Here is a 57671-nt window from a genome sequence, read left to right on the forward strand (position 1 = left end):
TCGCTATTCCACTCCTCCGACGCACAGGATGTGCTAGCACAGGCGTTAACCACAGGAAGTGGTTGTTCTTAGCCTGTAATCCTTCTGTACGTACACTGTGGTGCTTCGATGCCCAGGACGGGCTAGCGCAGGCGTTGCTCTCGCGACGTGACTGAACTTAGCCTGCGTTCCTTTAAGCAGTCGCCTCGTTCTTCTCGGCCCTTTTCCCCCTACTTTTTGAACACGCACTTAAAGAATATTTTTTAACTTTAATCGCTGAAAAATATATTAAGAAAGCGTGTGAAATTAGTCACCAATCGACATTAATTTCGTTTTTTGTCTTAATAGAAAACTACCTATATGTAAATTATCATATTACACAATGAAAGCGTCTGCAATGTCTTTACTTAATAACACATTGTTATTATTCGATTCGGCCTCTTTTTTTTCATTTTTTTCGGGACTAAAAAGAACGCTTTTAGCTCTCATTAATGTTATCGGTTCATTATGAAAAGTTTTTAATATAATCTAATACGAAAAAAGCTAGCCTTTCTCTTGGCTAGCTTTCCTCAAGTATTTATTTTGTTACTGTTGATTTTGATAAAGAAAGTCCTTCATAAAATTCGTCAAATTGGTCAAGATCCATTTGTTGAGCGGAATCTGACAGGGCAACTGCCGGATCTGGATGAACCTCAGTCATCACTCCATCTGCTCCTATAGCTAATGCTGCTTTTGCTGCGGGTAATAACAAATCACGTCTTCCTGTTGAATGAGTAACATCCACAAATACAGGGAGGTGTGTTTCTTGCTTTAATATAGGAACAGCAGAAATATCTAAAGTATTTCTCGTTGCTCTTTCATACGTTCGAATGCCTCTTTCACAAAGAATAATTTGATCGTTTCCTTGAGAAATAATATATTCAGCCGCATTCATAAATTCCGAAATAGTAGCAGAAAGGCCACGTTTTAATAACACAGGTTTGTTAACTGCTCCGGCCGCTTTAAGCAATTCGAAATTTTGCATATTTCGTGCACCAATTTGAATAACATCAATATAATCTAGTGCTATTTCAATATGGGATGGACTGGTAATTTCACTAATAGTAGCTAGATCATACTCATCTGCCACTTGCTTCAATATCTTTAACCCTTCAATACCTAGCCCCTGGAAATCATAAGGAGATGTTCTTGGTTTAAAGGCACCTCCTCGTAATAACTTAAGCCCTTTTTTCTTAACGGCTTCAGCTACTGTTGCCACTTGTTCATAACTCTCAACAGCACAAGGCCCCACAATTAATGTTTGTGCTCCATTTCCAATTTCTACGCCTTTTATATTCACTACCGTATCTTCAGGTTTTTTCTTCCGAGAAACTAATAGGGCTTTTCTATGGTCATCTTCTTGTAACTCTAAACCTGCTTTAAAAATTTCTTTAAATATATGTTGTAATGTTGAATCCTCAAAAGGACCATCATTATGCTCTTTTATATTATTTAACATATTTCTTTCACGAACTGGATCATATCGATTTATACCTTGTGCTTCTTTCGCCTTACCAATCTCTTGCACCAACATTCCTCGCTCGTTAATCAGCTTTAACATCTCTAAATTCAACTCGTCTACTCTCTCTCTTAATGCATCTAGTTCAGCATTACTCATCTTTCTCATCCTTTCGAATATTAATAAATAATAGAGGTTGTTTAAAAAGTTCTACCACATGGTTATCGGAGATGAAGCTCTTCATTTTATTCACCATCCTTATTCCAAAACTTTTTGAACACGTATTTTAATTAGGGTTAATTATAAGGGATTCAAGATCAAATGTCACGAAAAATTATTTCATCACTAAAACGCTTTTAAGTACTAAAGTTTTTGTTAGAAGTTTTTCTTCTCTAATATAGTTTTACTTTATGATTCTTTAATGAAGAGGGTGTATTCATTTGAAAAGTTCTGAACCTTTTTTTTTCATTAGATATCGGAACAAGAACTGTAATTGGTCTTTTACTATCAAAAAGCAACGATCACTATCATGTTGAAGATATCGTAATCGAGGAGCATGAGGAACGAGCAATGTTAGATGGACAAATTCATAATGTAATTAGTGTAGCCGAAGTCATTTCCAAAGTGAAGAACAAGCTAGAAAAAAAACATGGTCCTCTTAAAAAGGCGTGTATTGCAGCAGCAGGACGTTCCTTAAAAACGGTAAATGCCTCATCAGAAATATCGATTCAAGGAAAGCCTTTTGTAACAAAAGAAGATATCATTCACTTGGAACTTAGTGCGGTTCAAGAAGCACAAATACAGCTTTCCGTATCAGAGGATGCTAATAGCTCCAACCAATATGACTGTGTAGGGTATTCTGTATTACATTACAAACTAGATAATCATGAAATTGGCCATTTAATTGATCAACAAGGAAAAAACGCTTCTGTTGATGTTATCGCTACCTTCTTACCGAAAGTTGTCGTTGAATCTTTACTGTCAGCCTTAAAACGAGCTGATCTTGAAATGCGATCACTGACATTAGAACCAATTGCCGCTATCAATGTACTCACTCGTCCTAACATGCGCCACTTAAACATAGCCCTTGTTGATATTGGGGCAGGCACATCTGATATTGCCATTACAAATGAAGGAACCGTCGTGTCATATGGAATGGTCCCTATCGCAGGTGATGAAATAACAGAAGTGATTTCAGAAGAATATTTACTAGACTTTTCAATAGCCGAAAAGGCAAAACGAGAGTTATTAAAAAAAGACGAAGTAGTCGTCACAGACATTTTAGGAGTTGAAACAAAAATAACACAAAAAGAGATGATTGATATCATAAGGCCCGCTACAAAAAATTTAGCCAACCAGCTTAAAGAACATATTTTAATGTTAAATAACGGACAAATACCTAAAGCCATAATGCTTGTTGGCGGAGGAAGCTTGACACCTGAGATTGACCTTCATTTAAGTCAAGAATTTGATTTACCCCATAATCGTATCGCTATTAGAGGAGTTGAAGCTATTCAAAAACTAACTATAAAAGAAGAACTAACCTTTGGGCCAGAAATAATTACCCCTATTGGAATTGCGATTTCTTCAACTACTAATCCTATTCAATACATTTATGTTAAAGTCAACGAAACACCCATGAGGCTTTTTCAAATAAAACCATTGACCGTTGGTGATGTTCTCCTATCAGCTGGAGTAATAATCAATGATTTATACGGGAAACCAGCCCGTATTAAAACCGTCACTGTCAATGGAAAAACAACTCATATACCTGGAGAGAAAGGAGACAATCCATTCATCCTTAAAAATGGTCATACAACTTCTCTTAAAGAACTTATATCTAGTGGAGATCATATTGAGTATGAAAAAGGGGCCGATGGGAAGGAGAGCAAAATAAAAGTAAAAGAACTTGTCCATTTAAAAGAAAAAAAATCATTTGTTTTTAATGACCAAACTCATTTGATCGAGACATCCATAAAAGTAAACGGTAAAAAAGTTGATTATCACTATGTAATTGATGATAACGATGTCATTATTAGTTATACACCGTCATCTATTCGCCAAGTGTTACTCTCTTTAGGAAAAGAACAGTTGATTAAAAACATAAAACCTTTTATTGTTCTACTCAATGGTAAGCCTATTGAATGTAAAGATTTTGGCGCTCAGTTATATCATAATGGTGTGATTGCAAATTTAGATTCAAACATGAAAGACGGAGATGTTTTAACCTTTGAGACATTTAAAAAGCCTGCTTTAAGTGCTTGGTTAAAAGCAATTGGAATTGAAAGCCATAAAAAAGTGCCGATCATTTTTAATGATAAAAAGATCATCTTAAAAAAACCGATTTTGCTTTTTTACAAACAAAACCAACTTATAAAAGAAAGTGATTCTTTATTTAATGGTGATTCTATTGTTATGAAAAAACTCGCTCCTAGTTCATTTATTTTTCAAGATTTATTTAAGCAAATCGATTTAGACATTCCTAAAGACGGTCGTAAAAATTTCAAGCTAACGAAAAACGGTAAGGAAACGACCTTTGATGAAAAAATCAATGAGAATGACAGACTAAAAATTGAATGGTTTTAAAAACAAATGAACGAAAAGAGCAAGGAGATACTCCCTGCTCTTTTCATTATTCATCTTTAGATTCATTTGGTAAAGGAATGTAATTAGAATCTTGATTTAATTGCTCGCTATTTTCCTCATTACTCCCTCCATTTTTTTGAACAAAAGAATTAGAAATATCTACAACTTTTCCTTTTGCTTTTTGAGCAAGTTCACTACTCGCCGATTGAGCCTGTGTTGTCCAATCACTCGTTTTCTTTTTAATATCTGTAGAATTTAAATCTTCTCTTAACTCTTTCCCGCTCTTAGGAGCAAATAACAATGCTACAAGCGCACCTATGAGACCTCCGAGAAACGCACCGAATAAAAATCCACCTTCATCTTGTTTTTTTTTCGCCATTATTCAATATCCCCTTTCAAAATTAAGAAAAGCGCAAGCGCCCGTCTAGCGACGCAGGTGCTTATAGACCCCCGCATGAGATAAAGGAAACACGAAAAGCCGGAAAGCGGAGGATCTACTAAATTCAGCCACGTCCTGTGGCAACGTAGATCCACCTCCCTCCTGGAGGCGTCTCCGTTGACTTATCGTAGAGAAATGGAACATCATCTAAAGGCGCCCACGTCCTGTGGGCAACGATGATGCTAGCACCTCCTGTGCGTCGAAAGCGCTACCCGTCGCTGGGCGCTGGAGCTAGACAACGATGAAAGCACTGTCTTATTAAGGACAAAGTTTATGCTTTCTGATCTTATAAAAAAGAATAATCAAGACTTCTGTATCTTCACTCAGATTTTGATTTTTTATTTTTCACTTTGTCCCAAATATCAATAAAAACATTACTCCATTGAATAACTTGAGATACTTTTTCCTTATTTTGATGGACTTGGTTTGAAACTGATGTGGATGCTCTTTGCAAAGAGTCATTAAAACTTTGAACGGTTGTTCCAACATCTTTAATTCCATCTACTAAAACATTTAATCTTTCTGATTTTTGTTGAACATCTTCTGCTAGAGCATTTGTTTTATGTAATAATGAAGTTGTCTCGGTTGTAATGCCCTGTAATTGCTTTTCCATCCCTTCTAAAGTACCTGAAACTTGATTTAAGGTATTTGACATAGATTTTAAAGCTTTTGCTAAGTACACCACTAACACAGTAAATGCGACTGCAATAAGAGCCACGCTTAAATATAATATGATTATCATCCTTACACCACCTAATTCACTTAATTCACTATTTCCCAATAACTAATTTTGTATACATTTCCCTAGTCCTTCGACAAATTCCTCCTCACTTCCTCTATAAAAGTGAAAAAATTTTATATTCTTCCTATAAAACGATACAATATAATTGTACATAAGAAAAGCGTAAGCGCCTTGGTATGATACAAACTACCTTAATAAAGGTCTCTATGCTTGATGCAAACTAAAAGGAGGTTATTTAAAATGAAAGATCCACGTATACAAAAACTAGCCCACTCTTTAATAAACTATTCGGTAAACCTACAAGAAGGTGAAAAAGTATTAATAGAGAACTTTGGTATAGAGCGTGATCTTGTAACCGCATTAGTAGATGAAGCCTATAAAGCTGGAGGGAATCCATTTGTTCTATTAAAGGATCATACCATTGATCGTGCACTTTTAATGGGAGCAAAAAATGACCAATTTGATAAGATAGCAGATTTTGAAGCTAATGTTATGTCTCAAATGGACGGATACATTGGCTTACGTTCTGGGAATAATATTAATGAATTATCGGATGTTCCAGCTGAGAAGCTGAAAATTCATGGTGAAACAATTATGGATAAAGTCCATCGTAAAATCCGTGTTCCTAAAACAAAATGGGTTGTTCTTCGTTACCCTACGGCTTCCATGGCTCAACTTGCAAAAATGAGCACGGAAGCATTTGAAGACTTTTACTTTAATGTATGTACCCTCGATTATAGTAAAATGGATAAAGAAATGGATGCTCTTGTTGATTTAATGAATAAAACCGATAAAGTTCGCTTAACAGGTCAAGGAACTGATATAACTTTTTCCATAAAAGATATCCCTGCAGTAAAGTGTGCGGGTAGATTAAACATTCCAGATGGAGAGGTTTATACAGCTCCTGTTAAACACTCTGTCAATGGAACAATTTCCTATAATACCCCTTCACCATATCAAGGGTTTACATTTGAGAATATTAAACTAACCTTTAAAGACGGTAAAGTCGTTGAAGCAACCGCCAATGATACTGAACGTATAAATAAAATTTTGGACACTGATGATGGTGCAAGGTACATTGGAGAATTTGCAATTGGCGTTAACCCTTATATTCTCCACCCAATGCAAGACATTTTATTTGATGAAAAGATTGATGGAAGCTTCCATTTCACTCCAGGACAATGTTACGATGATGCTTTCAATGACAATCATTCGAACATTCACTGGGATATTGTCAATATCCAAAGACCTGAATATGGAGGCGGAGAAATTTACTTTGACGATGTTCTTATCCGTAAAGATGGTAAGTTTGTCATACCTGAATTAGAAGGATTGAACCCAGAGAATTTAAAATAAGAAAGGCGAAAGCGCCCGTCTAACGACGAAATGAATGTAAAAAACCAGGTGAGATTAAAAATCCCACCTGGTTTTTATTCGTTAAATTATTAATTAGAATGAATAAACTGCTCGTACGCGTGCTGATATTTTTGAATATCACCGGCACCCATAAATAAAATAACGGCATTTTTATGATGTAATAATGTGGATGGATTATCTTCATTAAAGATTTCCGCATCATCAATACGCTCTTTCAAATCCTGAATCGTTAAATCACCTTTATTTTCACGTGCAGACCCGAAAATTTCACATAAATACACTTTATCTGCTTGATTTAAGCTTTCTGCAAATTCGTCTAAAAAAGACTTTGTTCGTGTGAAAGTATGTGGTTGGAAGACTGCGACAATTTCACGATCAGGATACTTTTGCCTAGCAGCTTCGATTGTAACTTTGATTTCGGTTTGATGATGGGCATAGTCATCAATAAGTACTTGATTTCCTACGACTTTTTCATTAAATCTGCGTTTAACACCTTTATGGGATTTCAATTGTTCTTTAATAATTTGAACATCGATGTTCTCATAGTGACATAATGAAATGACCGCTAACGAGTTAAGGACATTATGATCCCCATATGCCGGAATATCAAACGTTTCATAGTAAGTATTTCTCACAAATACATCAAAAGATGTACCTTTTGTACTTTTCACTACATTCCTTGCTTGAAAGTCATTTTCCTCATTAAATCCATAGTACAAAACAGGTACATTAGCTTGAATTTGTTGCAGTTGCTCGTCATCTCCACAAGCAATAATCCCTTTTTTCACTTGTAAAGCTAATGATTGAAAAGCATCAAAAACATCCTCAATATTTGAGAAATAATCTGGATGATCAAAATCAATATTTGTCATGATCACATAATCCGGTTCGTATGCTAAAAAGTGACGTCTATATTCACAAGCTTCAAAAGCAAAATAACTACTATTTTCAACACCTTTTCCCGTTCCATCACCAATTAAAAAAGAGGTCGGTTTTGCCCCATTAAGAACATGTGCTAAAATACCGGTTGTCGTCGTTTTCCCATGTACACCAGTAACAGCAATACTCGTGTATTTATCCATCAATTCTCCTAAAAATTCGTGATAACGATGAACAGGTAAATTTAATTTTCGAGCTTTTTGTATTTCTTCATGGTCGTCATTAAAGGCATTCCCTGCAATAATTACTTGACCTTCTTGAATATTATCTTGATTAAAAGGTAAAATTTTTATATTACGCTCTTCTAATACCTTTTGAGTAAAAAATTCTTTATCAATATCTGAACCTTGGACATGGTGATTCATATCATGCATAATTTGAGCAAGTGAACTCATTCCAGTCCCTTTTATTCCCACAAAATGAAAAACAGTCATATAGAGAACCTCCAACATTGTCTATCCCTATGATAGTATATGACGTATAACAAAATATGTAACCTTTTATTATAAACATACTTTATAAGCTTTTTTAATATTTAAAAGGAAGATCAAGCACTTAGAAAGACCTTCGTTTCATGAATCCATCGAGTCAATCTATTGTATAAAAATCAATCTCAAAACATTATAGCATGATACACCTTTAAAGACCATGAATACAAGTGAAATTTCGTGACTCATTGTGGGTGCATAATCATTCACTATTCATTTTGCCGATTTGAAAACTCCTCTAATGTTACAAGTACATCACGCGGCTTACTTCCTTTTTGCTCGGATATTATTCCATCTTGTTGCATTAACTCCATTAATCTAGCTGCACGGTTATATCCGATTCTAAATCTCCTTTGAATACTCGATGTAGAGGCAGACCCTTGCTCTATTATATACAGACAAGCTTCTTCATAAAGCTCATCTTCAGCATGGCTTTTTTCCGCATTCTTTAGTAGTTCTTCTTGTTTAAACAAATAAGAAGGGTTTCCTTGTTTTTTCACAAAAGAAACGACCCTTTCAATTTCTTCATCTGAAACAAAGGTACCTTGAATCCGTAAAGGTTTAGAAGAGCCATTTTCGACAAACAGCATATCTCCTTTTCCTAACAACCTTTCAGCCCCTCCAAAATCAATAATCGTTCTTGAATCCACTTGAGATGAAACGGAGAACGCGATTCTTGTTGGAACATTAGCTTTAATTAAGCCGGTAATCACATCGACGGAAGGACGTTGTGTAGCAATTAATAAGTGAATTCCACACGCCCTTGCTTTTTGAGCGATACGACAAATGGCTTCTTCTACATCTGTTGGTGCCACCATCATTAAATCTGCCAATTCATCAATGACAATTACTAAATAAGGGAGACGCTCTTCTTTTCGAGACGTTTTTTCATTAAAACGATAAATATCACGTACGCCGGCATAAGAAAATAATTCATATCGTCGTTCCATTTCTTGAACAGCCCATTTCAAAGCTGATGTGGCCGCTTTGACATCCGTAATAACAGGACTTACTAAGTGTGGAATCCCATTATAAGGAGCAAGCTCAACCATTTTAGGATCAATCAAAAGTAACTTTACTTGATGAGGATCTTGCTTATATAAAATACTTAATAGCATCGTATTTATACAGACACTTTTCCCAGAGCCTGTCGCCCCTGCTATCAATCCATGGGGCATTTTCTTTAAATCTGTAACAACCGGTTGTCCAGATATATCTAACCCAAGAGCTACTGGTAAAAAATGATGATTTTCTGTGAAAGACTTCGTGCGTAAAATTTCTTTTAACGTAACCATTCTGCTTTGTGCGTTCGGTATTTCAATTCCAATCGTGTTCTTCCCCGGAATAGGCGCTTCAATACGAATATCCTTTGCAGAAAGGGCTAGTTTAATGTCATCTGTTAAATTTGTAATTCGATTCACCTTAACGCCTGGCTCTGGATGTACTTCTAACCTTGTAACGGCAGGTCCCTGAGTAACATTTACAACAGAGGCTTTTACATTAAAGCTCTTAAACATTTCGTTTAAAAGCGAACACTGTTTTTCTATCCAATCTTTATCATTATTTTGGCTTATTTTCGGTGCATTTAATAAAGATAAAGATGGATATTGAGAAATGTCTTTTTCCTGCTTTCTATCTCGCCCATACATAATCACATTATATGGGACAGTTCTTTTTCTATGTTGATTTTCTATTTGCTTTTCTTTTCCTACTTTTTTCTTTGATCGTGAATGAGCATCTATTTTTTCAGTAGAATCTTTTTCATAGATGATTGAACTATTCTTCTCAGAATCTAAATCAGTATCACTAGTCGGACTAGGCGTCTTATCTTCAAAATCTTGATCCTCTTCTATTAATTGTTCAGTTTGGTTTTCTCTGCTTTGATCTTCTACGTCTTTTAAATCATCCACAGTGACCGCAATTTCCTCTTCACTCATCCATTGGATATTTTCTTTTTCATTATCCAACTCAGTCACCCTCTCCAGTGATTGTTCACCACCTTCTAATGAAGATATAAAGGAAGTTTCATCACCTTTTGAAGATTGTATAGAATGGTTTAAAAAAATAGGATCAAACTCTTTTTGATTTTGCTCATCTATCTTTTTAGCATTTACACTACTGTCTTCCCTCTTGTTAAACCCATAAATGGGTGAAGGGGTTTCAGAAGGTTTAAAAGCCATTTTTTTCTTTTTGTGAATATCTTGCTTTTTTTCTACTTGCTGTGAATTTATATTAGGTGACTTTTCTTGATCATCAATTATAGGAAACCTAAATTGACCAGTTGGATACTGATATTTCACTTTTGCATCTGTTATATTGGGATATTCCTCTTCTTGATCAAGAATCTCATTTTTGAGTCTTTCAGTTGAGTCTTCTTCTTCACTCAATAAATATTTCATTAGTTTTGTAAACCAGTTCATTATCAATCACTCTTTCAATGATGGTAACTAGGCTATGGTCATCCTACAGAGCAATTAAATAAAAGAAGCACCTCAAGGATGCTTTTTTACATATTTACCTGAAATGGAGAACCGATTTCTTCTTCTGAATTCAATACAAGAATTCCTTTCTCTTTCGGTGCATCAGGAAGGTTTAATTCTTTTGCCGAACAGATCATCCCACTAGAAGGAACCCCTCTTAACTCTGCATCCTTTATAATCATTCCACTTGGCATGACAGCTCCTACCTTTGCTACTACAACCTTCTGCTGGGCCTCAACATTCGGAGCTCCACATACGATCTGTAAAACCTCTTTTCCTACATTAACTTGGCATATACTTAATTTATCAGCATTAGGATGCTTTTCTTTTTCCTCTACAAATCCAACTACAAATTTAGGGCCAAGGTCCGCTTCTAATTCATCTTCAAATCCTGATTGCTTTATAAGATCGTTTAATTTTGAAACAAGGTTTTCAGTTAAAGATACAGGACCTTTCTCATTAACTTGAATGTAATTAGATGCATTAAAAATATTGTAACCGACTCTTTCATTTGTATCTTTGTGAAAAATTTTCACGACATCTCCCTTACGATCAAATGTCCTCTTTTGCTTGTCAATATCCTTTAGTGAGATTATTAACGTATCTCCTACACCCTCAAAGTTATAAAAAGCATTCATCATGTTCAATCTTTCCCTTCTTGTTTGTTTTCCGCCAAAATAAAAATAGGCTCTAAATGCTCATCTTCATTATATAAAAATGAGAGAGCTGTAATTGGTACGGTCCCACTCGCAAAAAAGCTCATCGTTAGTTGTTGCAAAACATCATAACCAGAGGTATTTTCAATATCTGAAATAATTAATACATCTTGGTGAGGTACTGAAACCGCCATTTCTCCTTTAATCATACTTTCTTTAAAGTCTTTTAAAAAGGAGTCATTTAAGATTCGACTTGCGTCATATCCATCCTTGCTATTTAAAAAATAAAAAGTATTTCCAGCAACAACATCTTTTTTATATGAAGTTGGTAAAGATCTTACGTTAAACAATGCCATTTCTTTAATCCTTGTTTTGCTCCAGCCTTCTCTCTCCATCAACTGTTCATCAATTAAACGATACGTTTTTCCTAGATCTAAGGCGTAATAAACTCTAGTTTCAGCTGTATGTTCGTCATAAATAAGCGGAATTTCATCATTTGTTTGAATAGCGAACGAAGTGGAACGAATAACAGGGAAGACTTGTTTCTCCTTCCCAGTTAGTTTTTGATCATTACTCATGACTTTTAGTGCTTCTTTTATGTAGTAAACCACTTCTTCTAATGCGGATTGTTTATTCTCTTGATATTTAGAAATGATTTCCGGAAGAGAAACCGTGACCCCTTTTCTCGTTTCTGAGTCTTCTACTCTTAACGCATCTCTCTCTCGATCAAATTTTGAGACCCATGAAGGATTTGAGAGTTTTTCTTCAATCATTTTCGCCATTTGTCTAGCTGTTATCTTCATTCGATACACCCTTTAAAGTTTGGATAAATTCTTCTATTTGCTCTTTTGTCTTTCTCTCTTTACTTACAAACCTGCCTATTTCTTTTCCTTTATGAAAAGCAACAAAACTAGGAATTCCAAATATATTAAGTTCCACACATAAATCAATAAAGTTGTCTCGATTCACTGAATAAAAAGTGTACTGGCTGTTTTCCTCTTCAATTTCAGGAAGAATCGGATCAATTACCTGGCAATCGGGACACCAATTAGCCGTAAACATAAAAATACCTAGACTCTGGTTACGTGCTTCTTCGAATTCTTGTATACTTTGAATTTGTTTCATCTTAACAGCTCCTTTTTAAAGTTCGTTCAAGCAATTATCTATATTCTAAAAGGACATTTTCGGATTCATAACAAAATCATGATACAATAAATAAAGCAAAACTTCCATTCGAGAGTTTATTGTTTATTAATAAGTGTCTTCATTTACAGCAAAGAACAGGGAGGAACAAATATGGAAATCATCGTTTATTTAGCAGGTGAGATACATACAACTTGGAGAGATGAGTTTAAAGAAAAGGCAAAAGCCCTGCAACTGCCTATTACCTTCGTAAGCCCAATGGAAAACCATGATCGTTCAGACAATATTGGTGAAGAAATATTAGGTGAAATGCCGAATAAGGTCTTTAAAGATGAGGCTGCGTCACAAATAAACAATTTACGCACAGAAGTATTAATGAATAAGGCTGACTTAGTCATCGCTTTATTTGGTGAAAAATACAAACAATGGAATACTGCAATGGATGCTAGTAGCGCAATTACTTCGAATAAACCACTTATTTTAATAAGACCTGAAACCCTTCATCATCCTTTAAAAGAACTGTCGAACAAAGCTAATGTAACAGTTGAAACTATTAATCAAGCAATTAAAGCTTTATCCTATATTTTAGAAGATTGAGCGAACACCTAAATGGAAAGCAGTCCATTTAGGTGTTTTTTCTTCCTTATGCATTTTCTTTAATTGTTTGAACCGTTGACTCATCACAAGATTGAACAAGCTTGATCAATAGTTCTTTCGCAGCTAAATAATCGTCAATGTGAATCATAGAAGCATGTGTATGTATATATCTCGAGCATATACCAATGACCGCTGAAGGGATTCCCTCATTTGCAATATGTACGTTCCCTGCATCTGTGCCGCCTGGAGAGACATAATATTGATAAGGGATGTCATTTGTTTCAGCCATATCTAATATAAACTCACGGATTCCTCGATGCATAATCATCGATTTGTCTAAAATACGTAAAAGAACACCTTTTCCTAGTTGTCCGAATTCATTTTTGTTACCACTCATATCATTAGCAGGAGAAGCATCTAAAGCAAAAAACAAATCCGGTTTGATCATATTTGCTGCAACTTTTGCCCCTCTTAATCCAACTTCCTCCTGTACGGTCGCTCCTGCATAAAGAGTGTTCGAAAGCTCCTGTCCAGCTAATTCTTTCATTAACTCAATGGCTAAACCACATCCATAACGATTGTCCCATGCTTTGGCTAAAATTTTCTTTTCATTTGCCATTGGCGTATAAGGACAAATAGGAACAATCTGTAGCCCTGGTGTGATCCCCATCCCCCTTACCTCATCTCGACTATCTGCTCCAACATCAATCAACATATTTTTTATATCCATTGGTCTTTTCCTTTGATCTTCAGTTAACAAGTGGGGAGGAATAGAACCAATAACACCGATAATCGGACCTTTTTTTGTCATAATTTGTACTCTTTGAGCTAACAATACTTGGTTCCACCAACCGCCTAAAGGTTGAAAACGTATCATACCATTATCAGTAACGGAGGTTACCATAAAACCTACTTCATCCATATGTCCAGCTACCATAATTTTCGGTGCAGTTGGAGAGCTATGTTTAATCCCAAATATTCCTCCTAAACCATCTTGAACGATTTCATCTGAATATTTTTCAAGCTCCGTTTTCATAAACTGACGAACTAAGTATTCATTACCTGGTGCTCCTTGTAGTTCTGTTAAAGTCTGAAATAATTGATGGGTTTCTTCTGAAAACATATACTAACTCCCTTTATATTTTATTGTCACTTTCATTGTAACGAACTATATCTATCCTTTCTACTTTATTTATTCAATCCTTCTCTGTTATACTTAAACTATCAATAAAATGGGGGCCTTTGTATGAAATGGAAAAAAACCGTTGCCGGAATAAGCATTGCACTCCTTACAGCCTATGTTGTTAAAAAGAAACTAGATACACCTTATATCTCTTCTGAAAAAGCTCTTCAACTCGCAAAAGAATCGCTGAAAGAAAAAGGGATGATTGATGGATCATGGATTTATACAGAAGCAGAGGACTACATACAAAATGATCTATCCTACAAAGTTTATAAAGCTGGAATTAGCACGAATTCAGGTGGAGAAAACAGTCAGTATGAATTGATTATTGATGCCGAAACAGGGACGATCTTAAAAGCACAAAAAAAATAACAAACATACATGAAGGTTGACTTGAAAGATTTCAGTCAACCTTTTCTTCATCCAAAAAACGCTCTTTAGTTTCTTTTTCGTAACACTTTGTCAACAACTTCACCATTTTCATCCCATTTGATTGCTCTATAATAGGCATCATGATAAAACGTGAACCACACTCGCCCTTTCATACCTTTTGGTATCCAATGAATTTTTTGTTCGATGGATGTCATTGGATAATCGTCATATGCCAATACCCAAAGTGGTTTATTGTGAGCATGTGTTGGCATTAAGTCCGCCATATGAAAAATCTTTTCATCTTCTTCATGTATGACCACGATACTATGACCATCACTATGCCCTCCAGTATGGATTACCTTAATTCCTTGTAGTACTTCTATTTCATCTTCGAATAGTTCTACCTGTCCTTCTATAGCCTGCCAATTTTCTTTCCAATATGTATTGACCGACCTTATATTCGGATTAATCATCTCTTCCCATTCAACTTTTGAAGTAATAATCTTTGCATTTGGAAACGTTGATACCAGCTGATCCTTTTCCCACTTCGACAGACCACAAGCATGATCATAATGCATGTGAGTCATAATTACCATATCAATATGGGCTGGAGAGAGGTTTAATTCCTTTAAACAAGACTCAACTGAAGACTCTTCTGTGACTCCATAGTTTCTTTTTAACTTATCATTCATTTTATTAATCCCAATCCCGGTTTCAATTAGTATATTCAATCCATGCTTTTGTATAAGAATAGGATCTGTCCTTAATTCTATTTGATTCTTCTCATTTACAGGATATTTTTTAGACCACAATGGCTTGGGAACAACCCCAAACATAGCTCCACCATCAAGATGAGTAACTCCACCATTTAACCACGTTAACTTTGTTTGACCAACAGATAATGTCTCCACTTAAACATTCCTCCAATACATAGATGAACAAGGTAGACTGTTCAAATCCTATACCTATAACCTATTTTACCAAAAAAAGAGTAATCTCCCCACGCGAGATTACCCTAAATTACTTTACATTTTGATATTTAGCTTCAACCCTGAAAATAGGTTGTCCTTTAGCAGAAAATTTTTCTTCATATTCAGTCATAACATTTCCTTCAAAATCACTGTTATGAAGGTCTAGACTTAGAAACTTTAATAATAAACCATACTGAGAAAAACTTTTTAAAGAATATTCAAATAATCCTTGATTATCCGTTTTAAAATGTATTTCTCCTTCTTCAACTAAAATTTCTTCATACTTTTTAAGGAATGAAGCATATGTTAATCGTCTCTTTTCATGACGGGATTTCGGCCATGGATCAGAAAAGTTTAAATAAACACAATTTATTTCATTCTTTGAAAAAATCTCAGTTAAATCATTTGCATTTATATTTAACAAACGTACATTTTCAAGGTTTGTCTCTTTTAGCTTTTTTAGAGCTTCGACAATAACACTTTCAAAAAGTTCAATTCCTATATAATTTATCGTTGGGTTTTGTTCAGCCATTCCGATAATAAATTGACCCTTACCTGTTCCAACTTCAATATGAATCGGATGATCATTTCCAAATAATTCATTCCATTTCCCTTTATATTGTTGAGGATTCGGAATGACTAAATCACAATTATCTTCAATGTATTCTTTAGCCCAAGGCTTATTTCTTAACCTCATAAAACACCTCAGTTTTTGAAATATATTTTGTCCCTCTTGATTAAATTTATAAACAACTTCTTATCGTTCGTCGTCCCTGCATAAAAGAACGCTCGTTGAGCAAATTAGTAAGGTAGACTAGAAAAAGGGGTGCCTTAACATGCCAATTAACCATGAGCATCAAATTTCTATACTCAAAGATATTTTAGCTGAGCACCAATTAGACTGTTGTGGCACAGTGTCAGAATATGAACAAATGGAAAGGTTAATTAAATCTCTCCTCGCTAATAATCATTTACAACCGAACGTAAAACAATCACTTGAAAGTATATATAACTACAGTCAAAAAGGGAAAAACTCTTCTGACCAGACCATTCACATTCAAAATCATCAGGAGCAAATTGGACAATGGATTAGCGAAATTAACTCATTTTATTAACTAAAAAAGTTAAAAAAGCTAATAAATCATTCACTTCCTTTTTATTCTCCTTCTGATAAGCAAATATAAGTGATATGATGGTTTGCGCCAATGCATACCAATACATTCGAGAGCGCAAATCATCATCAAGCTTTACTCCATATTTATCTAGCCAAGTTTCCCAGTTTGATTCCTTCACATAACTATATAACAATATTCCTAAATCAGTTGCAGGATCAGCTATAGTAGCACCATCCCAATCAATTAAGAATAGTTGATTCTGATCAGTTAATAACCAATTATTATGGTTAATATCACTGTGACAAACTGATTTCTCATCGTGTTCAACATCTTCTAAATGGTTTTTCAAATATTGAACGGCTTTTTGCACACTTGGATAAGAAAAAAAATTCGCAATCCGTTGATTTTATAATATGAACAATAAAATCATTGGGTTGCAGTGTTTCTTTTCCCATTCTTTTTAACATATCCAGCAACTCACGTGAGTGATGAATTTTATGAAGTAATTGAGCAACCTCAATCCTATCCATCTCTGAAGGTTTTAGTTTTCTACCATCCAACCAATGTTGAGCTGTTAGAACATCACCGTTTTCCATTCTTTTAGTCCAAATGAGCTTTGGTACAATTCCTTCTGCTGATAGAACGGCAAGAAAAGGTGATGAATTACGTTTTAGAAAAATTTTTTGTCCATTTTTTTCAGCAAAAAAAGCATCACCTGTTGCACCACCAGCAGGAGAAATTTTCCAATCTATTCCTAATATTTGTTCCAACCAATTTAGCTTCAATTTCAACCCAACATTTCATGATTTATTTCTAAATATATGTCTTAAATAATGTATAAGTACGTGTTCAAAAATTAGGGAAAAAAAGGACGCTGAATAGAAAAGCTGAAGCCCTTTGTAAGTCCATCATCTAAGAACAGCCGCGTCCTGCGGCTAACGATGATGCTAGCACATCGTGTGCATCGCCGACCAGCATAAGGAGAACATAAGGTGAAGGTGTTCTTTACCTTCACTAGATGTTTGACTTATGACCTCGAGGATGTAAGGGCCGAAGCTAGACAAGAACGAGGCGGTCTGCTTAAGGAACGCAGGCTAAGTTCAGCCACGTCGCGAGAGCAATGCCTGCGCTAGCACCTCCTGTGCGTCGGAGGAGCGGAAAAGCAAACCAACAAAGTTATTCAACCGACATTTTTTTAGGACTTCTTGAACAACCTCTATAAGAGTTTGTACTCTCCATATTAGTTTTAACCATACCTTATGACAATAAAAAGACAGCTACTGATATCCAATAAAATGGTGCATAACAATAGCTATCACTATAAATATTATCGTTTTCTTGTCTTTTAAGTCAAGAAAAACTAATGTTCTAGTCTATGTTCTAAAGATAGGAATAAATCATTCCGTTTATAGATATCCTACCTAATTTATACACAATACAAAATATAAGTACCTATATCTTCAATTTCCAACTGTTTTTCAATAATATCATTCACTTCAAAAGCTGAACACCGTTCAGGTGTGCATGCTAAATACCAAGTCCCTTCCTTCGGTAAAATCAATTGTTTTTTTAAGTATAAGTGATTGTGAACAACGACAATATCAGACCAAGGTCCATATTTTTTTACATCCTTTAGGTGATAACTGATGACCGGATTCAAATCCTCGATGACCAAAAAATGATCCTTTATTTTCCTATTCGTATGAAACCTAAATGCCCCGTGAGATCGCCTTAGTTTGATAAGTTCTTTTACATAGTCTACATCATCATGAAAACACTCTCTCTTTGACCAATCAAGCTGATTTATATCATCCATACTGTTGTAACTATTTCCTATTCCTTTTTTCGTTCGATAAAATTCTTGTCCTGCATGAAGAAAAGGAATTCCTTGTGAAAGAATGACCATTGACGTAGCAAGCCTTTGCCTCTTTCTTAATATCTCTTCTTGTTCGTCTGAACAACATACACTCATTTTATCCCAAAATGTATGATTATCGTGAGATTCTACATAATTTATACTTTGAACTGGCTCTTCAAAAATCCCCTTTAAAACACTACTAAAATGGATAGAGCCTGTAACTGACTCTCTAACTTCTGTTCGTTTATGTGAATTCCCTAAGGCATATCCTTTCTCATGTAAATGAAACGTACTTCCTTTTATCGAATCACGAAATTGATCATTAAAGAAAGAGATAAACGGTAATTGAGCAGAATTACTGATAATTGCCTTATCTCCATAAGGTAAAATTGTTGGCAAATCCCAACCTTCACCAAGTAAAAAGATATCCTTTTTCCTGTCTTGTGTTAATTTAGACACTTGTTTCATCGTTTCGATATCAAGTATTCCCATTAAATCAAATCGAAATCCATCTACATCATATTCTTCAAGCCAATATTTAATACTATCTAAAATATACCTTCTAGCCATTTTACGCTCGGATGCAAAATCATTTCCTACACCTGTTCCATTTGAAGGAAAACCATATTGATCATAACGAAAAAAGTAACCAGGAACTAACTTTTCAAAATGAGATTGCTCTTTTATATAAACGTGATTATACACAACATCAATGATGACTTTAATTCCTTGTTTATGAAAAGCTTGTATGACTTCCTTTAACTCTTCTATTCGAGCATATGGATCAAATGGATCCGAAGAATAACTACCTTCTACTGCCTGATAATGGACAGGATTGTACCCCCAATTATATTGACTAAACGGCATTCTCTCATCGACTCCACCAAAATCATTAACAGGTAAGAGTTCTATATGAGATATTCCTAATTCTTTAAAATAACTTAATCCCGTTGACAAGTCTTCGGGAGTTTTTGTCGGGATTTCAGTTAGCCCATTAAATGTACCTTTTTCAATGATCCCACTACGTTGATGCATAGAAGCATCTCGAACGTGAAGTTCATAAATAACAGCATCTGTTTTATGTTTCATAAAAGGGGTGGAAAATCGTCTAATTGAAGTTTTGGATAAGTCAACAACTACTCCCCATTCTCCATTAATAGAAACAGCTTTTGCATATGGATCCACTAATTCATACCAAACTAAGTTGACACAGACTAAAAACATATAGAAATAGCCTTCATAGTTTCCCTTTTTCTCAAAAGTCCAAACACCTTTATTCCCTCGAGTTAAGGCCATTTCCATCATATTATGCTCGTTCGACTTCCATAGGCGAACCTTTACATACAAAGCCGTGGGTGCCCAAAGGCTCCCTTTTATTTTTTCGGAGGAATATGAAATTCCTAAAGGTTGATCTGTATAAAAATCTTTATCAAATTGTTTCGTACGAATGATGGCCCCTATTTGCAAATCTGTTTTTCTCCCTCGTTCATCAACAATTTCATACAAGGACCCTATTTCAATGATCGTCTTAAATTTACAAACGAATTTAATATGGTTTTCCACTTCATAGCTCTCTTCAATGTTTAATGGAATAGATGCATCCTGATCCAATAAAACAAAGGTCTTTTCTAATCCATCGTATCCTTGTCTAGGAATTAAAATGGTGATCGTTTCATAATCGTCTAAAAACGCTTGAAAAAAACGATTTACTCGTAGCATAAAATCCCCTCAATTTTAATCAGAAGCTCTGTTAATAATTATAATATGTTTCAATGGTAAATCTGATATTCACTTCCATTCACTTCTTAATGAAGAATCAGAATCAACATACTTTAATAAGGCTAGTGCTGCATTCATTTGGATTGCCTTCATTGGTGATGAATAATTTCGCATATTCTCAAACCATTGTTGATATTTATATTGATCGATCATCTCAATATTATTTGGATTATTTGAAATAATATAGCCGTTTTCACATAACAAAACTTTTTTCAGTTTAATCGGAACATTCTCTTTATTTAATATAGATTGAACGAGGTTACTCGTTCTCATTAAACGAATATATGGAGAAATTTCCTTTCGCTCTTTTCCGCCTTCTTTTACATCCCAAAACCTTTTCCCCGTATCAATATAAACAGAAGAATATTTACTATTCAAGATTGTCATACAAATAATTTCTAAAGGAGTAATCAAGATTATATCAAGCTCCATATAAGCTTTCTGCACCTTAAAAACGGGTTTATACATAAATAGAAAGGAATCAGGAAATCTTTGTAATAAATACCGTAATTCTTTGTTTTGAAACATGGCATGATCAACTTTAGAACTTTCGATGAGTGTGGAGCTAGCCCATAAAACTTGATTCTCAAAAATTTGATCTAAAAAATCTCTTTTTAAATGATCAATATTTTTCGTTGTTGGTTTTTGATCATCATTACTTAAACGCTTTTTTGATAAGAAGGAGTTTATACGAGGTTTATCGAATTCCTTATTTTGCACTTCTATATCTTGAAAACTCTCTTTCATTTCTTCCCACTGTTTCTTTTTATAATGGATAAATTGACTAGCATATTGATTTAAATTTTTTTCATAGCGCGAAACATAATCTTTTAGTTTAATAAGTTGTGCCATGTTTGATCACCTTACAATTCATAAGTTGTACATAAAAATTCATCCAATTCTGTTTATTTTTCTGTAAATTCCCATGATTGGATCTTTTTATATTTTGGAGAGCGATGAATGTTCGTTTCATAAAGATGTAATTCATTGACGCTAAATGTATGTCCCTTAAATGGAAATAAATGATTGATCTTCTCTCTTTGAAATTCATTTTCACTTATCCACCTTTTCGATAAGGTAATATGAGGAGTATAGGGACGAGTGTCTATTTTGTATCCATGTTCGGCAATAATTTTGTCTACTTCTTTCTTTAAGAAAAATAAGCTTTGATTATATTTTAAGCCTATCCAGAAGATTCGTGGTTTTTTTTCAAGGCCAAACAGATCTACTTCAGTTAATTCCATTTTAATTGAAGGTATTTCACCTATAATATCGGCAAGTTGACCGTCTATTTGCTTTGGATTTCGATCCCCTAAAAAAGCAACAGTAATATGATAATCTAAAGGATGTACATATTGTTTAAAGTGATTTCCCATTGTTCCACCTAACCAATAAGATACGGCTGTTGCTAATTCTTTATCTACTTCAAGACCTAAAAAGTAATGTGGTTGCATCATCTTCTCCCCTTCCTATAAGATATGTTTATACAGATTAAAATCTTAAAATCTTTAAGTAGAGGGATGGTTACATATGAAAGTAGTCAACAACATCTCACAATTAATTGGGAACACTCCTCTCGTGAAATTAAACCACCTCCACCCTGCAGATGGGGCCACTATTTTTTTGAAACTAGAATATTTAAATCCAACTAGAAGCGTAAAGGATCGAGCTGCTTACAATATGATAGTAGAAGCTGAAATAGCAGGGATTTTGAAACCAGGCTCGACCATTATTGAACCTACTAGCGGAAATACCGGGATAGGACTAGCAATGAATGCAGCTGCCAAAGGTTATAAAGCCATTATGGTCATGCCCGACAGTTCTACACAAGAGAGAATTAACCTTCTTAAAGCTTATGGTGCTAAAGTCATTTTAACACCTAGCAGTGAAAAAATGCCGGGTGCAATAAAGAAAGCGGAAGAAATTGCAAGCTCCATTCCAAACAGCTTCATCCCTATGCAATTTAAAAATATAGCAAATGTTGACGCTCATCGCCATTCAACTGCCAAAGAAATTATTAACGCCATGAATGAATTGGGCACTCCTCTTCGGGCATTTGTTAGTACTGCTGGAACAGGTGGAACCATTACTGGGACAGGAGAAATTTTAAAGGAATATTACGATCCATTATCCATTCATGTTGTTGAACCAAAAGGTTCTCCTGTTCTGTCAGGGGGAAAGCCAGGTAAACATAAACTAGTAGGAACGAGTCCAGGATTTATACCTGAAATTTTAAATCAATCCATATATGATGAAATTATTCAAATTAATGATCAACAGGCATATGAAACCACAATTGCCCTAGCACGTAAAGAAGGCATATTAGTCGGTCCTTCTTCTGGAGCGGCCTGTTATGCAGCCATCCAAGTGGCTAAAAAGCTTTCTAAAGATGAGGTTATCGTGTGTATGGCAGCTGATAGTGGCGAAAGATATTTAACAAGTGACTTATTCACAAACTAACGTTTATAACCCACCCAGGCTAAAAAGAAAAGCCTGGGTGGGTTATAAAAGAACAACACTATTTGTCACTTGGCTAATTCATAAATAGCTTGTGCATAAATAGCGGTCGCTTTTACTAAGTCCTCTATATCAATATATTCATCTTTTTGATGGGCAACATCCTCTCTTCCTGGAAAAAGAGGTCCAAAGGCTACCCCAGCTTCTAAAGACCTAGCATAGGTTCCACCACCAATTGAAATAAGCTCTGCTTTCTCCCCTGTTTGTTCTTCATATACCTTTGACAATTTTTTTATTAAAGGGTGCTCTTTATTAACATGACTTGGCTCCATATCAACAGATACGTCAAATCGACAATTTTTTAATGTTGAGAGGCTCTTTGAAATCTCTTTTCCTGAAGCAGTCACTGGATAACGTATATTGACACCAATCGATGATTGATTTTCATCAAAGGTAAAGATCCCCGCATTGATTGTCAATTCTCCGCTAATATCATCTGAACAATGAATGCCTAATTCGCGACCTCTCGTATCATTTTCAAAAGATCTTGTTATCCACTTAACATACTCTAGTCCCCTTCTATTTAGAGGGAGATCTACTAAAAATTTCGCAAGCAAAACACCTGCGTTTACACCTTTATTCGGTTCCATTGCGTGAGCAGACTTCCCTTTTAAAACAAACTTAACTTCATCATCACCTAATTGAACTTCACCCTCTATACCAAGTTTCTGTATATAGTTCTTAAAATCCTCCTTGATAGTTTCCCCTTGGTCATAGGTCATGATGGCTTCTGCGTGTTCAGGTACCATATTCAAACGACTTCCAGCTTTAAATGAACGTAATACCATTTCAGAGGATTCGTCTTGTAGAGATAAATGGATTTGTCCATCAATGATTCCTTTTTCAGCATAAATAATTGGAAAGTCTGCATCAGGTGCAAATCCAATTGTGGGCATCTCCTCATGCTTAAAATAATGCTCTACACATTTCCAATCACTTTCCTCATTTGTTCCAATAATCATGCGAACTCTTTTTGATAAAGGTAAACCTAATTCTTTCACCATTTTCATTGCATAATAGGCTGCCATTGTAGGTCCTTTATCATCTATTGCACCACGAGCATAAATTTTCCCATCTCGTATTTCTGCTCCAAAAGGATCACTTGTCCAACCTGATCCTTCAGGCACTACATCAACGTGACATAATATTCCAACCAAATCTTCTCCAGAGCCCATTTCAAGATGAGCTGCATAACCGGATAGATTTTTCACCTTAAAGTCATCCAGCTGCCCCTTTTCTACTAGATGTTCAAGCGCATCATTAACCCCTTCTCCGAAAGGGGCTCCTTCTCGCACACTGCTTTCATCTAAAACGCTTTTAATTTTTAAAAATGATTGTGTATCCTCTATCAACTGATGTTTTCTTTTTTTCTACTTCTTCTAACCAATTCATTCACTCAGTCCTTTCAACCGTTTATTTTATTGAATTAAGATTCGTCTTATTAGTACTAAAACTAGTACAAAAATTCCGATAAATGACATCGTTAAAACCATGATAATTCGACTTGCTTGATGTCTAGCAACTAAATATTCATTTGATTGATTCGTTAGTCTCTTTATTGAGTCATGGTTATGTAAGTGGTCAAAAACACCCCTACACCAAAAGTATAAACCAAATCCAGCAGCAAAAAGCAAAGCAACTTTTAAGGGAGTTGATAATTGAAAAATAGCTATAGTCATAATCGAAATAAATGGTAGTAATACTTTAACCATTTCTCCTCGTATAAAACGTTTGAAAAAGAGCTCTTTAAACCCATTTTTGGAGGTTCTCTTTTTGTAAATACGTTTTGAACGCTTCCATAATTTAATGGTCTCTTTTGGCTTTTTTATGGTAGGAAGTTCGACTGTTTTTTCAATATTCATATTGTGCAGTGAAAAAATAAGCGAAGTAAACTTCGCTTTTTTATTATGTGATAATATTACATCTTGTTGAAACCTTTTGACCGTATAGATTACATCTTTATGTAAAAACCAACACACTCCTATCAGCAAACATAAAACAATCACCGTTTGTAGAGCATTAAAAATCAGCCATAAATATAGATGTCCCACTAAATAACCAAAAAATAAAAGAGCTTTTTTCCACTTTTGATTAAAAAGTACGTAATCACTTAACATGATCAAGCTATTCAGGATCATTCCATAGACAATATAAACAGTATAAGTAATCAAGGGTATTTGATCAAATAACAACGGCCAAATGATCATTCCTACACCGATCCATTTTAAACCTATAAGAAAAAGTTGGTAAAAGAAAACCGTGTTTCTCATCTGTGAGTAAATCTTCTTTTTTTGGAATAAATAGTGGGCATCTGCTTCTTTTATGTGAAAGTGAATGGCGTTCAGGTAAGCAAGTAAAAACCAACCAATTCCAAACCAGATGGATTGAAAAGTAAAGGATGAAACAGACGTATCCAGCCAACCTTTATAAGTTATCCAAAGAAAGAATAGAAGCGGCATCCCAAAATAGACAATATACATCCAATCAATGACTGATTTCCAACTCTTCCATTGTTGGTGAAAAGATAAATAAATTCGATTAGAAGCTAGTCTCATTCCTATCATAGGTTTGGATCCTTTTTTAATTCAATATAGCATTCTAATAAACTAGCTTCTCTATTATTTATTTTATCTCTAAAATCAGCAAAGGTTCCCTCGGCAAGCATGTTCCCATTAGACATAAATACAAATCGGTCGCATAGCTTCTCAGCAGCATCCAGAACATGTGTGGACATTAGGATAGAAGTACCACTTGCCCGTTCCTCTTCCAATAGATCAATAAAGGTTTTTTGAGCTAAAGGATCTAACCCAATGAAAGGCTCATCTATAATGAGCATGTCAGGCGAGAGAGTAAGTGCTTGAATGATTTGTAGTTTTTGCGCTGCATTCCTTTTGAGAAGCTACTAGGTAGTTTATGTATAGCTGCTTGCATATCAAACAAACCAATAAGTCTGTTTGCTTGCTTCATCCACTTATCATCTTCTTTCCCCATAACGGCAGCCATAGTGTCTAAATGCTCCCATAAGGTTAGTTCCTCATAAAAAACAGGCTGTTCAGGTATATAAGAAATGTTCGACTTGTCATTAATATGAATGTCCCCTTTCATATGTTTAACAATGCCTAATATAGATTTAATCGTTGTACTTTTACCAGCTCCATTATGCCCAATTAGACCAACCATCTCTCCTTGACGAACAGTAAATCGTACATTTTGGATGAAAGGTTGCCTTTCACTGTATCCAGCTTCTTCTATACTAACGTGCAACAACTCAACCCCTCCTTTTTTAATATAATAAAGATAACATAAAATACAATATTTGATCATTTTTATGAAAATAAAGGAATATTATTAAGAACAATTATTAAAATCACGTTAAAGTTATGTTAAATATCGTTTATCACTAGCATTTTTGGCAATAATTTGTGTAAAATATTGTTGAATCGTCTTATTAATAGATGATTCAGATAATTTGACATCAGGTTTTGAGCATAGGTTTTGGTTATAAATTTGAAGATTTGTCCCGTGGATAAAACGATAAGGAGTGGTTTTTTGAAACCTTCGACAAACCGAATGCTGACCCGTATTAAATCCGTTTACATGTTTATTAACGAGAAAGGGATTGTCACTACACAGCAGCTTGTCGATGAATTTGGCATCACGCCTAGGACGGTTCAGCGTGACTTAAATGTTTTAGCTTATAACGACCTTGTTCATAGCCCTTCTAAAGGTCAGTGGGTAACAACTGACAAAAAAGTCAAGTTATCATCATAACCATAGTGTTTGAAAGTTACTCCTTTGACCTAAACAGTCTAAAAAGGGTATAGCCAAGTTGGATTCTTAATGATCCATTTTGAACACACATATATAAATATTTTTGAAATGTACATAAAAGGAACCTGCTCAGGTTCCTTTTTTTTGAAATATAGATATTCCAACTAGTTCGTCTGATCCGCATTTTGAAGCCGTTTAACTTCCTCTTCCGATAGCTCTCGATATTCCCCTAACCTCAATGAGGAATCAAGACTTAATGGTCCCATTTGCACCCTTTTTAAATAAATGACCTTTGTATTAATTGCTTCAAACATTCGTTTCACTTGATGAAACTTCCCTTCTGTTACCGTTACAAATATAGATGAAACATCTCCTGATTTTTCAATCTTCAGGTTAGCAGGTTTCGCTTTATAACCATCTTCTAGGACAATTCCTTTACGAAACAACTCGATGTGTGATTCCGTTACTTGTCCATTAATCCTCGCATAGTACGTTTTCGGAACATGCTTTTTAGGTGAAAGTAGCTGATGGGATAGCTGACCATCGTTTGTTATAATTAATAATCCTTCTGTATCTTTATCTAACCTTCCTACAGGAAACGGCTGATAAACCGCATCCTCTTTATCAAGAAGGTCAATCACCGTTTTATGTTTGTCATCCTCGGTTGCAGAAATAACACCTGAGGGTTTATTCATTACATAATAGACATACTCCTTGTACTTCACTACCTCACCATCTATAACAACGCTATCTTCCTCTGGGTTCACCTTGTATTTTGCTTCTTTAATGATTTGATTATTGAGCTTAACTTGACCAGATTTCAGTAATTGTTTGACTTCTTTTCGACTACCATATCCTTGATTAGCTAGTAGTTTATCAATTCTCATGTTTATTCCTTCTTCTCTTAACCTTAAATTTTATATTTGTAAATCTTCCTCCAAAGATGGTTTCAAGCAGCGGTGTTTTATAAGATAAATATAAATATGTGAACCCTCCGATAGATACAGTAATGAGCACATAAATTAAGGATGGTATCTTTCCATCTTCAAAGTTAATGAATAAATTGAGCACAATCATTGCTACTATAATAGACATACTCATAATAATTGTTAATATTGCCATAAACATCGATCTTTTCAAGAAACGTTCGAATGAATAATTCGCATGTCTTTTTATCATCGCTAAACTATAGACAATCGATACAAAAAAACCAATTCCTGTTGCATAAATCGCCCCTTTTTCAGCAAAAAGGATAATTAACGGAATGTTTAAGCTTGCCTTCACGACTAATCCTAATGCTAAGCTTATCACTGCTAATTTTTGCTTGTTTACCCCTTGTAAGATAGCAGCTGATACAGTAAAAAAGGAAAATAACAATGCAATGGGCGAATAGGTCGCTAAAACCGAAGATCCTACAGGATCATATGAGAAAAATAAAGAATATAGTGGCTCAGCTAATAAATAGATTCCTACTACTGCTGGTAAAATAAAAAACATAATAATTTGGAAAGACTGATCAATCTGTTGTTTAACTAGGTCCATTTTCCCTTCCGTATAAGCAGTAGTCATGGTAGGGACAATGGTTAATCCAAAAGCTGTCGCTAGCGAGACAGGAATCATGATAATTTTCGATACTAATGCTAAAACTCCAAAAAGGGTCAGAGCTTGCCCATATCCACCTAATGACATCGCTCGGTTAAACGTATTCGTATCAATATAGTTGTACAAAGGAATAGCTAAACCAACAAAGACAAACGGACCTGCATATCGAAATATTTCTTTCAACATCGTTCGTGTAGAGAACTGTGCGGATGGTACAATATTTTCTTGCATCGCTAAAAGTGAGTCTTTCCTCTTCTTCCAATACCAAAGTAAAACAAAAAGTCCACCAATGGCACCTATAAAAGCAGCAAAGGTTGCGTAACCTACTGCTGTTACTAGACTATTATTAAAAACATTAAGTGTAAGAAAAGTTGCAACTAACAAAAAGATAATTCTAATCAATTGCTCCATCACTTGAGAAACTGCTGTAGGGCCCATCGATTGGTGCCCTTGAAAAAATCCTCGAATTAATCCCATAATCGGTACAACAATAAGAGCAAAGCTGACCATACGAATAATATGGGTCACATCATCCACCGTGAATCCACCTAAGCTTTGATCACTTAAAAAGGCACTTGCTAAAAAAGGAGCTATTAAAAATAAAATAAAGAATGCAGCAAAGCCTGTGAATAACATAGTGATAAAACCAACCTTAAACATTTTACGACTCGTTTCATAATCACCTAAAGAATTATATTTTGATACAAATTTAGAAACACCTTGTGGAAATCCGGCTGTAGCAATGGCGATAAAAATGACATATTGCGAGTATCCTGATTGATACAATGCATTCCCTTCTTCACCGACTAACCAATAAAATGGGATGATGTAAATAATACCTAGAAGCCTTGAAAGATATGTTCCTATCGTTAAAATCATGGTTCCTCTAATCAGTTTATTAGACATATGACGACATTCCATTCCATTAAATTTACCTTCATCATTTTATCATATCAACATCCAACAAGATAAGATAGTATGTTATTACGCTCTATCTTTTTTCACAATACTTGACATTTTTCTTTTTATATCATTTATGTATAATCAACCGTAGGGATTTACCCGTATTCAAAAGAAGGATTTGATAAAAATGAAATATGATGTAGTGGTAATCGGTGGTGGACCTTCTGGCTTAATGGCAGCAATTGCAGCTGGCAAACAAGGTGCGAAAGTCCTCTTACTTGATAAAGGAACAAAACTCGGAAGAAAATTAGCGATTTCTGGAGGAGGAAGATGTAATGTCACCAACCGGCTTCCTATTGAAGAAATCATTAAACATATACCTGGCAATGGCCGCTTTTTATTTAGTGCCTTCTCTGAATTTAACAATGAGGGAATTATCTCCTTTTTCGAACAATTAGGAATCGAATTAAAAGAAGAAGATCATGGACGTATGTTTCCTGTTTCAAATAAAGCTCAAGATGTGGTAAATGCTTTATTAAATGAGTTAAAAAGAGTGAATGTCGAAATTCGTACAAATGAGCCTGTAGAAACAATAGATTTTAATGACCACCCTCAAGTTATATTAAAAAATGGAACATCCATTCCATCTTATGCTGTTGTCCTTGCCGTTGGTGGAAAATCCGTTCCTCATACAGGATCAACTGGTGATGGATACGCATGGGCAGAAAAAGCAGGGCATACTATCACGACATTATTTCCTACAGAAGTTCCAATCACTTCAAAAGAACCGTTCATTGTATCAAAACAATTACAAGGTCTGTCACTCCGAGACATCGGCTTAAGCGTATTGAACCATAAAGGAAAGATCATTAAGACACATCAAATGGACATGGTATTTACCCATTTTGGCATTTCAGGTCCTGCTGTACTTCGCTGCAGTCAATACGTTGTAAAAGAAAGACTAAAAAAGAAGGACGTATATTTAAAAATAGATTCATTCCCAAAAGAACATGAACAACAATTATTGCATAAAATTGAAAAGCAGTTAAAAGAACAATCAAAAAAGTCAATCAAAAATGTTTTAAAAGGACTTGTTCCTGAACGTTATTTGTTATTCTTGTTAGAAACGTGTGAAATAGATCCACAAGTAACTTATTCACAGCTTGCCAATGAAAAAATTCGTCAACTTGTCCACCAATTAAAGCACTTTCAAATGAAAGTAGATGGAACATTATCGATTGAAAAAGCATTTGTCACGGGTGGAGGGGTATCAACGAAAGAGGTCCATCCAAAAGAGATGTCCTCTAAGCTAATGTCTGGACTTTACTTCTGTGGTGAAATATTAGACATCCATGGCTATACGGGTGGATACAACATTACCTCCGCTTTAGTCACAGGAAGACAAGCAGGTACTTATGCAGCTGCTTATGCGTTAGATCAGTAACTATTTTGGTGAACATAAGAAAAGCGCAAGCGCCCTCCAGCGACGCATATTAAAAGGAACGTCAACTAACTCCAGCCACGTCCTGTGGCTAACGTTGACGCTAGAACCTCCTGTTCATCGCCGCATGAGATAAAGGAAACACGAAAAGCCCGAAAGCGGAGGATCTACTAAGTTCAGCCACGTCGCGCGAGCAAACGTAGATCCACCTCCCTCCTGGAGGCGTCTCCGTTGACTTATCGTAGAGAAATGGAACATCATCTAAAAACGCCCATGTCCTGTGGGCAACGATGATGCTAGCACATCGTGTGCGTCGGAGTTGCTGGGCCATGTAGTTAGACAACGATGAAAGCACTCTCTTATAAAGGACAAAATTTATGCTTTCTGATCTTATAAAGAAGGTACACAAAAAGTCACAGTAATGACGTTCTGTGTATCCTTTTTTATTAAAAACAAGTAGTGCTCTAATCCGAGTTATAACTAATTTCTATATAAAACCAAAGCAGAAAAACAATAAACTTGATCTCCTACTGTATCTATCATTGAAGAAACACTGTACTTTATATCAATCACTTGACTCTCCTCTAAGTCTTTTAAAAACACATTCATCTTGCTTTGCAAGTCTTCTTCATGCTCCTCATCAAATATTTCTACTTGCAACAAGTCCTTCACCATCCTTTTACTATATCTATCATTTTCACTATGATAGATTTTTTTATAGTTTATGATGATGAAAGGTGATTATGACAACTAGCATGTTAGACCCTTGTTAAATTTTTTTCATTATTCTTGTATAGAATCACATCAAAAAATTCTACTCCTAACCAAACTTTATTAACTATTATCGTCAAAAAATAACAGCGTCATTCGACACACAGGAAAAATAACATACAATATTTTTCATTATTTCATTTTCATAATACAAGAATAATATTAACCTCTTATTTCCTCAAATTTTAAATTCAGATTAAATATTACTCTAAAAAACTATTGATAAAATAATATTTCTTTGGAAAAATATTAAAGTATTTAAATGTATAATTTTACTTTTAAACCCTTTGTCAACTAATTTAATTCTTGCTACTTTATTGACACAGGAGGTGCAAAAAACATCAAAAAAATCGACCATACACTATATTCATTACGCTTTAGAGATGATTTTTTCAATTAAACCTAGTATAAATAACTGAATATTTAAAATTAAGGGGTGTGAAATATGAAGAACAAGATTATCATCGGTACTCTTGTTGCCACCTTGTCAACAAGCAGTTTAATACCAATGAACGTTTTTGCAGAAGAACAACCAGCTATTGTTAAAGATGAAGCTGAAACCATCTATTTATCGCCAACGAGTTTATCTTCCAACTTGGATGAATTGAGTGGACAAGCAATTATTATGCAGTCTTATGCACTAAATTTATTAAAATATCCTACTATTGAGCTTGAACAAATTCCAACATTAGAAACACATGTTGATCGCGCAAAAGATAATGCAACATACTGGCTTGACAATATTCATCCTTTAGTTATAGAAGTCAATCAGGAAGTAATCGGTTTTAATAATAAATTTCAAAATTATTATGACCTCCTCGTTCAACTAACTGAGGTACAAGACGAACAATCAAAAGAAAACCTCCTATACGGATTAACAATTTTACAAGACGATATTGCAAGTAGGAAAGATGCTGTTGAAAATATCGTCGACAATTTAAAGTATTTCAAGGAATCCTTACAAACGGACTATAATAATTTTTCCAATGATGCCCTTGAAGCAAAATTACTACTTGATGGAGAAGAAGGCAAAATTGAAGAATTAGAACGTTTACTTGATTCAATAAATGCTGATATTGAGACCGATGTAAAATTAATTGTTACTGGAACCGTAACGTCTATTGCAGGAATTGGATTGATTACTGCGGGATCCTTTGCTCTTGCAGCTGTTCCTGAAGGGGCATCAAAAGCTGGAGCAGTTGCGACCATCATCGGTGGCGTCAATATGACTGTTGGTGGTGTAGTGGTTATAGGCTATGCATCAAACGATTTAGTAATAAAACAACAAGAACTTATCCAAGTTGCTTCTAACTTATCAGAAGTTGAATCACAAGTTGCGACGTTAACCATTGTAAAATCACAAGTCGATAGTTTTGTAGAAAATATAGATGAAACGATTTCTGCTTTAGAAGATATTGAACGAGGATGGATTGATTTACAAAATGGATTTGTTGACCTTACAAAAAAAATAGACAGAGATATTAACCTTGATAGCTCATTTATTCAATCACAGCTTTCTAGAGCGAAAGAATCGTGGGAAAACATAGCTACAAACGCTGAAAAGCTACAAGGGGCAAATGTTGTTATTAATCAAGTAGATCAACCTATAGAGGAGGAAGGACAATGAAAGTCACCAAAAAAATAATGATAAGCTCTGCATTAGCTACTGCATTATCGATGAATACAATTATTCCAATGAACGTGTTAGCAACTGAACGTGTTGAAACAACCACTACAAATCAAACCATTGCTGAAAATTATTTAGGTCCCGACGGTTTAAAACAAGCGATGGAAGATACAGCCTCCAATGCACTTGTTATGGACGCTTACGCTTTAACCATACTTAAACAAGAAGATATTTTCTTTAAAAACATTGAATCTCTTGAGATTAATGATTTATCTGCTAATCTTACGAGTCATCAACAAACAGCTAGAAATAACGCAGCTTACTGGTTAGATACATTAAAACCTTCCCTGATTCAGGTAAATGAAAACATAATCGGCTATAATACGAAATTCCAAAACTATTACGACACTCTCGTATCGTTAGCAAAAGCAAATGATAAAGAAACGTTAAATTTTGGTCTCGAGCTTCTTCATTCAGAAATTGAAGAAAACAAGGAAGAGGTAGATGCGCTAATTGAGGATTTAACAACATTTAAACATTCCCTTTTTACAGACGTCCAATCGTTCAGAAGTGACTCAAATGACATTACGGCCTTATTATCAGGTAATAATGCATTAATCCCTCAACTAAAAGATCAAATTAGTGCCTATAATGATGCCATTAATACGGATATTGCGATCATCGCTGGAGGGGCTGCAGGTGAAGTAGTTGGCGTAGCCATGTTTGCAGGAGGAGTGATCTTATTCCCAACAGCCCCTTATTTAGGAGGTGGCTTGATGGTGGCAGGAGTGGCTGTTGTTGGTGGTTCAACCGCCGCTATCATAATCGCATCGAATGACCTCCAAAGTAAACAGCAAGCACTAAAAGATGCAACAACAAACTTAACCCAATTAGAAACTGAAGTGGTTGTATTAGAAACGTTAAATAATCAAGTCAATTATTTTGTCGAGACGATTGATATAGCCATCGAATCGTTAAAAAACATTTCAGATCAATGGAATACATTATCTAGTAAGTATAATACATTAATTGACACAGTAGAAGACACAAGCGGTGATTTAGGCATCTTCGTAATCCCGCAGTTAAATACAGCGAAAGATGACTGGGAAGATATTAAAACCTATGCTGAAACTCTTTATCAAGATTTAAACTATAATACAACAATTATTGAATAAAAGAACCAAAATAACTCCTTCACCGATCAGCCTGCCCCTCAACTAGAAGGTGAAGGAATTTAATAAATCGGGAGCGACAACCATGAAAAAAACATTAATACTACCGTTAATATTCATTCTTTTTGTTTCATTTAATTTAAGACCCATTATAAGTCAAGCTTCTTCTACAAGTTACTTAAACTCTCAGCAATTAAAATCAACCATAGATGTAGTGACGTCAAACATTAATAAATTAGATACCTATGCTAATTCCGTTAGAAATCAACATGATTCCTTTACTAATAATCTCTCAAACTTAACTATTACCGATTTAAAAGAGAGTTTAAATTCCCATGAAACAAAAATACAATTGAATGCAAATTTTTGGAATGATACATTAAAAAATAGAGTGATTTCAACTAATCAACTCATTATTGATTACCACCAAACCTTTATGGGTCATTACAACACATTAAACGATCTAGCCAAAAATAACGAGCGAGAAGAATTGCTCTCCTTCTTAAACAATTACAATTAGAAATTGAAAAAAATAAACAACAAGTTGATTCAATTATCAATGAGTTCCACCATTTTAGAGATAACTTAACATACGATGTACGTAACTTAAAAGGGGATTCTAATAATATTGTTGCAAATATTGAGGGCAATAAGGCATATCTTTCATCTTTAGAACAAGAAATAAGAGGGCTAAAAAAAGCAATTGAAGAAGATAAAATCATTATTGCAGCTGGGTCTTTTGGAGGGATATTTGGCATTCCTGCAATCATTATAGCCAAAAAAGATCTCGATAAAAAGGAAAAACAGTTAAAAGAAAAACAATCTTTAACCTCAAAAGTAAAAACAGAAATTCAACTTTTAGAAAAAATAAATTCTCAAGTATCATCTATTTACACAACAATCGATCAAGTTGTCTCATCATTAAATGACATGTCAAACGAATGGTCCATAATGGCAAGTAAAATATCCGTTTTAATTAATCATGTAAAAGACGTAGATGTGGATCTCTCGATTTTCGTTATTCCTAATCTAGAAATAGCAAAACAAGATTGGGAAGGTGTCAAAGCTTACGCTGAATCACTTTTGGACAGTTAAAGGGGGGAATTCTTTCTCCCCCTCTACCTCTAAATAGTTGATTTAGGCTTTGTCTCTCCTGTCCATTCCAACATCCCACCAACTAAGTTAACGGTTTTAAAACCTTGATCTTGTAAGTATGCTGCGACATTTTCACTTCTTCTACCTGAGCGACATATGAATATGTATTCTTTATCTTTATCAAATGAGTCCACTCTCTCAGGAATTTCACCCATGGGTATATGCTTCGCTGATTCGATCATGCCTTCTTCCACTTCTTCTTCTTCCCTTACGTCAATAAGACGAAGTGTTTCTCCTTTTTTGAAGCTTCTTTAAAAGTTCACCTGTTGTAATTTCTTTTATATCCATTTCCATCATCCTCTCAAACTATATTTACTGTGATTATAGCAAACATTGATTTCCCGTTTCACCTAATCAGTCCAATAATTGTTGAAAGTACTCCATATGAACTTCTGTGAAAAACTTTTCCATTATATCATTCCAACTGTTAAACAATTCCGATTCAACAAATTCTTTCTTATGGTGATTCACTGATTCCCACTCAACTTGAACCATATACCTTTCATTTTCTTGAATACACTTATGTAAAGAATGAGTGATATACCCTTTCGCTTTCATCATATACAGAACGGCTTTTGAAAACTCTTTCTCGAAGTCTTCTTCCATTCCTTGCTTTATATTGAAAAATACAACCTCAGTAACCATAACGCGCTCCTTCACCTATTATTGTTTATTTATTATTATGGCCTTAATCACTACTTATAGTCTGATCACTTTTTAGGGTTCCTAATATCTAAAAGAGTACATTTTGATCTAATGGCTTCAAAATGTACTCTTTTTACTTTAGTTAATTAATTTGCTACAATATTCACTAGTTTCTTCGGGACAACAATTACTTTTCTAATCGTTTTACCTGCGATATTTTCCTTTATGCGCTCATCATCTAAGGCTAATTTTTCTAGTTCATCTTTTGTTGCACCCACTGGTACAGTTAGTTTTGCTCTTACCTTCCCATTAATTTGGGCAACAATTTCTACAACATCATCTACTAGTTTGCTTTCATCATATGTTGGCCAAGACGAATAGGTAATTGTAGTTTCATGACCAAGCTTCTCCCATAATTCTTCTGTAAGGTGAGGAGCGATTGGAGAAAGTAACTTCACAAAATCTTCAACATACTCCTTTGGAAGTGTCTCTACTTTATATGCTTCATTAACAAATACCATCAATTGTGATATGGCTGTATTAAAACGAAGCCCTTCAAAATCTTCGGTCACCTTCTTGACTGTTTCGTGAAACACTTTTTCAAGCTGCTTTGAAGATTCAGATGTTACGGTTTCTCTTAATTGACCATTATCGTCTACGAATAATCTCCAGACGCGATCCAAGAAACGACGAGCACCATCCAAACCTGTAGTCGACCAAGCGATTGAAGCATCGAGTGGCCCCATAAACATTTCATATAGGCGTAATGTGTCTGCCCCATGCGTGTCTACAATCTCATCTGGATTAACGACATTCCCCTTTGACTTGCTCATCTTTTCATTATTTTCACCAAGAATCATCCCTTGATTATAAAGCTTTTGGAACGGTTCCTTTGTAGAAACAACGCCAAGATCATAAAGAACTTTGTGCCAAAAACGAGCATATAGTAAGTGAAGGACAGCATGCTCAGCTCCACCTATATAAATATCAACAGGCAACCATTTTTTCAATTTTTCTGGATCCGCGATCATTTTGTCATTATTAGGATCAATGTATCTTAAGTAATACCAACAGCTACCTGCCCATTGAGGCATCGTATTCGTTTCTCTACGTCCTTTTTTTCCTGTTTCAGGGTCAACAACATTTACCCATTCTTCAATATTGGCTAAAGGAGACTCTCCCGTTCCAGAAGGCTTTATTTCTGTCGTTTTAGGAAGCGTTAAAGGAAGCTCACTTTCATCAACCGCTGTGATTGTACCATCCTCCCAATGAATAATTGGAATCGGTTCACCCCAATATCGTTGACGGCTAAACAACCAATCACGGAGACGATAAGTAACCTTCTTTTCACCAATGTTATTTTCTTCTAAATAACTAATCATCTTTTCAATCGCATCGACTTTATTTAACCCATTTAAAAACTGTGAATCAACAAGTGTGCCATCACCTGTATAGGCTTCCTCTTCTATGTTGCCACCAGAAACGACTTCTTTTATAGGCAACTTAAAGGTTTTGGCAAACTCATAATCTCTTTCATCGTGTGCTGGAACAGCCATAATAGCTCCCGATCCGTATGAAATTAATACGTAATCAGCAATCCATATTGGCATTTTTTCATTACTAACTGGATTGATGGCATAGGCACCAGTAAAAACACCTGTTTTTTCTTTAGCTAAATCTGTACGTTCGAGATCACTCTTCACTTTTACTTTTTGTTTATACGCTTCAACTTCTTCTTTTTGTTCGTCTGATACAATTAGATCTACGAGTGGATGCTCTGGTGCTAAGACTGCATAAGTTGCACCAAATAGAGTATCAGGTCTCGTTGTAAAGACTTCAAAGGTTTGTTCATGTTGATTTACTTGGAAGGTTACTTGTGCTCCTTCGGAACGACCAATCCAATTTCGTTGCATATCTTTAATACTTTCAGGCCAATCAACCTCTTCTAAATCTTCTAGTAGCCTGTCAGCGTATGCTGTAATTTTAAGCATCCATTGTTTCATTGGACGTCTTTCGACCGGATGCCCTCCACGCTCACTTTTCCCGTCAATGACTTCTTCATTTGCAAGCACAGTGCCTAATGCAGGACACCAATTAACGGCTACTTCATCGATATAAGCTAGTCCTTTTTCATAAAGCTTTAAGAAAATCCACTGCGTCCATTTATAGTAGTTCGGATCTGTCGTATTGACTTCGCGATCCCAGTCGTAAGAAAAACCTAAAGATTGAATTTGACGTCGGAATGTATCGATATTAACCTTTGTAAATTCTGCTGGATCGTTTCCAGTATCAAGTGCATATTGTTCTGCTGGTAATCCAAAAGCATCCCAGCCCATTGGATGCAAGACATTATAACCTTGCATTCTTTTCATACGAGAAAGGATGTCGGTTGCCGTCATACCTTCTGGATGGCCAACATGTAACCCTGCACCCGAAGGATAAGGAAACATGTCTAACGCATAAAACTTTGGTTTTTCATTTGTTTCTTCAGTTTTAAACATTTTCTCTTCTTGCCAAAAATCTTGCCACTTCTTTTCCACTTCTTGATGATTATAGCTCATTATGATCCTCCTTCAGACATAAAAAAATCCTCTCATCCCCTAAAAGGGACGAGAGGTTATCCCGTGGTACCACCCACATTATCGTAAAATGTTTTACGATCGCTTCTATCCGTAACGCGGATGACGACAAGCATTACTTTCATCACTTTCACACTTGTAACTCAAAGGGGAGTTCATAAAGAAACATGATTGACTCGCACCAACCGTCAACTCTCTTAACATGTACTTCTTCACTACTAGTCCTTATCACCGTTTAATCGAATATAATATTGAATTTAAGTATAATGAATTCTATATGAAGATGCAAGTAATGGTCTTAAAATGGGGATATAATTATGTTTTGAGGTGTTTTTGAGAGAGTAAATTTTAAAATGAGAAGAAAAATTTAAGCGTTATTGGTCTTTTTCATCCTTCCCTTTCGTATGATGATATTGTCTGATAAAATCAAATCCCCTTAAAACTGATTCCCCTCCATAACCTGCAACAATAGCTAAAATGACGACTTTTAAAGAAGAATCTGGTTCTGTCGTGAGTACGAGTAGAAAGGCGGCAATAATGGATGAAAGCAAATCTTCTAAAACACCTAGATAAATATATTTCTTTGTCATTCTTGGTTTTTCAACCTTGCCATGGACACTTACATGTCCTAATACCCCTATGATTCCAGCTACTAATGAAGTTAACACAAACTGTTCCAGCATAGCTCCACTCTCCTATTAGCCATTTTTTCAAGAAACGCAACGCAAGCTGATGAGATACCTTCCCCCTAATTCACGTGCGAAAAGCTTGGCCTTAAATGGTAACTGAAACAAACGCTTGTTTTACTTCCATTATATGATAGGTTCAACTGTTTAATCTTGAATAAAAAGAATGAATTTTCAGATTTTTCTTTATTTTTTTATGCATCTTTTGAACTATATTATAACAATTATAATAAGATAAGCCTTATTTCATCTGATATTTTCGATTATTCTGTTTAAAAAAAACTTCAAACCCTTAATGTAATATAAAAATATTTGTTGTCAATCAATATCACTATCTTAAAAAGAAAAGCGCAAGCGCCCGTCTAGCAACGAATGATGTGGAACGTCAACTAAGTACAGTCACGTCCTGTGACTAACGTTGACGCTAGCACCTTCTATGCATCGGAGTCGTTGGTTTTTGAGCTAGACAACGATGTTAGCACCTTCTTATAAAGGACAAAGTTTATACATTCTTACCTTTCTAATAAAATGTTCATACAACTTAATTATAACGTATACGATTCGATAAATGAGAATGAAAATCAAAATTGTTTATTTAGACAAAAATATTGACTCAAGGATGATTACTTATTACTCAACTTACAATTTTTTGTTAAAAAAAATCCAAAGACATATGAAGGTTCTTAGCCAAAATATATCTTTGGAATCACAATATATTTATATCTCTTTTCTTAAAGCAGATAACACATTCACCTTAGTTGCTTTTGTAGCCGGCCTTAATCCAGACACAATCGCTACAGTGATACAAATAATGGTTGCGCCTAGAACTAATTCAATCGGTATATAAGAAAACATTAAATCATCTGGTGTTTCACTTTCCAGCACTCCTTGGATGACCATCGGCAATACCATATTACATAAGGTACTTACGCCATAGGACAGTGCTACACCTATAGTAGCACCTAGAACCCCAATATACGCACTTTCTAGTAAAAACATTCTCTTAATTGATTGCGGACTCATCCCGATCGCTTTCATAATACCAATTTCTTGGGTTCGTTCGGTCACAGCCATCGTCATCGTGTTAAAAATACCGATCGCTGAAATAATAAGGGCAATGACACCTACAAATAATAGTCCTGCTTTAAAAACAGAAAAATATAAATCAATTCGTTCCATTTCTTCAGATATCGAATACACATAAAATCCGTCATCTTTTAATTCATTTGTTACGAATTTTACATCTTCAATATCTTGAGTATAGACATTAATCTCTTTAGGATTTAGCGAGCTTTCGTCACCGAAAAATGTAACAAAATCCTGCTTATATTCGGATGAAACATAAATATTAGGATCCTCTAAATAATCTCTTGATGGCTCTTCCGCAATTCCAACTATCGTGTAAGAAAATTCTTTAGTTTTAGTGCTTTCTACCTCTTCTTCTTTTTCTACTATACTGGTTATTGCCTTATCTAAAAGCTCCCCTTCATATCCTCCTTCAGGTATTTCACCTTCTTCTTCGTAAATTCGTTGCTCATCTTTAGTCCACAAATATTGAGCAAAAGAAGGTCCTACTACAACTTCATTTTTATTTTCAGGTAGCCTCCCCTCACTCAATGAAAAGTTTGACTTCTTTTCATCCTCGAAATTTACCAATTCAACAGCAGAATTACTTGTTAGCCGATCATCAAGGTGAGTCGTTACTCCCCATAATTCTTCTCTTTCAGTTACTACCTTTACTCCTTCAATATCTTTCATTTTATCGATGTCTTGTTTGGTTACTTCATCCCCATTTTCTTTCCCATGAACTTTAACAACCGTTAATAACTCTGTTTCTGCCACAACCTCATCTTTTACATATTTTTGTAAACCAAATCCAACAGATACTAGGACAATTAAAAAGGCACAGCTTATCGTAGTAGCTAACACAGTCATAAACAACCGCAAACGATTTTTTTTCATGTGATTTCGTACGAATGTGAACTGGTCATTAAACTTCATGTAAAACACCTTCTTCTTGTAAAATACCATCTTTTAGTTTCCACCTACGATGACTCGCTCTTGCAACCTCTTCGTCATGAGTGATCATTAAAAAGGTAATTCCTTTGACTGTATTTAAATCATGAATAAGAGAGAGTATTTCTTGTTCTGTCTCTGTATCTAAGCTACCAGTCGGTTCATCTGCAAATATCACTTTTGGCTCAGTAATCAAAGCTCTTGCAATACTCACCCGTTGTTGTTGTCCTCCAGATAACTCGTTCGGATAATGGTCAGCGTGATTGCTTAATCCTACATCCTCTAACATGTTACTCACTAATTTCTTTCTTTCATCGCTGTCCACTCCTTTAATTGTTAAAGGTAGTTCAATATTAGCGAAAGTCGTTAAATGAGAGATTAATTGAAAGTTTTGAAAGATAAAACCGATGTTCTCTAATCTGAACTTAGCCCACTCCCTCTCGTTAAACCTTGAAACATCAGTCTCATTTATCCCAATCATCCCTGACGAAGGTGATAGGTAGCCAGATAATAAATGTAAAAGTGTGGACTTTCCCGATCCACTCTTTCCAACAATCGTAGCCATTTCCCCTTGTTGAATATAAAAAGAAACATTTTTCAAAACATTTATATCATGTTCTTTCCCTCTTTTACCTACTTTAAATGAGTGGCATAGGTTGTTTACTTCAATCATTTTTATAAACCTCCTAAGATGTATTTGGTGTACTATTAATAATAGAACAGTTAATATGTATACTCTACTTGTTTGTACTATGATATAGTTTACAAAAAAGGAACAGTGAGCTGATTACATGGCAGAGCGGCTAAATGCTTATACAGCAGCAAAGAAATTCATTAATCATTATTTTGAAAATTGTGATGGAGCTATACTAGCAGGAAGTGTGGTAAGAGACAAAGCTACTACTACATCGGATTTAGACATTGTTGTTTTCGATCAAAACATAAAAGAAGCTTTTCGTGAATCGGTCATTCAATTCGATTGGCCCATTGAATTGTTTGTTCATAATTTGCAAACATACAAACGTTTTTTTCAACAAGATGTGGAACGAGCAAGACCATCGTTGCCTAGAATGGTAGCTGAAGGGAAGGTAATTAAAAGCTCTCATTTGATATTATCTATAAAAGATGAAGCAAGCGAAATCATAAAACGTGGACCAGCACAATGGTCAGAAGATACAATAAGACTAAAGCGTTACTTCATTTCAGATTCTCTAATTGACTTCATCGGTTCAACAGATCGCCAAGAATCTTTATTTATTGCCAATAAATTATCCATTATCGTTCATGAATTTGTGTTAAGAACAAATAAACAATGGATAGGTGATTCTAAATGGATCATACGTTCACTGAAAGAATATAATATCGCCTTTGCAGAAATGTTTGTGGAAGCATTTGAAGCTTTTTATCGAAACAATGAAAAAGACAAAGTAATTGAACTTGTAGACAATGTTTTAGATCCATATGGAGGAAGATTATTTGAAGGGTTTCAAATTGGAAAAGGAACTTGACGATACCTACAAGTTCCTTCTTTATCTTATTCCTGTCTTTGTTTTGATTTGATAGGTTGTGCTTTCTTAATGTTTCTTCCCTTTAGTTCTTTGACAGGATTATCGTCTTCTCCAACTCGATATCATTGTTGTTTATACCATTTTTCGTTTTCTGCTCCGGATTGTTTTGGTCTGAACGGTTTTTCATGTTCATCTCTCCTTAACGACGTAATAAAATTAAGTCATTTTGTATATCTTGAAGGCGCAACCTCATTCGATACATTTGTTCCTTTTGCTGTGGACTACTACTATTCTCCATCTTTATAAGGTCTTGAAAGCGCTGCTCAAGAAGTTGCTGAACTTGAGAAAATTCTTCTGAATTATAGTGTTCCTGCATAGCACCTTGTTCATATTCATGCTCAGCATATTCGATTGCCTGTTCACACTTAGTAAGTAATTCGTCAATTGAGGTCCGTGTTGCCAACGTAACTTCCTCCATTCGTTCATTCTTCACTTTTTATTCTGGATTGAAAACCTCGAATTACTCATTGAAAATGTTAACATCTTTTTCATTTGTTCGATTTCTTTCTACATGCTAAAATGCATTAGGATATAAAAACAGAGATTATTGATCATTTGCTCCTAAAAACAAAGGAGGTTTTTTTATGAGCATAACAAGCAACCCGTTTCCTTATGCAAGTGATACCAAACGATATCATACGTGGAATTACCACTTACGAAATATATTCGGCCACAAAGTATTTAAAGTAGCACTAGATGGAGGATTTGACTGTCCTAATAGAGACGGAACAGTTGCACACGGTGGATGTACCTTTTGTTCGGCTGCTGGATCTGGTGACTTTGCAGGGGACCGAGCTGATAGCTTAACAAAGCAGTTTAATGATATTAAAGACAAAATGCACGATAAATGGAAAGACGGAAAATATATGGCTTATTTTCAAGCCTTCACCAACACGCATGCACCATTAGAAGTTTTAAAGGAAAAATATGAGACTGTTTTAAATTTTGATGGTGTTGTTGGACTATCCATTGCCACTCGTCCAGATTGCTTACCTGATGATGTCGTCGATTATTTAGCAGAGCTAAATAATCGAACGTATTTATGGGTAGAGCTTGGTTTACAAACGGTACATGAAAAAACAGCTAATATCATTAACCGTGCCCATGATTATCAATGTTATGTGGATGGTGTGAACAAACTTCGCAAAAAAGGAATTAGAGTTTGTTCTCACATTATTAATGGCCTTCCACTCGAAGATTATGACATGATGATGGAAACGGCTCGTGAAGTAGCAAAATTAGACGTACAAGGGATAAAAATTCATTTACTCCACTTATTAAAAGGAACACCTATGGTCAAACAATATGAAAAAGGGATGCTCGAATTTTTATCACTCGAAGATTATGTAAATCTCGTTTGTGATCAGCTTGAAATCCTTCCTCCAGAGATGATTGTTCATCGAATCACTGGAGATGGTCCTATTGATCTAATGGTTGGTCCGATGTGGAGTGTGAACAAATGGGAAGTATTAAATGCGATAGACGATGAGTTAAAAAGAAGAGATAGTTACCAAGGAAGACTATACAAAAGGTTGGAAATATAAATGAAAATGTTACGAATCTTACCTTTTGCAAAACAACTTTTACAAATTATAGTTTTAAAAGGAGACATTGTCATTGATGGTACACTCGGAAATGGCCATGACACACTTTTTCTAGCCAAACTAGTAGGCGTGACAGGACATGTTTATGGCTTTGATATTCAAGAAACAGCCCTAACGAATACAAAAGAAAGACTCGTTAGTCATAACGCATACAGCCAAGTCAGCTTATTTCATTCTAGTCATGATCAACTAAGCGATCACCTTCCTGAATCATGTAAAGAAAAAGTATCAGCTGCCATTTTCAATTTAGGCTACTTACCGGGTGGAGATAAATCCATTGTGACAAAACCCGAGTCAACGATTTCAGCTATTGAACAACTTATTCCTATGCTAAAGCCTGAAGGAATCATTGTTTTAGTCATATACCACGGTCATCCAGAAGGGAAACTCGAACGAGATGAATTGTTAAACTACGTTTCCACAATTGATCAACAAAAAGCACACGTTTTAAAATATCAATTTGTTAATCAACAGAACAATGCTCCATTTGTGATCGCTATAGAAAAACGTTAACCTTCTACCCAAAACGGTAGAAGGTTATTTCTTATCCATTATGAAAAGCCAATCTTCTGTACCGTTCGGTAAGCTCGTCCATTTAAGTAAAAAAATAAAGACGTTCCTCCACTTGACCAAATGAGTTTCCTTGCTAATTTAGAAACCTTTTTTTGTGATGTTACTTTTTCGTCAGATAAGTATACCCCTAATAAACCTCGATTAATTAATCGATGAAAACGCTCATGAGGAATTCCTTTCAATTGTTTGTCAGCCATTTTCACAAAATGTTCTAAACGGTTAAGCATTTGCCGTTCGTTTGAAAAATAACTACAAAAATTCAAGTCCCCTTCTTTTCGGTCTTCCTCTTGATCAATTAAATAGTCCAGTAAAATATGTAGCCCTTGAATATAGGGGAAGTAGCTTCCCTTAATTTGTTTTGCGATTTCACTAGTAAGTTGATCTTGAAAAGCATACGCCACTAAACAAAAAATCCCAATCGTTGAGCCTGTACATGCGGAAAATTCATACCACTCCATTTTTGGAAGACGGTCTTTATAGCTCTTAAACCAATTTTCTAAACGTGGAACCCTCTCTTCTTGAATAACATGCTTATGAACTTGCAAATCACAGTAATATTGATTTAACTCTAATAAGTGTGGCTTAATTAAATGATAGTGCTTTAATGTTGCTAATTTGTTTTGACATTCTTTAACAAGGTTTGCTAAATAGCCTCCGTCCTGTTGTTCTTCTCTACACTGATAGTAGTTTTTTGTTTCTGCTCCAACTGTCAATGCATCACTCATTGAATAATGTAGCATTCGAAAATCATTAGGATCTAATGAATGGCTCCGATCGCATAAATTATCTAAGTAGTCACTGATCGTTTGATAGGCTACAATAAATTCAATACAATCCTTTTGAAAAGGAGAGGCAATGATCGAAAAAATCGACCCTCCTTCACAATGAAACGTTTTCTCATCGATACTTGATAAAGCTTGTTTACGAAGCTCTGGATCTGGAATGTTCTCTGCTTGCTCTCTCCATTTATTTAGCGTACGATGAACAATCGGAAAAATATCTTTATACACTTTTGTCATTAATTGCAGTGGGTATTGAGGAATTCTCATCTACTCTCTCGCTCCTTATAAAGGATACTAAAATTCAATTCATATTATAAGGTAATACGTGTTGTTGAACAAACCATTCAGCTAACTCAAAAACCTGTTCTCGTTTTTCTTCATTAAAAATTTCATGGTAATAACCTTCCCACTCTTTATACATTTTTTCCTTTAAGTCAACTTCATTAAACCATTTACGAACCTTTTGTTTATCAACTACTTTGTCTTCTCCTCCTTGTAAAACAAGTAAAGGGATATCAGGAAACTTCTCAATTTGCTTATACGCTTCTTCAATAGCCAACATTAACTCACGATACCACCTTACCGATATTTTCCTTACATATAAAGAATCGTTTTGCTCAAAATGTTGAATTTCTTTATTTCTAGTAACCATATCTACCGTCAATTTCGGTTGATATTTTAATGAGGGTGTAAAGATATTCATCCCTCTCGATAAAAAGTCAACGATCTTCGACGGTTTTTGCATAATCCCTAAACATGGAGAGGATAAAACAATACAATTTATGTTTACCTCTGTTTCTTGAAGACTTCGAATAGTGACCAACCCCCCCATACTGTGACCTAAAAGCGCAATTGGTAACTTATATGTTTGAGCCTCTCTAATCCAATTACCTACTTCTTCAATATACTCATCAAAGGCTTCAATATGTCCTCTTCTCCTCGTTGTTAATCCTTGGCCTGGCAAGTCACCCATTATTACATGGTATCCTGTTGATCTCCACATCTCAACTAGCCACTTGTACCTTCCATGATACTCAAAGGCTCCGTGAACAATAACAATGACTGCTTTAGGCTTATCCGCTAACCACCTTTTCAACCTTCTCCCTCCTTCTTAGAAAATAGTTAAGAAATACAAACTTGGATGTGTCACAGTGTTCTTCTATAGAGATACACACCTTAAAAAAATCTCGATTTTTAGTCAATGTTCACAAGAATAAATACTTACCTTTTTCCATTCAATTATTTAAAGATATAATGAATAAGGATATTACATAACTTATTTAAGAAAGGATGTTTTAACTTGATCTATCCTTACAAAGAGTTTATACCAAAAATCGCTGATACAGCTTATATTGCAAATTATGTCACAATAACAGGTAACGTGAAAATTGGCGAGTACACGTCAATTTGGTTCAATACCGTAATTAGAGGTGATGTCGCTCCTACCATCATTGGTGACCGTGTGAACATTCAAGATCAGTGTTGCCTTCATCAAAGTCCTAACCATGATTTAATTATCGAAGACGATGTAACAGTTGGACATCAAGCGATGCTACACAGCTCGATTATTCGAAAAAAAGCGTTAATTGGAATGGGCTCAACAATTTTAGATGGAGCAGAAATTGGCGAGGGGGCATTTGTTGGTGCAGGAAGTCTTGTGCCTCCAGGCAAGAAAATACCTCCACATACTTTAGCATTTGGCAGACCCGCCAAAGTCATACGACAATTGACGGAAGAAGATAAAAAAGATATGCAACGTATTCGGAGAGAATATGTTGAAAAAGGGATGTACTATAAGGAAATGACACCTATTGAGTAAAATTGTGAAGTGACTTTGTAAAAATTGTTTTTTCAATAGAAAACCTATTCCTATGTTTGTCACTTCTTGTGACAAACATAGTTCAACAACGTAACTTGTGAATGCTTTTTGTGTCAAAGAAAACCTTCAACTAGTTTATGATAATAAACGTAAGAGTAGATAAAAAAATTACAAAAACCATAAAAATCTTAACATAACTTTTGCATCACCAAAAAAATCCTTTGCTAAAATTGACATACTATTACTCTGTAGAGGGGTTAATTTAATAATAAAGAAAAAGGGGTTTAAAACGGTGACAAAATTTATAGATAGTATCCATGCGTTTGAGTGTCAGATTTTTCGTTTCATAAACAGTCATTTTGAACAAAAAATTTTAAATATGTACTTTCGATCTGTAACTCATCTTGGTGGTGCCACATATACAATAATGGCCTGTCTGTTTTTCATTGTATTTATGAAAGACCCCTTTCAATTAGCTGGAATAGCTAGTGGTATCGCTCTTTTATTAAGCCACATACCTGTTGCCATTATTAAAAAATTTTATCCAAGAAAACGACCTTATTTATCTATATCTGATGTAAATATCCCCAAAAATCCATTACAAGACTACTCTTTTCCATCTGGACATACAACAGCTATATTTTCAATTACCATTCCGTTTATGGTCCTATTTCCATATACAATATTGTTTTTACTTCCTTTAGCAATGAGTATTGGACTTTCAAGAGTCTTTCTAGGCCTCCACTATCCTTCAGATGTTCTAGCCGGATGTGTCTTAGGAACAACAGTAGGTTTGGTTAGTGTAAGAGTAATTGAAGGACTCATTTAATATATTGATTGAAAAAGGAAAATGGAATAAGGAGGGATTCACAAAATGAAAGTTGCTATTTTTACTGACACTTATGCTCCTGAAGTAAATGGAGTAGCAAAAACATTAAAACGTTTTACTGATCACCTATCAAAAAGAGGACACCTTTTCAAAGTATTTGCACCTACACCCGAAACAAAGGAACCGTTAAGCTCAAACCATATTCATCATTTTACTAGCTTTCCTTTTATCTTTTATCCAGAGTGCCGTTTTGCTTTTCCTAATATGCTATCCGTAAAATCACAATTGCAAAAGTTCAATCCTGATATTATTCACGTAGCTACACCATCCAGTGTTGGTCTATGTGGGCTTCACTATGCAAAAAAATTAAATTATCCTCTAGTGGGTTCCTATCACACGAATTTTGATCAGTACCTTGAGTATTACGACTTACAAATTTTCTCTAAAATTTTATGGAAGTATATGCACTGGTTCCATCAACCTCTTGAAAAAATTTTTGTTCCTTCTCTATCTACGAAAGAACTCCTCCTAAGTCAAGATTTTCAAAACATTCACATTTGGTCTCGAGGCGTAAATACACATTCTTTTCACCCTTCAAAAAATAAAAAACAGCAGTTGAAAGACCGCTATCACATTAAACAACCTTATTTACTTACGTATGTAGGTCGACTAGCGCCAGAAAAAGATATCAAGACTTTATTATCAATTATGAAAAAACTTTCCTCTAGAAGCGATGTTCATTGGCTCATAGTTGGTGACGGACCATCAAAATCCTTTCTACAGGAACGTTCTCCAAGTAATGTAACCTTTACAGGGTATCTTTCAGGTGAAGAATTAGCTATGGCGTATGCTAGCTCAGATACTTTTGTCTTTCCTTCTTCAACTGAAACCTTTGGAAATGTTGTATTAGAATCGTTAGCATCTGGTACTGCAGTTGTGACTGCAAATGCTGGAGGGGTGAAAAGCATTATTCAAAATAGAAAAACAGGAGTATTATGTGAACCAAAAGAGACTGAGGATTTTACAAATGCTATTAATATGTTATTAGATCACCCTTCTTTAAGGAAACAAATGGAAAAAGAGGCTCGTAACTATGCTTTGACCCAAGAATGGGAGCAAATATTAGATAACTTAATTGATGAATATTTCGAAGTGATTAATCAGAAAAAAATAATCAAATATGCATAAGAAAAGCGCAAGCGCCCGTTTAGCGACGCAGGTGCTTATAGACCCCCGCATGAGATAAAGGAAACACGAATAGCCGCAGGCTTCGATGTTGACTTATCGTAGAGAGGAGGGCGAAGCAACACCAGTCGCTGGGCGCTGGAGCTAGACAAAAATAAAAGCACCATCCGAATAAGGACAGATTTTTTATACTTTCTTACTCTGTAAGAAAAGCGCAAGCGCCCGTTTAGCAACGAAGGGGCTTGAGTACTCCGTATGAGATAAAGGAAACACGAATAGCCGGAAAGCGGAGGATCTACTAACTACTGCCACGTCTTGTGGCAAACGTAGATCCACCTCCCTCCTGGAGGCGTCTCCGTTGACTTATCATAAGGAGGAGGGCGAGGGATAATGAACGTCAACTAAGTTCAGCCACATCCTGTGACTAACGTTGACGCTAGCACATCGTGTACGTCGGAGTTGCTGGGCGCTGGAGCTAGACAACGATGAAAGCACCATCCGAATAAGGACAGATTTTTATACTTTCTTACTCTGTAAGAAAGGCGCAAACACCCGTCTAGCGACGCAGGTGCTGATAGACCCCCGCATGAGATAAAGGAAACACGAAAAGCCGGAAAGCGGAGGATCTACTAACTACTGCCACGTCGCGCGAGCAAACGTAGATCCACCTCCCTCCTGGAGGCGTCTCCGTTGACTTATCGTAGAGACATTGGAACATCAACTAAAGACGCCCACGTCCTGTGGGCAACGTTGACGCTATCACTTCCTGTGAACGTTTCTGGGCAATGGAGCTAGACAAGAATTAAGGACCTATTTATATACTCCCTTACTCTGAAAGAAAGGCGTAGGTACAACTTTAGCCCCACCTCCATAGCTAAAGGAATGGAGGTGGGGCTATTTTTTATGACTTTCAAGAATTTAAACAAATAACTTTTTTTCATCGATTTTACTATCTTGTTCAACAGCCATTTGCAGCCATAAACAGAAGCAAAGAACGGTCCATAATTTTCGACTATGATCTTTCTTTTCCATACGATGCTCCTCAAGTAAAGATAAAATATAATCTTTATCCATGAAAAAGCCAATTGGCGATTCTGTTATGACTTCTTTTGCCCAATGATACCTTGTCCCTTTTAGCCACACACGAATCGGTACTGGAAATCCAAGCTTTCTCCTATTGACCACGTGTTCAGGAATAATATCAGCAAAAGCCTTTCTTAATATTTGCTTGGTCCCTACTTTCGATACTTTCTCTTCCACTGCCAATTTTGAGGCTACCTTCCAAACTTCAATGTCTAAAAACGGTACGCGAAGCTCTAAGGAATGAGCCATTGACATTTTATCAGCTTTAACTAGAATATCACCTCTAAGCCAAGTCATCATATCAATGTATTGCATTTTTGATATATCATCTAAATGCTTCACATTATGATAAAGAGGATTCGTGACATCTGTAAATGAACTTGAAAGAGTATGACTAAAAAGGGATTGCTTCTCTTTATCATTCGCAAATATTTTTGCGTTACCGATGTAACGTTCTTCTAATTGAGTATTCGCTCTTTGCAAGAAACTTTTTCCTTTCATTCCTTCGGGAAGAACAGTTGCTATTTGGAGAAGGGCCTTCTTCAATCCGTTAGGAATATTTTTGAAAGGGGCTATACTAAGAGGCTCTTGATAAATATTATAACCACCAAAGAGTTCATCTGCTCCTTCACCTGATAAAACTACCTTTACATGTTTACTAGCTTCTTTAGCAACAAAATAAAGGGGGATAGCAGCTGGATCTGCAACAATATCATCTAGATGCCAAATAATTTTCGGTAATGCTTCGAAAAATTCTTCTTCACTGATCGTATATGGAAAATGATCCACTTTTAATGTTTGAGCAGTTTTTATTGCAACATCCATTTCACTGTAACCAGTATCAGCGAAATCTACACTGAATGTTTTTATAGAAGGTGCTAGTTTACTTGCTATAGTAGCAACTATAGTTGAATCAATTCCACCCGATAAGAAGGAGCCAACTGGAACATCACTTCGCATATGATAAGAAACTGATTCTTCTACAGTTTCTCTTACTTCCTTTATTAATCGATCTCTTTCTACAGACTTTGGGTGGAAATTTGGATGAAAATATTCTACAACCTGCAAAGACTCATTTGGGCGCCATGTAAAGTAACTTCCTGGAGAAATTTTGGATATTTCTTTTACAATTGTGTTTGGTTCGGGTACGTACTGAAAAGATGTATAGTGTTCCAGAGATTGTTCATTTATGCTTGAATTTTTTAAGAAAGGCATTAACCCTTTTGATTCAGAAGCAAAAGCAATCCCTTGTACCGTTTCAATCATGTATAAAGGTTTAATCCCAAAATAGTCCCTTGCTCCAAATAATTCATTTCGCTCTGTATCCCAAATAAGAAAAGCAAACATCCCTCTTAATTCATGTACCACTTTTTCTTTCATTACTGAATAAAGGGCCACAATCACCTCTGTATCACTATTAGTATTTAATGTAACTCCTAGATCCTCTAGTTTCTTTTGCAACTGTTTATGATTATATATTTCCCCATTAAAAACAATCCAATAGCGACCATCTCCAAAGGTAAGAGGCTGTTTTCCTCCAGCTAAATCAACAATACTTAATCTTCTAAAAGCTAACGAAATATAATCATTATGATAATAGCCTTCATCATCAGGGCCTCGATGTATAATTTTACGACTTGCCTGTTCAATGTGCTCAATACGTTGTTCTTTATATTTTTTACTATGATCAAAAACACCTATAAACCCACACATTAACTTTTTCCTCCTTATCAAATTGTATCTATAATTATTCCAAAGATGGCTATAGTTTTAGTCAATAACCCATTAATTATATAAGAAAAAAAGAGCAACTTTAAAGTATCAAAAAAAAAACATATTTTATTAAATTATTCCCAAAATGCATTACTATATGGGGTTATAGCGAATAAATTTTTTCAAAAAAAGTGACTTCTGTTAAAAATAGAAGTCACTTTTACATAAATTTCACTCTTTATTTAGTTTTGTGCTTGTGCTTTTAATTGACTTGCTTTATCAGTTCGTTCCCAAGGAAGATCAATATCTGTTCGCCCAAAATGTCCATAAGCAGCAGTCTGTTTATAAATAGGTCTTCTCAAATCTAACATTTTGATAATCCCAGCTGGACGCAAATCAAAGTTTTCTCTGACAATATCCACTAGAATATTTTCAGGTACAATTCCTGTTCCGAATGTATTAATAGAAATTGAAACAGGCTGGGCAACACCAATGGCATAGGCTAGTTGAACCTCACATTTATCTGCTAACTGTGCTGCGACTATATTTTTAGCAACATATCTTGCTGCATATGCAGCAGAACGGTCTACTTTCGTAGCATCCTTTCCTGAAAATGCGCCTCCACCGTGGCGAGCATATCCACCATACGTATCAACAATAATTTTTCGGCCTGTTAGTCCTGCGTCTCCTTGAGGTCCACCAATAACAAAACGGCCAGTTGGATTAATAAAATATTTCGTGTCCTCATCGATTAGCTCTTTTGGAACAACTGGATCAATGACATATTCCTTTAGGTTTCTTTGGATTTGTTCTAATGAAACTTCTGGATGATGTTGAGTAGAAATCACAATGGTATCAATACGAACAGGTTTATCATTTTCATCATATTCAACAGTAACCTGTGTTTTTCCATCTGGACGCAAATAAGGGAGAATCTCTTCTTTCCTAGTTTCTGTTAAACGTCTAGCAAGCTTATGAGCTAAGGAAATAGGAAGAGGCATATATTCTTTTGTTTCATTACATGCATAGCCAAACATTAACCCTTGGTCACCAGCACCAATTGCCTCAATTTCCTCATCACTCATTTGACCTTCTCGTGCTTCTAATGCTTGGTCTACACCCATTGCGATATCAGCAGATTGTTCATCGATCGACGTTAAAACGGCACATGTCTCAGAATCAAATCCATATTTTGCTCTTGTATATCCAATTCCTTTAACTGTTTCACGAACAATTTTAGGGATATCCACATATGTATTTGTCGTAATTTCACCGGATACCAGTACTAAACCTGTTGTTACAGATGTTTCACAGGCTACTCGAGCATTTGGGTCATTCTTTAAGATTGCATCTAAAATTGAATCAGATATTTGATCACAAATTTTATCAGGGTGTCCCTCTGTTACTGATTCAGATGTAAATAAGCGTCGTAAGTTTGTCATCAATACTCCTCCTTAAGTTATATATAATCATGACGGATGATTCTTCTCTTATATAAACAGAACTCTAAAGGAACAATACTATTATTCCCTTTCATTCAACAGGTATTTCCCTAAATTGCAAGCAAAAACATCACAGAAATAAAAAAACCTTTCCATCATAATAATGAGGAAAGGGGGTGTTTACATCGTTTCCTTTCACTCTTATCGATCAAGGAATGTCCTTGCATCAGGTTAGCACCTTTTCACTACGTGAAGGTTGCTGGGTTTCATTGGGGCTGTCCCTCCACCTGCTCAGGATAAGAGAATATCCGTTTAAACATCTTAAATCACAAATGCCCTTTATGTCAAACTATACGTGTCTCAACTAATGAAATGTAAGGGTCATTACTTAACAAAGAAGGCAGTCGATTAACTCCATGACCTACTTTTCTCTTCAATAATACTTCATACAGTAACTAGACCATACTTCACCCACGCCTTCAAGTCACCCTTTAGAACTCATAATTTAACTCGACTTAAAGTTTTATTGTTATACAACAAATATATTGCCAATCAAACCATAAACCGATTTAAACATCCCACTAATAAATATCCGACAAAGCTAAAAAATAGGTTTCACTCTTCTTTTTACTGACACAAACTAAAGCTACATATAATTAAAGGTACTTTATCCATTTAAACTTGGAAATTTTTCTTTAATTAGTATAGACTATTCATTTAAATGTGTTATACTATTTATAATCATTCAACTACTATAAAAAGGATGGTATACCATGAATAAAGTAGATATTCGCTCTGAACTGAATCATTTGGTCAATAATCCAAATACTTATCATAATTTACCGGTCTCTCGTCTTGTTGAACTCGTTTTAGAAAGAAATGAAGGAATATTGACTTCCACAGGTGCAATCCGTGCAACCACTGGAAAATATACAGGTCGATCACCTAAAGATAAATTTATTGTAGAAGAAGAAAGTGTAAAGAATAAAATAGATTGGGGATCAGTTAATCAACCGATCTCTGAAGAGATTTTTGAAAAACTTTATACAAAAGTGATCGACTATTTAAAGGCAAAGAATGAACTTTTTTTGTTTAAAGGGTTTGCAGGAGCAGATTCAAAATACAGATTACCCATTCAAACTATTAATGAATTTGCATGGCATAATTTATTTGCCCATCAATTGTTCATTCGAGCAACAGATGAGGAATTAGTTGACCATAAAAACCCATTTACAATTATATCTGCACCTACTTTCAAAGCAGATCCAATTAAAGATGGTACTCATTCAGAAGCGTTTATTATGGTTTCTTTTGAAAAACGCATTATTCTAATTGGGGGAACTGAATATGCGGGTGAAATGAAAAAATCGATCTTCTCAATTATGAACTACTTACTACCTGAACAAGGTGTCTTATCTATGCATTGCTCTGCAAATGTAGGTCTAGAAGGGGACGTCGCTTTATTCTTCGGACTATCAGGAACGGGAAAAACAACATTGTCTGCCGATCCAAATCGCCGTCTAATCGGTGATGATGAACACGGTTGGTCTAACTCAGGTATCTTTAACATTGAAGGTGGTTGCTATGCAAAATGCATCAAACTTTCTCATGAAAAAGAACCACAAATTTTTGATGCCATTCGTTTTGGTTCAGTCTTAGAAAATGTCGTGATTGACGATAAAATGAGAGAGGCGGATTATGATCGAAGTGACTATACGGAGAATACTCGTGCTGCCTATCCTCTTGAAGCAATGGATAACATTGTGTTACCTAGCGTAGCAGGACACCCATCAACCATTATCTTTTTAACTGCTGATGCAACAGGAGTCTTACCTCCTATTAGTAAGCTTACTAAAGAGCAGGCCATGTATCACTTTTTAAGTGGTTACACAAGTAAATTAGCAGGTACAGAAAGAGGAATCACCTCTCCTGAAGCTACATTTTCTACTTGTTTTGGTTCTCCTTTCTTACCTTTACCCGCAACCGTATATGCTGAAATGCTTGGTAAAAAGATTGACGAATCTGGAGCAAAAGTGTTTTTAGTTAATACTGGATGGACTGGCGGCGCTTACGGTAAAGGAAAGAGAATGAAGCTCGAATATACTCGCGCTATGATTCATGCAGCATTAGACGGTGAGTTAGACCATATCGAGACAATAAAGGATGAAATATTCGGACTAGAAATTCCAATGCATGTACCAGGAGTTCCTGATAAGGTATTGTACCCTATACAAACATGGGAAGATCAAGGTGCTTTTAAGAAGTCTGCGGAACAACTTGCTACCTCTTTTAAGGAGAACTTTAAAAAGTTCGATAATGTCGCTGAGGATATTAAAAATTTCGGTGGCCCCGTTTTATAATTGTTTAAAAAAGAGCTAATTATCATTTTTTTGATAAATAGCTCTTTTTATTTTCCGAATGCGTCGCTATACGGGCGCTTCCGACGCACAGGAGGTGCTAGCATCATCGTTGTCCACAGGACGTGGGCGCCTTTAGATGATGTTCCACTTTCATACGATAATTCAACGGAGACGCCTCCAGGAGGGAGGTGGATCTATGTTGCCACAGGACGCGGCTGAACTTAGTAGATCCTCCGCTTTCGGGCTATTCGTGTTTCCTTTATCTCATGCGGCGATGAACAGGAGGTTCTAGCGTCAACGTTAGTTCGCGCGTCGTGACTGTACTTAGTTGACGTACCTTTTCACCTGCGTCGCTATACGGGCGCTTCCGCCTTTCTTTTGTCTAGCTCCTGCGCCCAGCGACTGGTGTTGCTTCGCCCTCCTCCCTACGATAAGTCAACATCGAAGCCTGCGGCTATTCGTGTTTCCTTTATCTCATGCGGGGGGCTATAAGCACCTGCGTCGCTATACGGGCGCTTCCGCCTTTCTTTTAATTGGTGGTATTTAAAGATATGAGTTCATATGTGAGGATTGTCTGTTGTTCTTCTAATTCAAGCTTTGTTATTGTTGCATACCCATTCGGCTCGCTTTCTCTCATTTTACGAACTTCTAACGGTATATTTAAGGGATAAAGTCGGTAACCGTCCTTTTTTAATTGAAAGATATTTTTATTTAAACGAATTTCCTTCCCTTTTGTTACAATCATTGTATTTAGTTCCAATGGCATTCCCATACTACTCCCCCATTTCATGATTTTATAGGCATTTATCACACTTTCCCTCTAACTTACATACAGTAAATAAAAACATATTTCATGAGCATAGAAAGGATAAATCATCATGAAAAAAATTATCTATTCCATTGTATTCGTCTGTCTCTTTAGTTTAACACTAAGTGGCTGTGGACAGTCAAAAACTGAAGAAATTCGTGTAGCAGAGGTAACACATTCTATATTTTATGCCCCCCTATACGTAGCCATAGAGAAAGGTTTTTTTGAAGAAGAACAAATTAATATAGAGCTCACCACAACTTGGGGTGGGGATAAAACCATGACCGCTCTTTTATCTGGAGGATCCGATATTGCCTTAGTCGGGTCTGAAACATCCATTTATGTGTATAATCAAGGTACAGATGATCCAGTGATTAACTTTGCCCAGCTTACACAGACAGATGGTACATTTCTTGTTTCTAGAGACGAAACCGAAAGTTTCTCTTGGAATGATCTAAAAGGAAGTACTTTTCTCGGACAAAGAAAAGGCGGAATGCCTCAAATGGTTGGTGAATTTGTGCTAAAACAAAAGCAAATAAATCCACATCATGATTTAACGTTGATACAAAATGTCGATTTTGCCAATATCGCAAATGCCTTTGCATCTGGTACAGGAGATTATGTTCAATTGTTTGAACCTACTGCGAGCATCTTTGAACAGGAAGGGTTAGGCCAAATTGTCGCCTCCTTCGGAAAAGAATCTGTGCAAATTCCATATACGACTTTTATGAGTAAACAAAGTTATTTGAAAGAGAACGAAGAATCCGTTCAACGCTTTACAAAAGCACTATTTCGTGCACAAACATGGGTAGCTGAAC

At 35.5% G+C, this 57671-nt stretch carries 48 protein-coding genes, 6 pseudogenes, 1 riboswitch and 1 other annotated feature (1 of these 56 cut by a window edge); of the genes and pseudogenes, 20 read left to right on the top strand and 34 right to left on the bottom strand.

Going from position 1 to position 57671, the window contains the following annotated elements; genetic code table 11:
* Positions 1-556: 556 nt before the first annotated feature.
* Positions 557-1636 (bottom strand): bifunctional 3-deoxy-7-phosphoheptulonate synthase/chorismate mutase, encoded by a 1080-nt coding sequence (locus LC087_RS09105; RefSeq protein WP_226539147.1) that lies wholly within the window; start codon positions 1634-1636, stop codon positions 557-559.
* Positions 1637-1951: 315 nt separating this feature from the next.
* Between LC087_RS09105 and LC087_RS09110 the strand changes: the two genes are divergently transcribed.
* Positions 1952-4063 carry a cell division protein FtsA gene (locus tag LC087_RS09110; protein ID WP_306020795.1) on the top strand — a complete coding sequence of 704 codons (2112 nt, stop codon included), beginning with the start codon at positions 1952-1954 and terminating at the stop codon, positions 4061-4063.
* Positions 4064-4109: 46 nt separating this feature from the next.
* On the opposite strand, the gene LC087_RS09115 is transcribed toward LC087_RS09110, so the two are convergent.
* Both LC087_RS09115 and LC087_RS09120 read right to left on the bottom strand, forming a co-directional pair.
* Positions 4110-4442, bottom strand: a complete 333-nt coding sequence (locus LC087_RS09115) for a YtxH domain-containing protein (protein WP_226539145.1) — start codon at positions 4440-4442, stop codon at positions 4110-4112.
* A gap of 379 nt (positions 4443-4821) precedes the next feature.
* A complete protein-coding gene (locus LC087_RS09120) occupies positions 4822-5244 on the bottom strand; it encodes a DUF948 domain-containing protein (protein WP_226539144.1) in 423 nt (140 codons plus the stop codon).
* Between the two features lie 240 nt (positions 5245-5484).
* Here LC087_RS09120 and LC087_RS09125 point away from each other — a divergent pair, with 240 nt between their 5' ends.
* Entirely contained in the window at positions 5485-6600 is a 1116-nt protein-coding gene (locus LC087_RS09125; protein ID WP_226539143.1) for an aminopeptidase, read from the top strand.
* Positions 6601-6689: 89 nt separating this feature from the next.
* On the opposite strand, the gene murC is transcribed toward LC087_RS09125, so the two are convergent.
* The 5 genes from murC to LC087_RS09150 form a co-directional block, all read right to left on the bottom strand.
* Positions 6690-7994, bottom strand: coding sequence for a UDP-N-acetylmuramate--L-alanine ligase (gene murC / locus LC087_RS09130; protein WP_226539142.1), 1305 nt, complete (start codon positions 7992-7994; stop codon positions 6690-6692).
* A 263-nt stretch (positions 7995-8257) separates the two neighbouring features.
* Entirely contained in the window at positions 8258-10468 is a 2211-nt protein-coding gene (locus LC087_RS09135) for a DNA translocase FtsK (RefSeq protein ID WP_226539141.1), read from the bottom strand.
* Positions 10469-10554: 86 nt separating this feature from the next.
* Entirely contained in the window at positions 10555-11166 is a 612-nt protein-coding gene (ytpR, locus tag LC087_RS09140) for a YtpR family tRNA-binding protein (RefSeq protein ID WP_226539280.1), read from the bottom strand.
* A 5-nt stretch (positions 11167-11171) separates the two neighbouring features.
* Positions 11172-11987 (bottom strand): DUF1444 domain-containing protein, encoded by an 816-nt coding sequence (locus tag LC087_RS09145; RefSeq protein ID WP_226539140.1) that lies wholly within the window; start codon positions 11985-11987, stop codon positions 11172-11174.
* Complete coding sequence (locus tag LC087_RS09150; protein WP_226539139.1) at positions 11971-12309, bottom strand: thioredoxin family protein; 339 nt, start codon at positions 12307-12309, stop codon at positions 11971-11973. Before LC087_RS09150 ends, LC087_RS09145 begins: the two co-directional genes overlap by 17 nt.
* Before the next feature lie 171 nt (positions 12310-12480).
* On the opposite strand from LC087_RS09150, the gene LC087_RS09155 reads away from it, so the two are divergent.
* Entirely contained in the window at positions 12481-12924 is a 444-nt protein-coding gene (locus LC087_RS09155; protein WP_226539138.1) for a YtoQ family protein, read from the top strand.
* Between the two features lie 46 nt (positions 12925-12970).
* On the opposite strand, the gene LC087_RS09160 is transcribed toward LC087_RS09155, so the two are convergent.
* Positions 12971-14047, bottom strand: a complete 1077-nt coding sequence (locus tag LC087_RS09160; RefSeq protein ID WP_226539137.1) for a M42 family metallopeptidase — start codon at positions 14045-14047, stop codon at positions 12971-12973.
* A gap of 123 nt (positions 14048-14170) precedes the next feature.
* On the opposite strand from LC087_RS09160, the gene LC087_RS09165 reads away from it, so the two are divergent.
* Positions 14171-14479 (top strand): PepSY domain-containing protein, encoded by a 309-nt coding sequence (locus tag LC087_RS09165; protein ID WP_226539136.1) that lies wholly within the window; start codon positions 14171-14173, stop codon positions 14477-14479.
* Positions 14480-14544: 65 nt separating this feature from the next.
* Here LC087_RS09165 and LC087_RS09170 read toward each other — a convergent pair whose 3' ends face one another.
* Both LC087_RS09170 and trmB read right to left on the bottom strand, forming a co-directional pair.
* The gene (locus LC087_RS09170) at positions 14545-15390 is read right to left on the bottom strand and encodes a YtnP family quorum-quenching lactonase (RefSeq protein WP_226539135.1); all 846 of its coding nucleotides are present in this window, start codon (positions 15388-15390) and stop codon (positions 14545-14547) included.
* A gap of 109 nt (positions 15391-15499) precedes the next feature.
* Positions 15500-16147 (bottom strand): tRNA (guanosine(46)-N7)-methyltransferase TrmB, encoded by a 648-nt coding sequence (trmB, locus tag LC087_RS09175; RefSeq protein ID WP_226539134.1) that lies wholly within the window; start codon positions 16145-16147, stop codon positions 15500-15502.
* 139 nt (positions 16148-16286) lie between these two features.
* Here trmB and LC087_RS09180 point away from each other — a divergent pair, with 139 nt between their 5' ends.
* Positions 16287-16565 carry a YtzH-like family protein gene (locus LC087_RS09180; RefSeq protein WP_226539133.1) on the top strand — a complete coding sequence of 93 codons (279 nt, stop codon included), beginning with the start codon at positions 16287-16289 and terminating at the stop codon, positions 16563-16565.
* On the opposite strand, the pseudogene LC087_RS09185 reads toward LC087_RS09180, so the two are convergent.
* The 4 genes and pseudogenes from LC087_RS09185 to thpR form a co-directional block, all read right to left on the bottom strand.
* Positions 16549-17356, bottom strand: a pseudogene (locus LC087_RS09185) (phosphotransferase). The gene LC087_RS09180 and the pseudogene LC087_RS09185 sit on opposite strands and share 17 nt — an antisense overlap.
* A 635-nt stretch (positions 17357-17991) precedes the next feature.
* Positions 17992-20142, bottom strand: a complete 2151-nt coding sequence (gene pulA, locus LC087_RS09190; RefSeq protein ID WP_226539131.1) for a type I pullulanase — start codon at positions 20140-20142, stop codon at positions 17992-17994.
* A gap of 69 nt (positions 20143-20211) precedes the next feature.
* The gene (locus LC087_RS09195) at positions 20212-21054 is read right to left on the bottom strand and encodes a hypothetical protein (protein ID WP_226539130.1); all 843 of its coding nucleotides are present in this window, start codon (positions 21052-21054) and stop codon (positions 20212-20214) included.
* 53 nt (positions 21055-21107) lie between these two features.
* Entirely contained in the window at positions 21108-21659 is a 552-nt protein-coding gene (gene thpR / locus LC087_RS09200) for an RNA 2',3'-cyclic phosphodiesterase (protein WP_226539129.1), read from the bottom strand.
* Between the two features lie 73 nt (positions 21660-21732).
* Between thpR and cysK the strand changes: the two genes are divergently transcribed.
* Complete coding sequence (cysK, locus tag LC087_RS09205; RefSeq protein ID WP_226539128.1) at positions 21733-22662, top strand: cysteine synthase A; 930 nt, start codon at positions 21733-21735, stop codon at positions 22660-22662.
* Positions 22663-22727: 65 nt separating this feature from the next.
* On the opposite strand, the pseudogene pepV reads toward cysK, so the two are convergent.
* From pepV to LC087_RS09220, 3 genes and pseudogenes are all read right to left on the bottom strand, one after another.
* Positions 22728-24111: pseudogene (gene pepV, locus LC087_RS09210) on the bottom strand (dipeptidase PepV).
* Between the two features lie 26 nt (positions 24112-24137).
* Positions 24138-25283, bottom strand: coding sequence for an ABC transporter permease (locus tag LC087_RS09215; RefSeq protein ID WP_226539126.1), 1146 nt, complete (start codon positions 25281-25283; stop codon positions 24138-24140).
* Positions 25280-26043 (bottom strand): annotated as a pseudogene (locus LC087_RS09220) (ABC transporter ATP-binding protein). The gene LC087_RS09215 and the pseudogene LC087_RS09220 overlap by 4 nt, the downstream one beginning before the upstream one ends.
* A gap of 225 nt (positions 26044-26268) precedes the next feature.
* On the opposite strand from LC087_RS09220, the gene LC087_RS09225 reads away from it, so the two are divergent.
* A complete protein-coding gene (locus LC087_RS09225; protein ID WP_226539124.1) occupies positions 26269-26490 on the top strand; it encodes a DeoR family transcriptional regulator in 222 nt (73 codons plus the stop codon).
* 164 nt (positions 26491-26654) lie between these two features.
* On the opposite strand, the gene LC087_RS09230 is transcribed toward LC087_RS09225, so the two are convergent.
* Both LC087_RS09230 and LC087_RS09235 read right to left on the bottom strand, forming a co-directional pair.
* Positions 26655-27377, bottom strand: a complete 723-nt coding sequence (locus LC087_RS09230; protein WP_226539123.1) for a pseudouridine synthase — start codon at positions 27375-27377, stop codon at positions 26655-26657.
* Positions 27367-28998 (bottom strand): putative polysaccharide biosynthesis protein, encoded by a 1632-nt coding sequence (locus LC087_RS09235; protein ID WP_226539122.1) that lies wholly within the window; start codon positions 28996-28998, stop codon positions 27367-27369. Before LC087_RS09235 ends, LC087_RS09230 begins: the two co-directional genes overlap by 11 nt.
* 184 nt (positions 28999-29182) lie before the next feature.
* Between LC087_RS09235 and LC087_RS09240 the strand changes: the two genes are divergently transcribed.
* Complete coding sequence (locus tag LC087_RS09240) at positions 29183-30439, top strand: BaiN/RdsA family NAD(P)/FAD-dependent oxidoreductase (protein ID WP_226539121.1); 1257 nt, start codon at positions 29183-29185, stop codon at positions 30437-30439.
* A 477-nt stretch (positions 30440-30916) separates the two neighbouring features.
* Here the strand turns inward: LC087_RS09240 and LC087_RS09245 are convergent, their stop codons facing one another.
* The gene (locus LC087_RS09245; protein WP_226539120.1) at positions 30917-31099 is read right to left on the bottom strand and encodes a sporulation protein Cse60; all 183 of its coding nucleotides are present in this window, start codon (positions 31097-31099) and stop codon (positions 30917-30919) included.
* Between the two features lie 553 nt (positions 31100-31652).
* Between LC087_RS09245 and LC087_RS09250 the strand changes: the two genes are divergently transcribed.
* From LC087_RS09250 to LC087_RS09265, 4 genes and pseudogenes are all read left to right on the top strand, one after another.
* The gene (locus tag LC087_RS09250) at positions 31653-32834 is read left to right on the top strand and encodes an HBL/NHE enterotoxin family protein (protein WP_226539119.1); all 1182 of its coding nucleotides are present in this window, start codon (positions 31653-31655) and stop codon (positions 32832-32834) included.
* Entirely contained in the window at positions 32831-34009 is a 1179-nt protein-coding gene (locus LC087_RS09255; RefSeq protein WP_226539118.1) for a ClyA family alpha-helical pore-forming toxin, read from the top strand. The genes LC087_RS09250 and LC087_RS09255 overlap by 4 nt, the downstream gene beginning before the upstream one ends.
* Positions 34010-34091: 82 nt before the next feature.
* Positions 34092-34657, top strand: a pseudogene (locus tag LC087_RS09260) (HBL/NHE enterotoxin family protein); the annotation flags it as partial.
* Between the two features lie 300 nt (positions 34658-34957).
* Complete coding sequence (locus LC087_RS09265; protein ID WP_306019518.1) at positions 34958-35101, top strand: hypothetical protein; 144 nt, start codon at positions 34958-34960, stop codon at positions 35099-35101.
* A 29-nt stretch (positions 35102-35130) separates the two neighbouring features.
* On the opposite strand, the pseudogene LC087_RS09270 reads toward LC087_RS09265, so the two are convergent.
* The 6 genes and pseudogenes from LC087_RS09270 to LC087_RS09295 all read right to left on the bottom strand — a co-directional run bounded on the left by LC087_RS09270 (position 35131) and on the right by LC087_RS09295 (position 41760).
* Positions 35131-35449, bottom strand: a pseudogene (locus LC087_RS09270) (rhodanese-like domain-containing protein).
* A 66-nt stretch (positions 35450-35515) separates the two neighbouring features.
* Positions 35516-35806 carry an antibiotic biosynthesis monooxygenase family protein gene (locus LC087_RS09275; protein WP_226539115.1) on the bottom strand — a complete coding sequence of 97 codons (291 nt, stop codon included), beginning with the start codon at positions 35804-35806 and terminating at the stop codon, positions 35516-35518.
* Positions 35807-35952: 146 nt separating this feature from the next.
* A complete protein-coding gene (gene leuS, locus LC087_RS09280; protein ID WP_226539114.1) occupies positions 35953-38367 on the bottom strand; it encodes a leucine--tRNA ligase in 2415 nt (804 codons plus the stop codon).
* A 41-nt stretch (positions 38368-38408) separates the two neighbouring features.
* Positions 38409-38626: a binding site (T-box leader), on the bottom strand.
* A 133-nt stretch (positions 38627-38759) separates the two neighbouring features.
* Positions 38760-39068, bottom strand: a complete 309-nt coding sequence (locus LC087_RS09285; protein WP_226539113.1) for a DUF4257 domain-containing protein — start codon at positions 39066-39068, stop codon at positions 38760-38762.
* Between the two features lie 720 nt (positions 39069-39788).
* Positions 39789-41072 (bottom strand): ABC transporter permease, encoded by a 1284-nt coding sequence (locus tag LC087_RS09290; protein WP_226539112.1) that lies wholly within the window; start codon positions 41070-41072, stop codon positions 39789-39791.
* Entirely contained in the window at positions 41062-41760 is a 699-nt protein-coding gene (locus tag LC087_RS09295; protein WP_226539111.1) for an ABC transporter ATP-binding protein, read from the bottom strand. The genes LC087_RS09290 and LC087_RS09295 overlap by 11 nt, the downstream gene beginning before the upstream one ends.
* A 118-nt stretch (positions 41761-41878) precedes the next feature.
* Between LC087_RS09295 and LC087_RS09300 the strand changes: the two genes are divergently transcribed.
* Positions 41879-42595: a nucleotidyltransferase domain-containing protein gene (locus tag LC087_RS09300; RefSeq protein ID WP_226539110.1), complete on the top strand. Its 717-nt coding sequence runs from the start codon at positions 41879-41881 to the stop codon at positions 42593-42595.
* A 26-nt stretch (positions 42596-42621) separates the two neighbouring features.
* On the opposite strand, the pseudogene LC087_RS09305 reads toward LC087_RS09300, so the two are convergent.
* Together LC087_RS09305 and LC087_RS09310 are read right to left on the bottom strand one after the other, a co-directional pair.
* Positions 42622-42782: pseudogene (locus tag LC087_RS09305) on the bottom strand (glycogen biosynthesis protein GlgD).
* Between the two features lie 12 nt (positions 42783-42794).
* Entirely contained in the window at positions 42795-43058 is a 264-nt protein-coding gene (locus LC087_RS09310; protein ID WP_226539108.1) for a DUF2524 family protein, read from the bottom strand.
* Positions 43059-43239: 181 nt separating this feature from the next.
* Here LC087_RS09310 and LC087_RS09315 point away from each other — a divergent pair, with 181 nt between their 5' ends.
* Both LC087_RS09315 and LC087_RS09320 read left to right on the top strand, forming a co-directional pair.
* Positions 43240-44199: a tRNA modification radical SAM protein MnmL/YtqA gene (locus tag LC087_RS09315; RefSeq protein ID WP_226539107.1), complete on the top strand. Its 960-nt coding sequence runs from the start codon at positions 43240-43242 to the stop codon at positions 44197-44199.
* A complete protein-coding gene (locus LC087_RS09320) occupies positions 44200-44772 on the top strand; it encodes a tRNA 5-(aminomethyl)-2-thiouridylate-methyltransferase MnmM (RefSeq protein ID WP_226539106.1) in 573 nt (190 codons plus the stop codon).
* A gap of 38 nt (positions 44773-44810) precedes the next feature.
* Here LC087_RS09320 and LC087_RS09325 read toward each other — a convergent pair whose 3' ends face one another.
* Positions 44811-45881 carry a tetraprenyl-beta-curcumene synthase family protein gene (locus LC087_RS09325; RefSeq protein WP_226539105.1) on the bottom strand — a complete coding sequence of 357 codons (1071 nt, stop codon included), beginning with the start codon at positions 45879-45881 and terminating at the stop codon, positions 44811-44813.
* Between the two features lie 34 nt (positions 45882-45915).
* Positions 45916-46710 (bottom strand): alpha/beta hydrolase, encoded by a 795-nt coding sequence (locus tag LC087_RS09330; protein WP_226539104.1) that lies wholly within the window; start codon positions 46708-46710, stop codon positions 45916-45918.
* A gap of 204 nt (positions 46711-46914) precedes the next feature.
* On the opposite strand from LC087_RS09330, the gene LC087_RS09335 reads away from it, so the two are divergent.
* The 3 genes from LC087_RS09335 (at position 46915) to LC087_RS09345 (ending at position 49450) form a co-directional block, all read left to right on the top strand.
* On the top strand, positions 46915-47433 hold the full coding sequence (locus tag LC087_RS09335) for a gamma carbonic anhydrase (RefSeq protein ID WP_226539103.1): 519 nt from the start codon (positions 46915-46917) through the stop codon (positions 47431-47433).
* Between the two features lie 292 nt (positions 47434-47725).
* Entirely contained in the window at positions 47726-48262 is a 537-nt protein-coding gene (locus LC087_RS09340) for a phosphatase PAP2 family protein (protein WP_226539102.1), read from the top strand.
* Positions 48263-48307: 45 nt separating this feature from the next.
* A complete protein-coding gene (locus tag LC087_RS09345) occupies positions 48308-49450 on the top strand; it encodes a glycosyltransferase family 4 protein (protein ID WP_226539101.1) in 1143 nt (380 codons plus the stop codon).
* A 915-nt stretch (positions 49451-50365) separates the two neighbouring features.
* Here LC087_RS09345 and asnB read toward each other — a convergent pair.
* The gene (asnB, locus tag LC087_RS09350; RefSeq protein ID WP_226539100.1) at positions 50366-52243 is read right to left on the bottom strand and encodes an asparagine synthase (glutamine-hydrolyzing); all 1878 of its coding nucleotides are present in this window, start codon (positions 52241-52243) and stop codon (positions 50366-50368) included.
* A 242-nt stretch (positions 52244-52485) separates the two neighbouring features.
* Complete coding sequence (gene metK, locus LC087_RS09355) at positions 52486-53685, bottom strand: methionine adenosyltransferase (RefSeq protein ID WP_226539099.1); 1200 nt, start codon at positions 53683-53685, stop codon at positions 52486-52488.
* A gap of 198 nt (positions 53686-53883) precedes the next feature.
* Positions 53884-53988, bottom strand: a riboswitch (SAM riboswitch).
* A 470-nt stretch (positions 53989-54458) separates the two neighbouring features.
* On the opposite strand from metK, the gene pckA reads away from it, so the two are divergent.
* Positions 54459-56045, top strand: coding sequence for a phosphoenolpyruvate carboxykinase (ATP) (pckA, locus tag LC087_RS09360; protein ID WP_226539098.1), 1587 nt, complete (start codon positions 54459-54461; stop codon positions 56043-56045).
* Positions 56046-56574: 529 nt separating this feature from the next.
* Here pckA and LC087_RS09365 read toward each other — a convergent pair.
* Entirely contained in the window at positions 56575-56817 is a 243-nt protein-coding gene (locus LC087_RS09365) for a DUF2584 domain-containing protein (RefSeq protein WP_226539279.1), read from the bottom strand.
* Between the two features lie 106 nt (positions 56818-56923).
* Here LC087_RS09365 and LC087_RS09370 point away from each other — a divergent pair, with 106 nt between their 5' ends.
* Positions 56924-57671 carry the 5' portion of an ABC transporter substrate-binding protein gene (locus tag LC087_RS09370; protein ID WP_226539097.1) on the top strand. Its footprint extends 242 nt past the window's final position, so only the first 748 of its 990 coding nucleotides appear in the window; its start codon is at positions 56924-56926; its stop codon lies off the right edge, out of view.

This window comes from Bacillus carboniphilus, assembly GCF_020524035.2.
In the GTDB taxonomy this organism is placed as follows: Bacteria; Bacillota; Bacilli; order Bacillales; family JAIVKR01; genus Bacillus_CC.

Excerpts from the sequence above, each read along its gene's own strand:
- LC087_RS09105 (WP_226539147.1), bottom strand. The coding sequence starts at position 1,636 with ATGAGTAATGCTGAACTAGATGCATTAAGAGAGAGAGTAGACGAGTTG.
- LC087_RS09115 (WP_226539145.1), bottom strand. The coding sequence starts at position 4,442 with ATGGCGAAAAAAAAACAAGATGAAGGTGGATTTTTATTCGGTGCGTTT.
- LC087_RS09120 (WP_226539144.1), bottom strand. The coding sequence starts at position 5,244 with ATGATAATCATATTATATTTAAGCGTGGCTCTTATTGCAGTCGCATTT.
- LC087_RS09125 (WP_226539143.1), top strand. The coding sequence starts at position 5,485 with ATGAAAGATCCACGTATACAAAAACTAGCCCACTCTTTAATAAACTAT.
- murC (WP_226539142.1), bottom strand. The coding sequence starts at position 7,994 with ATGACTGTTTTTCATTTTGTGGGAATAAAAGGGACTGGAATGAGTTCA.
- LC087_RS09135 (WP_226539141.1), bottom strand. The coding sequence starts at position 10,468 with ATGAACTGGTTTACAAAACTAATGAAATATTTATTGAGTGAAGAAGAA.
- ytpR (WP_226539280.1), bottom strand. The coding sequence starts at position 11,166 with ATGAATGCTTTTTATAACTTTGAGGGTGTAGGAGATACGTTAATAATC.
- LC087_RS09145 (WP_226539140.1), bottom strand. The coding sequence starts at position 11,987 with ATGAAGATAACAGCTAGACAAATGGCGAAAATGATTGAAGAAAAACTC.
- LC087_RS09150 (WP_226539139.1), bottom strand. The coding sequence starts at position 12,309 with ATGAAACAAATTCAAAGTATACAAGAATTCGAAGAAGCACGTAACCAG.
- LC087_RS09155 (WP_226539138.1), top strand. The coding sequence starts at position 12,481 with ATGGAAATCATCGTTTATTTAGCAGGTGAGATACATACAACTTGGAGA.
- LC087_RS09160 (WP_226539137.1), bottom strand. The coding sequence starts at position 14,047 with ATGTTTTCAGAAGAAACCCATCAATTATTTCAGACTTTAACAGAACTA.
- LC087_RS09165 (WP_226539136.1), top strand. The coding sequence starts at position 14,171 with ATGAAATGGAAAAAAACCGTTGCCGGAATAAGCATTGCACTCCTTACA.
- trmB (WP_226539134.1), bottom strand. The coding sequence starts at position 16,147 with ATGAGGTTAAGAAATAAGCCTTGGGCTAAAGAATACATTGAAGATAAT.
- LC087_RS09180 (WP_226539133.1), top strand. The coding sequence starts at position 16,287 with ATGCCAATTAACCATGAGCATCAAATTTCTATACTCAAAGATATTTTA.
- pulA (WP_226539131.1), bottom strand. The coding sequence starts at position 20,142 with ATGCTACGAGTAAATCGTTTTTTTCAAGCGTTTTTAGACGATTATGAA.
- LC087_RS09195 (WP_226539130.1), bottom strand. The coding sequence starts at position 21,054 with ATGGCACAACTTATTAAACTAAAAGATTATGTTTCGCGCTATGAAAAA.
- thpR (WP_226539129.1), bottom strand. The coding sequence starts at position 21,659 with ATGATGCAACCACATTACTTTTTAGGTCTTGAAGTAGATAAAGAATTA.
- cysK (WP_226539128.1), top strand. The coding sequence starts at position 21,733 with ATGAAAGTAGTCAACAACATCTCACAATTAATTGGGAACACTCCTCTC.
- LC087_RS09215 (WP_226539126.1), bottom strand. The coding sequence starts at position 25,283 with ATGATAGGAATGAGACTAGCTTCTAATCGAATTTATTTATCTTTTCAC.
- LC087_RS09230 (WP_226539123.1), bottom strand. The coding sequence starts at position 27,377 with ATGAGAATTGATAAACTACTAGCTAATCAAGGATATGGTAGTCGAAAA.
- LC087_RS09235 (WP_226539122.1), bottom strand. The coding sequence starts at position 28,998 with ATGTCTAATAAACTGATTAGAGGAACCATGATTTTAACGATAGGAACA.
- LC087_RS09240 (WP_226539121.1), top strand. The coding sequence starts at position 29,183 with ATGAAATATGATGTAGTGGTAATCGGTGGTGGACCTTCTGGCTTAATG.
- LC087_RS09250 (WP_226539119.1), top strand. The coding sequence starts at position 31,653 with ATGAAGAACAAGATTATCATCGGTACTCTTGTTGCCACCTTGTCAACA.
- LC087_RS09255 (WP_226539118.1), top strand. The coding sequence starts at position 32,831 with ATGAAAGTCACCAAAAAAATAATGATAAGCTCTGCATTAGCTACTGCA.
- LC087_RS09265 (WP_306019518.1), top strand. The coding sequence starts at position 34,958 with ATGGCAAGTAAAATATCCGTTTTAATTAATCATGTAAAAGACGTAGAT.
- LC087_RS09275 (WP_226539115.1), bottom strand. The coding sequence starts at position 35,806 with ATGGTTACTGAGGTTGTATTTTTCAATATAAAGCAAGGAATGGAAGAA.
- leuS (WP_226539114.1), bottom strand. The coding sequence starts at position 38,367 with ATGAGCTATAATCATCAAGAAGTGGAAAAGAAGTGGCAAGATTTTTGG.
- LC087_RS09285 (WP_226539113.1), bottom strand. The coding sequence starts at position 39,068 with ATGCTGGAACAGTTTGTGTTAACTTCATTAGTAGCTGGAATCATAGGG.
- LC087_RS09290 (WP_226539112.1), bottom strand. The coding sequence starts at position 41,072 with ATGAAGTTTAATGACCAGTTCACATTCGTACGAAATCACATGAAAAAA.
- LC087_RS09295 (WP_226539111.1), bottom strand. The coding sequence starts at position 41,760 with ATGATTGAAGTAAACAACCTATGCCACTCATTTAAAGTAGGTAAAAGA.
- LC087_RS09300 (WP_226539110.1), top strand. The coding sequence starts at position 41,879 with ATGGCAGAGCGGCTAAATGCTTATACAGCAGCAAAGAAATTCATTAAT.
- LC087_RS09315 (WP_226539107.1), top strand. The coding sequence starts at position 43,240 with ATGAGCATAACAAGCAACCCGTTTCCTTATGCAAGTGATACCAAACGA.
- LC087_RS09320 (WP_226539106.1), top strand. The coding sequence starts at position 44,200 with ATGAAAATGTTACGAATCTTACCTTTTGCAAAACAACTTTTACAAATT.
- LC087_RS09325 (WP_226539105.1), bottom strand. The coding sequence starts at position 45,881 with ATGAGAATTCCTCAATACCCACTGCAATTAATGACAAAAGTGTATAAA.
- LC087_RS09345 (WP_226539101.1), top strand. The coding sequence starts at position 48,308 with ATGAAAGTTGCTATTTTTACTGACACTTATGCTCCTGAAGTAAATGGA.
- asnB (WP_226539100.1), bottom strand. The coding sequence starts at position 52,243 with ATGTGTGGGTTTATAGGTGTTTTTGATCATAGTAAAAAATATAAAGAA.
- metK (WP_226539099.1), bottom strand. The coding sequence starts at position 53,685 with ATGACAAACTTACGACGCTTATTTACATCTGAATCAGTAACAGAGGGA.
- pckA (WP_226539098.1), top strand. The coding sequence starts at position 54,459 with ATGAATAAAGTAGATATTCGCTCTGAACTGAATCATTTGGTCAATAAT.
- LC087_RS09365 (WP_226539279.1), bottom strand. The coding sequence starts at position 56,817 with ATGGGAATGCCATTGGAACTAAATACAATGATTGTAACAAAAGGGAAG.